General features: G+C 65.2%; 49 protein-coding genes (1 of these 49 running past the window's edge). 28 read left to right on the forward strand and 21 right to left on the reverse strand.

Translation table 11 applies throughout. The annotated features are described in order from the left end of the window. A partial coding sequence (locus FG91_RS13930; RefSeq protein ID WP_037515954.1) for an acyl-CoA dehydrogenase family protein occupies positions 1 to 1,106 on the forward strand: 1,106 nt, incomplete at its 5' end. Further along, the gene (leuC, locus tag FG91_RS13935; protein WP_037515955.1) at positions 1,103 to 2,515 is read left to right on the forward strand and encodes a 3-isopropylmalate dehydratase large subunit; all 1,413 of its coding nucleotides are present in this window, start codon (positions 1,103 to 1,105) and stop codon (positions 2,513 to 2,515) included. The genes FG91_RS13930 and leuC, both read left to right, overlap by 4 nt. 9 nt (positions 2,516 to 2,524) lie before the next feature. Here the strand turns inward: leuC and leuD are convergent, their stop codons facing one another. Continuing rightward, positions 2,525 to 3,109 (reverse strand): 3-isopropylmalate dehydratase small subunit, encoded by a 585-nt coding sequence (leuD, locus tag FG91_RS13940; protein WP_037515956.1) that lies wholly within the window; start codon positions 3,107 to 3,109, stop codon positions 2,525 to 2,527. A 191-nt stretch (positions 3,110 to 3,300) separates the two neighbouring features. Between leuD and FG91_RS13945 the strand changes: the two genes are divergently transcribed. Both FG91_RS13945 and FG91_RS13950 read left to right on the forward strand, forming a co-directional pair. After that, positions 3,301 to 3,807 (forward strand): MarR family winged helix-turn-helix transcriptional regulator, encoded by a 507-nt coding sequence (locus FG91_RS13945; protein WP_037515957.1) that lies wholly within the window; start codon positions 3,301 to 3,303, stop codon positions 3,805 to 3,807. Positions 3,808 to 3,873: 66 nt separating this feature from the next. Next, complete coding sequence (locus FG91_RS13950) at positions 3,874 to 4,449, forward strand: NADPH-dependent FMN reductase (protein ID WP_037515959.1); 576 nt, start codon at positions 3,874 to 3,876, stop codon at positions 4,447 to 4,449. Positions 4,450 to 4,458: 9 nt separating this feature from the next. On the opposite strand, the gene FG91_RS13955 is transcribed toward FG91_RS13950, so the two are convergent. Beyond that, on the reverse strand, positions 4,459 to 4,908 hold the full coding sequence (locus FG91_RS13955) for a MarR family winged helix-turn-helix transcriptional regulator (RefSeq protein WP_037515962.1): 450 nt from the start codon (positions 4,906 to 4,908) through the stop codon (positions 4,459 to 4,461). A gap of 146 nt (positions 4,909 to 5,054) precedes the next feature. Between FG91_RS13955 and FG91_RS13960 the strand changes: the two genes are divergently transcribed. The 6 genes from FG91_RS13960 to FG91_RS13985 are packed head-to-tail and all read left to right on the forward strand — an operon-like array spanning position 5,055 to position 11,726. Further along, positions 5,055 to 6,689: a long-chain-fatty-acid--CoA ligase gene (locus FG91_RS13960; protein ID WP_037515964.1), complete on the forward strand. Its 1,635-nt coding sequence runs from the start codon at positions 5,055 to 5,057 to the stop codon at positions 6,687 to 6,689. Between the two features lie 23 nt (positions 6,690 to 6,712). Beyond that, on the forward strand, positions 6,713 to 7,843 hold the full coding sequence (locus tag FG91_RS13965) for an alpha/beta hydrolase (protein ID WP_037515967.1): 1,131 nt from the start codon (positions 6,713 to 6,715) through the stop codon (positions 7,841 to 7,843). Between the two features lies 1 nt (position 7,844). Continuing rightward, the gene (locus FG91_RS13970) at positions 7,845 to 8,822 is read left to right on the forward strand and encodes a phosphotransferase family protein (protein ID WP_037515968.1); all 978 of its coding nucleotides are present in this window, start codon (positions 7,845 to 7,847) and stop codon (positions 8,820 to 8,822) included. Then, complete coding sequence (gene eno, locus FG91_RS13975; RefSeq protein WP_037515970.1) at positions 8,819 to 10,117, forward strand: phosphopyruvate hydratase; 1,299 nt, start codon at positions 8,819 to 8,821, stop codon at positions 10,115 to 10,117. Before FG91_RS13970 ends, eno begins: the two co-directional genes overlap by 4 nt. Then, the gene (locus tag FG91_RS13980) at positions 10,114 to 11,034 is read left to right on the forward strand and encodes an NAD(P)-dependent oxidoreductase (RefSeq protein WP_037515971.1); all 921 of its coding nucleotides are present in this window, start codon (positions 10,114 to 10,116) and stop codon (positions 11,032 to 11,034) included. The genes eno and FG91_RS13980 overlap by 4 nt, the downstream gene beginning before the upstream one ends. After that, positions 11,034 to 11,726, forward strand: a complete 693-nt coding sequence (locus tag FG91_RS13985; RefSeq protein WP_037515972.1) for an alpha/beta fold hydrolase — start codon at positions 11,034 to 11,036, stop codon at positions 11,724 to 11,726. The genes FG91_RS13980 and FG91_RS13985 overlap by 1 nt, the downstream gene beginning before the upstream one ends. 81 nt (positions 11,727 to 11,807) lie before the next feature. Here FG91_RS13985 and FG91_RS13990 read toward each other — a convergent pair whose 3' ends face one another. After that, on the reverse strand, positions 11,808 to 12,965 hold the full coding sequence (locus FG91_RS13990; protein WP_443027746.1) for a 5-methyltetrahydropteroyltriglutamate--homocysteine methyltransferase: 1,158 nt from the start codon (positions 12,963 to 12,965) through the stop codon (positions 11,808 to 11,810). Between FG91_RS13990 and FG91_RS13995 the strand changes: the two genes are divergently transcribed. Then, a complete protein-coding gene (locus tag FG91_RS13995) occupies positions 12,946 to 14,511 on the forward strand; it encodes a long-chain-fatty-acid--CoA ligase (protein ID WP_037515974.1) in 1,566 nt (521 codons plus the stop codon). The genes FG91_RS13990 and FG91_RS13995 overlap by 20 nt on opposite strands. 167 nt (positions 14,512 to 14,678) lie before the next feature. On the opposite strand, the gene FG91_RS14000 is transcribed toward FG91_RS13995, so the two are convergent. The 7 genes from FG91_RS14000 to FG91_RS14030 are packed head-to-tail and all read right to left on the reverse strand — an operon-like array spanning position 14,679 to position 20,110. Next, positions 14,679 to 15,272, reverse strand: a complete 594-nt coding sequence (locus tag FG91_RS14000; RefSeq protein WP_052187603.1) for a VOC family protein — start codon at positions 15,270 to 15,272, stop codon at positions 14,679 to 14,681. An 18-nt stretch (positions 15,273 to 15,290) separates the two neighbouring features. After that, positions 15,291 to 15,908 (reverse strand): glutathione S-transferase family protein, encoded by a 618-nt coding sequence (locus tag FG91_RS14005; RefSeq protein ID WP_037515975.1) that lies wholly within the window; start codon positions 15,906 to 15,908, stop codon positions 15,291 to 15,293. Positions 15,909 to 15,955: 47 nt separating this feature from the next. Beyond that, positions 15,956 to 16,870, reverse strand: coding sequence for an SMP-30/gluconolactonase/LRE family protein (locus FG91_RS14010; protein WP_037515977.1), 915 nt, complete (start codon positions 16,868 to 16,870; stop codon positions 15,956 to 15,958). Next, a complete protein-coding gene (locus FG91_RS14015) occupies positions 16,867 to 17,514 on the reverse strand; it encodes a carboxymuconolactone decarboxylase family protein (RefSeq protein ID WP_037515978.1) in 648 nt (215 codons plus the stop codon). Before FG91_RS14015 ends, FG91_RS14010 begins: the two co-directional genes overlap by 4 nt. A gap of 10 nt (positions 17,515 to 17,524) precedes the next feature. Next, positions 17,525 to 17,920, reverse strand: a complete 396-nt coding sequence (locus FG91_RS14020; protein ID WP_037515979.1) for a nuclear transport factor 2 family protein — start codon at positions 17,918 to 17,920, stop codon at positions 17,525 to 17,527. A 10-nt stretch (positions 17,921 to 17,930) separates the two neighbouring features. Beyond that, complete coding sequence (locus tag FG91_RS14025) at positions 17,931 to 18,818, reverse strand: SDR family NAD(P)-dependent oxidoreductase (protein WP_052187607.1); 888 nt, start codon at positions 18,816 to 18,818, stop codon at positions 17,931 to 17,933. Then, complete coding sequence (locus FG91_RS14030) at positions 18,815 to 20,110, reverse strand: spinster family MFS transporter (protein WP_081940597.1); 1,296 nt, start codon at positions 20,108 to 20,110, stop codon at positions 18,815 to 18,817. The genes FG91_RS14025 and FG91_RS14030 overlap by 4 nt, the downstream gene beginning before the upstream one ends. Before the next feature lie 108 nt (positions 20,111 to 20,218). On the opposite strand from FG91_RS14030, the gene FG91_RS21060 reads away from it, so the two are divergent. Next, the gene (locus FG91_RS21060; RefSeq protein WP_052187614.1) at positions 20,219 to 20,986 is read left to right on the forward strand and encodes an SDR family NAD(P)-dependent oxidoreductase; all 768 of its coding nucleotides are present in this window, start codon (positions 20,219 to 20,221) and stop codon (positions 20,984 to 20,986) included. A gap of 125 nt (positions 20,987 to 21,111) precedes the next feature. On the opposite strand, the gene FG91_RS14040 is transcribed toward FG91_RS21060, so the two are convergent. Together FG91_RS14040 and FG91_RS14045 are read right to left on the reverse strand one after the other, a co-directional pair. Beyond that, complete coding sequence (locus FG91_RS14040) at positions 21,112 to 21,822, reverse strand: glutathione S-transferase N-terminal domain-containing protein (RefSeq protein WP_037515980.1); 711 nt, start codon at positions 21,820 to 21,822, stop codon at positions 21,112 to 21,114. 98 nt (positions 21,823 to 21,920) lie between these two features. Then, entirely contained in the window at positions 21,921 to 24,185 is a 2,265-nt protein-coding gene (locus FG91_RS14045; protein ID WP_161785663.1) for a TonB-dependent receptor, read from the reverse strand. Between the two features lie 121 nt (positions 24,186 to 24,306). On the opposite strand from FG91_RS14045, the gene FG91_RS14050 reads away from it, so the two are divergent. Together FG91_RS14050 and FG91_RS14055 are read left to right on the forward strand one after the other, a co-directional pair. Further along, positions 24,307 to 24,813: a DUF3237 domain-containing protein gene (locus FG91_RS14050; protein WP_052187616.1), complete on the forward strand. Its 507-nt coding sequence runs from the start codon at positions 24,307 to 24,309 to the stop codon at positions 24,811 to 24,813. Position 24,814: 1 nt separating this feature from the next. Next, positions 24,815 to 25,540 carry a glutathione binding-like protein gene (locus tag FG91_RS14055; protein WP_037515983.1) on the forward strand — a complete coding sequence of 242 codons (726 nt, stop codon included), beginning with the start codon at positions 24,815 to 24,817 and terminating at the stop codon, positions 25,538 to 25,540. A gap of 3 nt (positions 25,541 to 25,543) precedes the next feature. Here FG91_RS14055 and FG91_RS14060 read toward each other — a convergent pair whose 3' ends face one another. Then, positions 25,544 to 26,248 (reverse strand): glutathione S-transferase family protein, encoded by a 705-nt coding sequence (locus FG91_RS14060; RefSeq protein ID WP_037515985.1) that lies wholly within the window; start codon positions 26,246 to 26,248, stop codon positions 25,544 to 25,546. A 4-nt stretch (positions 26,249 to 26,252) separates the two neighbouring features. Then, positions 26,253 to 27,416: a CaiB/BaiF CoA transferase family protein gene (locus FG91_RS14065; RefSeq protein ID WP_052187617.1), complete on the reverse strand. Its 1,164-nt coding sequence runs from the start codon at positions 27,414 to 27,416 to the stop codon at positions 26,253 to 26,255. 118 nt (positions 27,417 to 27,534) lie between these two features. Between FG91_RS14065 and FG91_RS14070 the strand changes: the two genes are divergently transcribed. Then, positions 27,535 to 28,437: a hydroxymethylglutaryl-CoA lyase gene (locus tag FG91_RS14070; protein WP_037515990.1), complete on the forward strand. Its 903-nt coding sequence runs from the start codon at positions 27,535 to 27,537 to the stop codon at positions 28,435 to 28,437. Here the strand turns inward: FG91_RS14070 and FG91_RS14075 are convergent. Next, complete coding sequence (locus tag FG91_RS14075; protein ID WP_037515992.1) at positions 28,434 to 29,345, reverse strand: EamA family transporter; 912 nt, start codon at positions 29,343 to 29,345, stop codon at positions 28,434 to 28,436. The two genes, FG91_RS14070 and FG91_RS14075, sit on opposite strands and share 4 nt — an antisense overlap. Before the next feature lie 210 nt (positions 29,346 to 29,555). Between FG91_RS14075 and FG91_RS14080 the strand changes: the two genes are divergently transcribed. Next, the gene (locus FG91_RS14080; protein WP_037515994.1) at positions 29,556 to 30,578 is read left to right on the forward strand and encodes an acyl-CoA dehydrogenase family protein; all 1,023 of its coding nucleotides are present in this window, start codon (positions 29,556 to 29,558) and stop codon (positions 30,576 to 30,578) included. On the opposite strand, the gene FG91_RS14085 is transcribed toward FG91_RS14080, so the two are convergent. Together FG91_RS14085 and FG91_RS14090 are read right to left on the reverse strand one after the other, a co-directional pair. Then, positions 30,575 to 31,699, reverse strand: coding sequence for an acyl-CoA dehydrogenase family protein (locus tag FG91_RS14085; RefSeq protein ID WP_152568115.1), 1,125 nt, complete (start codon positions 31,697 to 31,699; stop codon positions 30,575 to 30,577). The two genes, FG91_RS14080 and FG91_RS14085, sit on opposite strands and share 4 nt — an antisense overlap. 55 nt (positions 31,700 to 31,754) lie before the next feature. Next, on the reverse strand, positions 31,755 to 32,501 hold the full coding sequence (locus FG91_RS14090; protein WP_037516001.1) for a helix-turn-helix transcriptional regulator: 747 nt from the start codon (positions 32,499 to 32,501) through the stop codon (positions 31,755 to 31,757). Between the two features lie 150 nt (positions 32,502 to 32,651). Between FG91_RS14090 and FG91_RS14095 the strand changes: the two genes are divergently transcribed. Next, complete coding sequence (locus FG91_RS14095) at positions 32,652 to 35,093, forward strand: TonB-dependent receptor (RefSeq protein WP_235212046.1); 2,442 nt, start codon at positions 32,652 to 32,654, stop codon at positions 35,091 to 35,093. Between the two features lie 8 nt (positions 35,094 to 35,101). Continuing rightward, a complete protein-coding gene (locus tag FG91_RS14100) occupies positions 35,102 to 36,004 on the forward strand; it encodes an oxygenase MpaB family protein (protein ID WP_235212047.1) in 903 nt (300 codons plus the stop codon). On the opposite strand, the gene FG91_RS14105 is transcribed toward FG91_RS14100, so the two are convergent. Both FG91_RS14105 and FG91_RS14110 read right to left on the reverse strand, forming a co-directional pair. After that, the gene (locus FG91_RS14105) at positions 36,001 to 37,698 is read right to left on the reverse strand and encodes an N-acyl-D-amino-acid deacylase family protein (RefSeq protein ID WP_037516004.1); all 1,698 of its coding nucleotides are present in this window, start codon (positions 37,696 to 37,698) and stop codon (positions 36,001 to 36,003) included. The two genes, FG91_RS14100 and FG91_RS14105, sit on opposite strands and share 4 nt — an antisense overlap. A gap of 23 nt (positions 37,699 to 37,721) precedes the next feature. Further along, positions 37,722 to 38,345 carry a helix-turn-helix domain-containing protein gene (locus FG91_RS14110; RefSeq protein ID WP_037516006.1) on the reverse strand — a complete coding sequence of 208 codons (624 nt, stop codon included), beginning with the start codon at positions 38,343 to 38,345 and terminating at the stop codon, positions 37,722 to 37,724. A 142-nt stretch (positions 38,346 to 38,487) separates the two neighbouring features. Here FG91_RS14110 and FG91_RS14115 point away from each other — a divergent pair, with 142 nt between their 5' ends. The 8 genes from FG91_RS14115 (at position 38,488) to FG91_RS14150 (ending at position 49,841) form a co-directional block, all read left to right on the forward strand. Next, positions 38,488 to 40,467 carry a serine hydrolase domain-containing protein gene (locus FG91_RS14115; RefSeq protein ID WP_037516170.1) on the forward strand — a complete coding sequence of 660 codons (1,980 nt, stop codon included), beginning with the start codon at positions 38,488 to 38,490 and terminating at the stop codon, positions 40,465 to 40,467. Then, positions 40,467 to 41,471 (forward strand): dipeptide epimerase, encoded by a 1,005-nt coding sequence (locus FG91_RS14120; protein ID WP_037516008.1) that lies wholly within the window; start codon positions 40,467 to 40,469, stop codon positions 41,469 to 41,471. The genes FG91_RS14115 and FG91_RS14120 overlap by 1 nt, the downstream gene beginning before the upstream one ends. Positions 41,472 to 41,555: 84 nt before the next feature. Then, positions 41,556 to 42,698, forward strand: coding sequence for a dipeptidase (locus FG91_RS14125; RefSeq protein ID WP_037516009.1), 1,143 nt, complete (start codon positions 41,556 to 41,558; stop codon positions 42,696 to 42,698). A 4-nt stretch (positions 42,699 to 42,702) separates the two neighbouring features. Further along, the gene (locus tag FG91_RS14130; protein ID WP_037516011.1) at positions 42,703 to 44,889 is read left to right on the forward strand and encodes a TonB-dependent receptor; all 2,187 of its coding nucleotides are present in this window, start codon (positions 42,703 to 42,705) and stop codon (positions 44,887 to 44,889) included. Between the two features lie 20 nt (positions 44,890 to 44,909). Further along, entirely contained in the window at positions 44,910 to 45,950 is a 1,041-nt protein-coding gene (locus FG91_RS14135; RefSeq protein WP_037516173.1) for a DUF1611 domain-containing protein, read from the forward strand. Beyond that, a complete protein-coding gene (locus FG91_RS14140; protein WP_037516013.1) occupies positions 45,947 to 47,086 on the forward strand; it encodes a YkvI family membrane protein in 1,140 nt (379 codons plus the stop codon). The genes FG91_RS14135 and FG91_RS14140 overlap by 4 nt, the downstream gene beginning before the upstream one ends. Then, complete coding sequence (locus tag FG91_RS14145) at positions 47,083 to 48,654, forward strand: serine hydrolase (protein ID WP_037516015.1); 1,572 nt, start codon at positions 47,083 to 47,085, stop codon at positions 48,652 to 48,654. The genes FG91_RS14140 and FG91_RS14145 overlap by 4 nt, the downstream gene beginning before the upstream one ends. Next, positions 48,651 to 49,841: a dipeptidase gene (locus tag FG91_RS14150; protein ID WP_037516018.1), complete on the forward strand. Its 1,191-nt coding sequence runs from the start codon at positions 48,651 to 48,653 to the stop codon at positions 49,839 to 49,841. Before FG91_RS14145 ends, FG91_RS14150 begins: the two co-directional genes overlap by 4 nt. Here FG91_RS14150 and FG91_RS14155 read toward each other — a convergent pair. Together FG91_RS14155 and FG91_RS14160 are read right to left on the reverse strand one after the other, a co-directional pair. Next, positions 49,838 to 51,175, reverse strand: a complete 1,338-nt coding sequence (locus tag FG91_RS14155; RefSeq protein ID WP_037516021.1) for a sigma-54-dependent transcriptional regulator — start codon at positions 51,173 to 51,175, stop codon at positions 49,838 to 49,840. The genes FG91_RS14150 and FG91_RS14155 overlap by 4 nt on opposite strands. Then, a complete protein-coding gene (locus tag FG91_RS14160) occupies positions 51,172 to 52,968 on the reverse strand; it encodes a sensor histidine kinase (RefSeq protein WP_052187619.1) in 1,797 nt (598 codons plus the stop codon). Before FG91_RS14160 ends, FG91_RS14155 begins: the two co-directional genes overlap by 4 nt. Positions 52,969 to 53,205: 237 nt before the next feature. Here FG91_RS14160 and FG91_RS14165 point away from each other — a divergent pair, with 237 nt between their 5' ends. Continuing rightward, complete coding sequence (locus FG91_RS14165; protein WP_037516177.1) at positions 53,206 to 54,534, forward strand: dicarboxylate/amino acid:cation symporter; 1,329 nt, start codon at positions 53,206 to 53,208, stop codon at positions 54,532 to 54,534. Between the two features lie 48 nt (positions 54,535 to 54,582). Next, positions 54,583 to 57,671, forward strand: the 5' portion of a protein-coding gene (locus FG91_RS14170) for a TonB-dependent receptor domain-containing protein (RefSeq protein ID WP_081940612.1). The gene runs 4 nt beyond the window's last position; only the first 3,089 of its 3,093 coding nucleotides appear in the window; its start codon is at positions 54,583 to 54,585; its stop codon lies beyond the right edge, outside the window.

Consider the following 57,671-nt stretch of genomic DNA (forward strand, 5'->3'; position numbering starts at 1 on the left):
AAGCCACTCGCAAGGCCGACGCCGCGGGTCACTGGCGCTTCTCGGCGCCGAAGAAATATGGCGGCAAGGACGGCAGCAACCTCTGGATGGCGGTGATCCGCGAGCACTTCGCGGCGAAGGGGCTGGGGCTCCACAACGACCTTCAGAACGAGCACAGCATCGTCGGCAACTTCCCCTTCGTCGAGATGTTCGAGCAGTTCGCGACGAGCGACGAGCAGAAGGCCGAGTTCATCCTCGGCGGGTTCGAGGGCAAGCGCCGCACCGCGTTCGGGCTCACCGAGCCCGACCATGGATCGGACGCGACGCACATGGAAACGCGCGCCGTGCGCGAGACGCGCGACGGCGTCGACGGCTGGCGGATCGACGGGCGCAAGATGTGGATCACCGGCATGCACAGCGCGACGCACTGCGCGACCTTCTGCCGCACGAGCGGCGACGACGGCGATGCGAAGGGCATCACCTGCCTGCTCGTCCCCACCGGCACGCCCGGCATGACGGTCGACGAGTATCTGTGGACGTTCAACATGCCGACCGACCATCCAAGGATGACGTTCAGCGATGTGTGGGTGCCGGATAGCGCCAGATTAGGCCCCGAGGGCGGCGCGCTCGCGATCGCGCAGAGCTTCGTCCACCAGAACCGCATCCGGCAGGCGGCGAGCTCGCTGGGCGCGGCGGTCTATTGCATCGAGGAGAGCGTCAAATACGCACGCCAGCGCAAGCCGTTCGGCGAGGCGCTCGCGAAGAACCAGGCGATCCAGTTCCCGCTCGTCGAGCTCGCGACGCAGGCCGAGATGCTGCGCCTGCTGATCCGCAAGACCGCGTGGGACATGGACAACACGCCGCACAAGGAGGTCGAGCGCACCCTCTCCGACAAGGTCAGCATGTGCAACTACTGGGCGAACCGTCTCGTCTGCGAAGCCGCCGACCGCGCGATGCAGGTCCATGGCGGCATCGGCTACTCACGCCACAAGCCGTTCGAGCACATCTACCGCCACCACCGCCGATACCGCATCACCGAGGGCGCCGAAGAGATACAAATGCGAAAGGTCGCGGCTTACCTGTTCGGATATATGGGGCCGCGGCGCGAAACGATCGGGAAGCTGTGAACCGACCCCGCACGCTTTACGACAAGATATGGGATGCGCACGCCGTCGCCGAGGATGACGGCGAGACTTTGCTCTATATCGACCTGCACCTGCTGCACGAGGTGACCTCGCCGCAAGCCTTCGCCGGGCTGGCGGCGGCGGGGCGGGCGGTGCGGCGTCCCGAGCGCGCACTCGCCCTGTCCGATCATAATGTGCCCACCGCGGGGCAGGCGGCGGGCCCCGCCGGGGTCGCCGATGCCGAAGCGCGCGCGCAGCTCGAAGCGCTGGTCAGCAATACGCGCCATTTCGGGATCGAGAATTTCCCGATGGGCGATCCGCGCGGCGGGATCGTCCATGTCGTCGGGCCCGAACAGGGACGCTCGCAGCCGGGGATGACGATCGTTTGCGGCGACAGCCACACCTCGACGCATGGAGCGTTCGGGGCGCTGGCGTTCGGCATCGGCACGTCGGAGGTCGAGCATGTGCTGGCGACGCAGACGATCCGCCAGCGCCGGTCACGCAACATGCGCGTGACGGTCGACGGCCTGCTCGCGCCGCATGTCCATGCCAAGGATCTTGCGCTCCACCTGCTCGGCGTGATCGGCGTCGACGGGGCGGGAGGGCATGTCGTCGAATATGCCGGCGAAGCCGTGCGCGCGCTGTCGATGGAGGCCCGGATGACGCTGTGCAATCTCAGCATCGAAATGGGCGCGCGCGCAGGGCTGGTCGCGCCCGATGCGACGACCTTCGCCTATCTGGCGGGTCGGCCCGCGGCGCCGACAGGGAAGGCGTGGGACGTCGCGCGGGCGCGCTGGGCGGCCCTCGCAAGCGATGATGCGGCGATATTCGACCGCGAGCTCCGGGTCGACGCGCGCGATGTCCAGCCGATGGTGAGCTGGGGCACGAACCCGTCGCAGGTTGTCGCGATCGACGGGCTGGTTCCCGATCCGGCCGGGCTGCCGAGCGCCGAAGCGCGCGGAGCAGCTGAGCGGGCGCTTGCCTATATGGACCTCGATCCCGGGGCGCCAATCGCCGGTCAGTGGCTCGACCGGGTGTTCATCGGCAGCTGCACCAACAGCCGGATCGAGGATTTGCGCGTCGTGGCAGAGGTCGTGCGCGGCCGCCGCGTCGCGCCACATGTTCGCGCGATGGTCGTGCCGGGCTCGGGGCTGGTCAAAAGACAGGCCGAGGAAGAGGGGATCGACCGCGTCCTGCGCGACGCGGGGTTCGACTGGCGCGAGCCCGGCTGTTCGATGTGCGTCGGCATGAACGCCGACCGACTGCAGCCCGGCGAGCGCTGTGCCGCGACGTCGAACCGCAATTTCGAGAACCGGCAGGGACGTGGCGGGCGCACCCATTTGATGAGCCCGGCTCTCGCGGCGGCGAGTGCGATTGCGGGCTGCATCGCGGCGCCCGAAATGCCCGGCTAGGGTCAGACTCTAGAGCGCGGCTTCGAACCGCGCGATCGCATCGGCGTGGCGCAGCGTGCGGGCGATGTCGTCGAGCCCCTCCATCAGGATCCGGCGATCATCGGGATCGATCGCGAAATCGATCACCTCGCCCGACGCGAGCCGTATCTGCTGTGCATCCAGATCGACCTCGACCGGCGCATATTGGGCAAGTGCGATTTCGTCGCGCAGCCGCGCGCATGTTGCGTCGGGCAGGCGGATCAGCAGCAGGCCATTCTTGCGGGCGTTACCGGCAAAGATATCGCCAAAGCTTGGCGCGATGACACAGCGAATACCGAAGTCGGTGAGCGCCCACACCGCATGCTCGCGCGACGACCCGCAGCCGAAATTGCGGTCGGCGACGACCACCTGCGCACTACGGCATGTCGGCTGATTCAGGATGAAATCGCACCGTTCGCTTCCGTCCGACGCAAAGCGAAGCTCGCGAAACAGATGTTTGCCAAGCCCCGAGCGGGTCAGCGATTTCATATATTGCGCGGGGATGATCATGTCGGTGTCGACATTGGCGAGCGGCAGCGGGGCCGCAATCGCCTTCATCCGGGTAAATTTTTGCACATCGCCTCCAGTAACTTAGTATTCTAAGTAAATGGATCGGCCGATCTTGTCCAACATTATCGCGGGGTTGGAAGGGTGATACGGCGCAAGATGGCGATGAAGACAGTTGCCGCGCGAATCTTCGCGTCCTAAGGTTCACGCTTGCGCGGGCCGGTGCCGGGCGCCGGGGATCGCGACAGGGGAGCAGGGTTTTGGCAAAGAAAACACAGGATTACCGGCATCCAGCCGAATATTATACCGATCCGGAAAACAGCATCGGCTATCTGGCGCGCGTCGTCTTCCGCTCCTTTTCGCGGCTGCTCGAGCGCCGCACGCTGACGCACGATGTATCGGCGGGGCAGTGGCGGTTCCTGCGCCAGCTATGGCGCGAGGACGGCATCACCCAGCGCGAACTCAGCGAACGCGTCGGCATGCGCGAACCGACGACGGTCGTTGCGCTCAAGGGGCTAGAAAAGGCCGGGCTGATCACGCGCAAGAAGACCGCCGACGACCGCCGCAAGACCTTCATTCACCTGACCCCGCACGCGAAAAAGCTCGAACTGATCCTCGCGCCGATGAACGCCGAGATTCACGAGATCGCGACCAAGGGCATGACCGACGAGGAGGTCGAGGTGCTGCAGGGGTTGATGCGCCGCGTCATCGACAATCTCGGCGATGAAACGCGCAAGCTTGCGGTGCTGTCCGACATCAAGGCCTGATCGCTTGCATTTGCCGCGCATCCGGACAATAGGTTAGTATTCTAACTATGTCGTCCGGGAGGGAAAATGACCAGCATCGCCGTTATCGTCGGAAGCACGCGCGAGGGGTCTTTTAACCGCGCATTGGGCGAAGTCGCCGCGGCCAGCCTCGAAGCGCAGGGGGCAAGCGTGACGCGGGTCGATCTCGCAGCGTTCGACCTGCCGCTCTATTCGGCGGCGCTGGAGGCAAATGCCTTTCCGCCCGACGCGCTGAAGCTCAAGGCGCTGTTCGTCGCGCAGGACGGCCTGTTGTTCGTATCGCCCGAATATAATGGCTCGCTGTCGCCGCTGCTCAAGAATGCGATCGACTGGGCCTCGCGCCCGACCGGCGACGAAAACCTTGTCGCGCTGACCGCCTATCGCGGCAAGGCGGCGGCGATCATGTCGGCGTCGATCAGTCCGTTCGGCGGGCTCCGCGGGCTGATGCACCTCCGCCAGATATTGTCGACGATCCAGATGCTGGTGATTCCCGAACAGGTGCTGGTGCCGAACGCGCACGCCGCCTTTGCCGAGGATGGCAGCTTGAAGGAACCGCTGCCGGCGTCGCTGGTCGAAATGACCGCCGGACGGCTGATCGCGGTCGCGAAGGCGCTGTCGGCCTAGGTCCTGACCCTAGCGGCGCGGGGCGGCGGCAGGGCGGTCGATATTGTCGCCCCAGTCGGCCTCGAGCGCCGCGAACAAGGCGTCGAACTTGTCCTGTCCCAGCTTGGTCGCGATTTGTGCAGTAAGCTCGTCCATCGAGCGCTGCGCGTCCTTGCGCATGCGCGCGCCGAGGTCGGTCAGCGACACGATCATGTGGCGGCGGTCGGCGGGGTCGACGTCCATCTGCACGATGCCGAGCTTCACCATCTGGTTGATCGTGCTGTGGATCGCCTGCCGCGATATGCCCAGATTGCGCGCGATGTCCGACGGGCGCACGATACCGCTGACGATATTCGTCATCACCATCGATTGCGGGCGGTTGACGTCGGGCCAGCCATGGTCGTGGAGCCGTGCCTGAAGCCCTTCGTCGAGCCAGCAGAAGCGCTGGAAAAGCGCGATGATAAGCTGGTTGGTGCGCATGGACGCGATGATATGCCCCTGTTGCCGGCGGGGTGCCGACGTCCGCAAGCTAGAAGAGCAGGACGAGCGAAGCAAGGCAGAGCGGCGTTGCAAAGGTAAAATACTTAGCATACTATCTATTGTAACGAGAATGGAGAGAGAGTCGCATGGACGGGTTGATGCAGAATGTGCCGCTGACGGTCGACCGGATCATCGATCATGCGGCGAACTGGCACGGCGCGCGCGCGATCGTGTCGCGCGATGCCGAGGGGCGCGTCACCCGCTCGACCTGGGCCGACGTCCATGCCGATGCGAAGCGCGTCTCGAACGCGCTCGCCGCCGAAGGGATCAAGCCCGGCGACCGTGTTGCGACGATGGCGTGGAACGGCGCGCGGCACCTTGCCGCCTGGTACGGCGCGGCGGGGATGGGGGTGGTGCTCCATACGCTCAATCCGCGGCTCTTTCCCGAACAGATCGCCTATATCGCGAACCACGCGGGCGATCGGTTGCTGATCGCCGACCCGGCGACCGCAGAGTTGGTCGAGCAATTGCTGCCGCAGGTGCCGTCGATCGAGAAGGTGATCTTTTTCTGCGACGCTGCGTCGATGCCGCAAACCAGCTTTGCCGCGACCGCCTTCGACGACTGGATTGCCGGGCAACCCGCCGAATATGTCTGGGGCGGGTTCGACGAAAATGCCGCGTGCGGGCTTTGCTATACCAGCGGTACGACGGGGAATCCTAAGGGCGTGCTCTATTCGCACCGGTCGAACTATATTCACGCGCTGATGACCTTGCAGCGCGACGCGCTCGGCCTGTCGGCGCGCGACACCGTGCTGCTCGTCGTGCCCATGTATCATGCCAACGCGTGGGGCGTCGTCTATTCGGCGCCCGCGGTCGGCGCGAAACTGGTGCTCCCGGGTCAGCGGATGGACGGCGAAACGATCTATAATCTGATCGAAGAGGAGGGCGTTACTTATTCCGCCGCCGTGCCAACAGTGTGGCAGATGTTGCTGCAATATATGCAGGAAAATGGAAAGCGCTTCACGACTTTGGAGCGCGTAACGATCGGCGGGTCGGCGTGCCCCGAATCGATCATCCGCACCTTCCGCGACGATTATGGCGTCGACGTCATCCAGGGCTGGGGCATGACCGAAACCTCGCCGCTCGGCACGGTGTCGGTGCCCAATGCCGCGGTCGCGGCCAAATCCGACGCCGAGCAGATGGCGTATAAGCTCAAGCAGGGCCGGCTGCTCTGCGGTCTCGACATGAAGCTCGTCGACGATGCGGGCAACCGCCTGCCGCACGACGGCAAGACGCCGGGGCGGCTGATGGTCAAGGGGCCGACGATCGCGGGCGCCTATTATGGCGGCGAGGGCGGTGACGTGCTCGACGCCGAAGGCTTTTTCGACACCGGCGACGTCAGCACGATCGACGCCGAAGGCTATATGCAGATCACCGACCGCGCCAAGGATGTCGTGAAGTCGGGCGGCGAGTGGATCAGCTCGATCGAGATCGAGAATATCGCGATGGGGCATGAGGCGGTCGCCAACGCCGCCGTTGTCGGGGTCGCGCATCCGAAGTGGGACGAGCGGCCGATCCTGCTCTGCCAGTTGAAGCCCGGCGTCAGCGCCTCCGCCGACGATCTCAAATCCTTTCTCGACGGCAAGATCGCCAAATGGTGGATGCCCGACGACGTGCTGTTCGTCGCGGATATCCCGCTGGGGCCGACGGGCAAGATCGACAAGAAGGCGATCCGCGCGGGGCTGGAGGGCTATGAGCTGCCCTTCGAAGTCACCCGCTGACATAATCATAAACAGGAGAGACGATGATGGACCCGAACGGGATCGAAGGACTGGACGCGCAATTCGTAGGGCTGGCGTCGCCGACCGCGCCGCGTATTCAGGCGGGCGGGCATCCGTGCCAGGGCATCTATTGGACCGAGGCGGGCAAGCGGCCAAAGATCGCGATCATCGCCACCCATTATAATGTCGATTTCAAGGAACATTATATCGCGCCCTATTTCGCGCGGCAGGGTTTCGGCTTCCTCGGCTGGAACACGCGCTATCGCGGGTTCGAGGACCAGTTCCTGCTGGAACATGCGATCCTCGACATCGGCGTGGGCATGAAATGGCTGAAGGAAGTGGCGGGCGTCGAGCAGATCGTCATCCTCGGCAACTCGGGCGGCGGCTCGCTGATGGGCGCCTATCAGGCCGAAGCGATCGCGCCGACCTTGACCGATCGCCTGCCCTCGGTCGGGCAGGACGCGCTGGCGCAACTGATCAAGGGCGATCTCTATATCAGCTTCAACGCGCACCAGGGGCGTCCCGAAGTGCTCACCGACTGGATGGACGCGTCGGTGATCGACGAGAATGATCCGACCCTCACCGACCCCGAGCTCGACCCGTTCAACCCCGACAACGGCCCGCCCTATTCGGACGAATTCATCGCGAAATATCGCGCCGGCCAGCGCGCGCGCAACCAGCGCATCACCGACTGGGCGAAGGCCGAGCTCGCACGGCTCAACGCGGCGGGCATTCCCGACCGCATCTTTCCGATGTTCCGGTGCTGGGGCGATATCCGCTGCGTCGATCCGGCGATCGACCCGTCGGACCGCAAGCCCAACTGGTGCTATCGCGGCGACCCCGCGACCGCGAACCGCACGCCGAGCATCGGGCGCGCGAACACGATCAAGACTTGGCTCAACATGTGGAGCCTCGAAACCTCGCCGTGCCAGGGGCAGCCGCACCTCGCCAAACACGACACGCCCGCGCTCGTCGTACAGGGCACCGCCGACACGGGCGTATTCCCGAGCGACGCGCGCAAGATCTTCGATTTCCTCGGGAGCAGCGACAAGAAGCTCGAATTGATCCCCGGCGCACATTATTTCGAGGACTCGATCGAAGAACGACAGAACGCCGCCGACCTCGTCGGCGCGTGGATTCGGGAGAAGCTGTGACGTGACGGCCGACGCCGACATCATCGACGGATTGCGCGCCGCCGGGTTGGTGGGCGAGGGCGATGTCGTCCTCGAACCGCTGACCGGCGGCGTGTCATGCGACGTGTGGAAGGTCGAGACGCCGGCGGGGCCGATCGTCGTCAAGCGCCCGCTCGAACAGCTCCGCGTCGCCGCCGAATGGCACGCGCCGATCGAGCGCGGCCAGAGCGAGGTGCGCTGGCTCCGGCGCGCGCGGGGGGTCGATGTGCGTTCGGCGCCCGAGGTGCTCGCCGAACTGCCCGGCTATGGCTTCGCGATGCGTTTCCTCCCCGATTGCCCGGTGTGGAAGGACGAACTGATGGCCGGGCGGGTCGACGTTGGTTTCGCCGCCGCTGTGGGCCGGGGGATTGTCGCTGTCCATACCGCGACAGCGAATAATCCGGGCGATCGCGATGCCTTTCCGAACGACGCGATGTTCCGCGCGCTGCGCGTCGATCCGTTCCTACTTTTCGTCGCCGAACATGACGCCGAGCTGGCGCCGGTCTTGCGGGCGCTCGCCGACGGCCTCTCGTCGCGCAAGATCGCGCTCGTCCACGGCGACGTCAGCCCCAAGAATATCCTCGTCAGCAGCGACGGCCCGGTGTTCCTCGATGCCGAATGCGCCGTTTATGGCGACCCGGCGTTCGACCTTGCCTTCTGCACGACGCATCTGCTGCTGAAGGCGGTGTGGTCGGGCGATGCCCGGATGAACGAAGCGGCGGGCGCCCTCGTTGCGGCCTATCGCACTGGCATAGACTGGGAGGATGCGGACGCAGTTCTGCTCCGCGCCGGACAACTCACCGCGGCGCTGCTCCTCGCGCGTGTCGAGGGCAAATCGCCCGCACCCTATCTCACCGACCCCGAACATAAGCGCGTCGTGCGCGATCAGGCGCGGGGGCTGATTGTCGCGCCGTCGCCGATCGACGTGCTCGTCGCCAACTGGAAAAGGACTTTTGCATGACCTCGCGTATCGCCTCCGTCACCGGCCGCCAGCTTTGGGATTCGCGCGGCCGGCCCACCGTCGAGGCCGAAGTCGTGCTCGAATCGGGCGCGGTCGGGCGCGCGATCGCTCCCGCGGGCGCCTCGCGCGGGGCGCATGAGGCAATCGACCTGCGCGATGGCGGCGAAGCGTTCGGCGGCTTCGGCGTCAATCGCGCGGTCGCGGGGATCGGGTCGGAGATTGCGAATGCGATCGCGGGCATGGATGCGCGCGATCAGGGAGCGGTCGACGCGGCGCTTTCTGACCTCGACGGCACGCTGAACAAGGCGCGGCTCGGCGCGAACGCGGTTGTCGCGGTGTCGATGGCGGTGCTCCACGCTGCCGCGGCGGACGCGCGCGAACCGCTCTGGCGCTATCTCGCCGGGGATCGCAAGGTGCGCGTGCCGCTGCCCGAAATCCAGATTTTCGGCGGCGGGGCGCATGCCGGACGGCGCACCGACGTGCAGGATTTCATGGTGATGTGCCCCAAGGCGGGCAGCTTCCGCCGCGCGCTCGAAATCACCGACGATGTCTATCGCGCCGCGGGCAAGCTGATGGAGGCGAAGGGACCGCTGTCGGGGGTCGCCGACGAAGGCGGCTGGTGGCCGAATTTCGCGTCGAACGAGGATGCGCTGGACACGCTGACGAAGGCCATCGAGGCGAGCGGGCATCGCGCGGGCGAGGAGGTGTTCATCTCACTCGACATCGCGGCGAACGAATTGGGCGACGCCGACGGCTATAATCTCGCGCTCGACGACGGGCGCCTGTCGGGCGAAGCGATGGCAGCGCGCATTATCGACTGGGCGAAGCGTTATCCGATCCTGTCGATCGAGGATCCGGCGGGACAGGACGACTGGACGACGATGGCGGCGGTCACCGCTGCAATTGGCGAGCAGGTGCAGATCATCGGCGACGATGTGCTCGTCACCAACGCCGCGCGCGTCGAACGCGCGGGCGACGCGGCGGTGTGCAACGCCGCGCTGATCAAGGTCAACCAGGTCGGCACCGTCACCGAGGCAAAGGCCGCGCTCGACGCCGCCGTCGCGCGGGGCTGGGGCGCGATCGTTTCGGCGCGCTCGGGTGAGAGCGAGGATGTGACCATCGCGCATCTTGCGACGGGGTGGGACGCGGGGCAATTGAAGGTCGGCAGCTTCACGCGCTCCGAACGCATGGCGAAGTGGAACGAAATGCTGCGGATCGAGGAAGCGATGGGCGGCGACGCCGAGTTCGCGGGCTTTTCTGCCTTCGCTGGATCGATCGGCCGGGTAGCGGCATGATCGTCCTTCACGCCCGTCCAAGCCCGGGATTCCGTGACGCGGTCGATGCCATATTCGGTCCCGGTGTGGTGACGCATGTCGACGAGGCGGCACCGCTCGATGCGGTTACGCCGGATATCACCGCGCTGCTCCACGTGCTGACCCCTGTGACACCCGAGTTCATCGCGTCGGCGCCGAAATTGAAGCTGATCCAAAAGCTCGGCGTCGGGGTGAATACGATCGCGCTCGATGCCGCCCGTGACCATGGAGTAGCCGTCTGCAACATGCCCGGCACCAACAGCCAGGCGGTTGCCGAAATGGCGCTGTCGCTGATGATGGCGGTACTGCGCCGGACCTGCTTCTTCGACACGCGTACGCGCGCCGGCGAGGGGTGGACAGCCGATCCGTCCGAACTTGACAGCGTTGGTGAGGTTGCGGGCCGGACCGTCGGGTTGGTGGGCTTCGGCCATTCGGCGCAACTGCTCGCGCCGGTGCTGGCGGCGCTCGGGGCGAAGGTCGTCTACACCGCGCGCAATCGCCGTGACTGCTCGTATGAATATCGCCCTTTCAACGACTTGATCGCCGAAGCCGATATCGTTTCGCTGCACATGCCGCTCACCGACGAGACGCGCGCGAGCGTCGATCCGTTCGCGATGAAGAAGGGGGCGGTGCTCGTGAACACCGCGCGCGGCGAACTGGTCGATCAGGCGCGGCTGGTCGAGGCGCTGACCACGGGCCATCTGCGCGGCGCCGGGCTCGACGTGTTCGCCGAGGAGCCGCTGCCGCGCGGCAATCCGCTGCTCGGCTTTCCGAATGTCGTGCTCGCGCCACATATCGCATGGCTCACGCCCGAAACGCTCGTGCGCGGCCTGACGGTGGCGCACGAAAATTGCCGCCGGCTCGCGGCAGGTGAAACCCTTCTTCATCAGGTGGTCTAATGTCGCTTCCTATTATTTTGATAACCGGCCAGCTTCTGACCGACGCTGTGTGGCAGCCGTTGCTTGATGCCTGGGGCGACCGCGAGGTGACCGTTTCCGATAACCGGAGCGACGACACGATCGAGGGATTCGCGCAGCGCCTGCTCGACAATGCGCCGCCGCGGTTCGCGCTGGTCGCGCACGCGATGGGGGGCTTCGTCGCCTTCGAGGTGATGCGGCGCGCGCCCGAACGCGTCGCGAAGCTCGCTCTCATCTCGACGCTCGCCTCGGCCGACGGTCCCGCGCAGACCGCGCGGCGGCAGGGCTATATCGACCTCGTCGAAAGCGGACGGTTCGACCAGGTGGTCGAGGAACGCATCCCGATCCTCTTCCCCGAAGAGAAGCGCAGCGACGCGCGCCTGCTCGGCATCGCGCGGCAGATGGCAGCGGATACCGGCGCCGATACCTTTCTCGCGCAGCAGCGCGCGATCATGGCGCGCATCGACAGCCGCCCGCGGCTCGGCGAGATCGCGGTGCCGACGTTGCTGATCTGGGGCGAGAGGGACGGCATCACGAGCCGCGCGCATCATGACGAGATTCTGGACGCCATCCCGGGGGCGCGGCTCGAGGTCGTGGCGGGCGCTGGGCATCTGCCGACGGTTGAGGCGCCCGAGGTGGTGGTGCCGTTGTTGACGGAATTCGTGGACGGCTGACATAAGTGTTCCCCGGCGAAAGCCGGGGCCCAGTCGGCCCCGCTATGGGCCCCGGCTTTCGCCGGGGAACGCCTCAAAGGCCTATTTCAGCTCCGCCCGTACCATCGCGGTCCCGTCGACCATCGCCTTCAGCTTGGCCTGCGAATGCTCGCGGCTGTGATATTTCATCCCGCAATCGGGCGCGATCCAAAGCCGTTCGGCGTCAACATAGCGCAGCGCCTCGCGGATGCGCCCCGCGACGATCTCGGGCGTCTCGACCTCGGGGATCGACAGGTCGAGAACGCCGTACATGATCGTCTTGGTCGGCAGCTCGGCGAGGATCGCGGGGTCGAGCCCGGGCTGCGCGGCCTCGATCGAAATCACATCGATCGCCGACGCCTCGAGTTCGGCAAGGAAGTCGTATGCCTTCGGCTTCGGACCCGTCGCCCCCGCGCCATGATGGACCATCGCATAACCGAAGCAGATATGGAGCGCAGTCGTACCGCCGACGCCGTCGAGCGCGCGGTCGATCGCCTCGATGGCATAGCTGTTTGCCTCGGCGGCGCGCGCCTGCAAATAGGGTTCGTCGAGCTGGACGACGTCGACCCCAGCCGCGAACAGATCCTTCACCTCCGCATTGACCGCGTCGGCATAGTCCATCGCGAGCGCCCGCGCGTCGGGATAATAGCCATTCTCGGCCTGCTGCGTCATCGTGAACGGGCCAGGCAGGGTAAGCTTTACCGGCTTCGTCGAATGGCGGCGGAGGAAGGCCGCATCTTGCGCCTCGATTGGCGCGACGCGGCGGATCGGGCCCGAAACGAGCGGTACCGGGTTCGCGTTGCCCGTGCGGTCGACCGCCGTGCCATGCTTTTCGCGGTCGATCCCCGAGAGCGCGGTCGCGAGGCGGTTCGAATAGCTTTCACGGCGCATTTCGCCGTCGCCGACGATGTCGATGCCGAGCTCTTCCTGGTCGCGGATCGCCATCAAGGTCGCAGCCTCCTGCGCATCGGCGAGCCAAGGTTCGGGGATGCGCCACAGCGTCTCGGCACGCACGCGCGGGGGCAGGCTGGCCTTCAGCCGCTCGCGATCGATCAGCCAGTCAGGCTGAGGGTAGCTTCCAACGATCGTTGTCGGCAGGATGGGGTGGTCGAACAAGGCCATTCCTCTCATTTTTAGGCTGGCCAAGCATTTGCTTAGTATTCTATCTAATTCAAGTCGAAACGACGATTGGGAGAGCAAAATGATCGATCTGGAGGCCATCCGGACGCTGGCGGATATTCCGGCGGCGCAGGCGCGCGTGCGGGGGCAGGCGACTGCAGTGAAATTCGGGGAGCGCGAGACGAGCTTTGCCGCGCTCGATGCGCGCTCGAACCGCGTCGGACATGCGTTGATCGCATCGGGCGTGGCTCCGGGCGACCGCGTCTCGGCGCTGACCAAGAATCATGACAGCTGGTATCCGCTCTTCTTCGGCACCGCGCGCGCGCGCGCCTGTTTCGCGCCGATCAACTGCCGCCTCGCGCCCGCCGAAATCGGCTTCATCCTCGGCGATGCCGGTCCGAAACTGCTGTTCGTCGGCGAGGATTTCTTCGACTGCGCGCTCGCCGCCATTGCCGACCTGGCGACGCCGCCAAGACTGATCGCACTCTATGGCGAGCATCCCGCGTTCGAGCCGTTCGATGCATGGCTTGGCGAGGCGTCCGACGCGGTGCTCGCCGATCCGCCTGAGCTCACCGATGATGTGCTCCAGCTCTATACGAGTGGGACGACCGGCCTGCCGAAGGGCGTCGTGCTCACCAACGCGAATTACCGGACCTTCCTGGAGGCCGCGACCGAGGTCGACGGCTTTGCCTATGGCGAGGACGAGACGGTGATGATCGTCATGCCGCTGTTCCACGTCGCGGGCACCAACGTCAGCTTTTCGGGGCTCGCGCAGGGCGGGCGGCTTGTGCTCGTCAAGGATTTCACGGCGGCCGACGCGGTGCGCATGATGCGCGAGGAAAATGTCGCGCACGCCTTCCTCGCGCCCGCGATGATCCAGATGATGCTGCTCCAGCCCGATGCGAACAGCGGCGCCTATCCCGGGCTCAAGTCGATCGCCTATGGCGCCTCGCCGATCGCCGAGGATGTGCTGCGCCGCGCGCGCGCGACCTTTGGCTGCGATTTCGTGCAATTTTACGGCATGACCGAGTCGGCCGGTGGCGGCTCATACCTGTCGCCGAGCGCGCATGATCTGCCGGGCAAGCTCACCTCGTGCGGCAAGCCCTGGCCGGGCGCCGCGATGGCGATCCTGGGCGGCGATGGCCGCGAGCTCGGCGAGGGCGAGATCGGCGAGATTGCGATCCGTGGCGGCATCGTGATGAAGGAATATTGGAACCGCGCGAAAGCGACCGAGGAGACGCTCGCGGGCGGCTGGCTCCACACCGGCGACGTCGGCTATCGCGACGCCGACGGATTTTATTACGTCCACGACCGCATCAAGGACATGATCGTATCGGGCGGCGAGAATGTCTATCCGGCCGAGGTTGAAAGCGCGATCATGGGCTGCCCCGGCGTCGCCGATGTCGCCGTGATCGGCGTGCCCGACGACAAATGGGGCGAAAGCGTCAAGGCGCTGATCGTGCGCGCGGCGGGCGCGACGCTCGATCCCGCCGATGTCGTCGCATGGGCGCGCGAGCGGATCGCCGCGTACAAGATTCCCAAGAGCATCGAGTTCATCGAGACCTTGCCGCGCAACCCGTCGGGCAAAGTGCTGCGCCGCGAATTGCGCGCGCCCTATTGGGAAGGGCGTGACAGGGCAGTGGGGTAGTTTTCCGATTGCCACCACACTCGTCATCCCCGCTTTCGCGGGGATGACGAAGTAAGATATGAATGGCTACCATCGGTCGATAGCCGCCAGCCCGCCAACCTCCACAAAAAAGAACCCGGCCAAAAGGCCGGGTCCAGGAGGAGTTCCCAGTGTACTTTTGGGAATGTCTATTCGGCGGGCACCGGGTTGCGGCCGGTGATGAAGCCTTCGCGCTTCGTGCCGTCGGCCTGCACCGGATCGTGCGCGACGTCGCTTTCGTCGAATTCCTTGGTCCACGCCGCGAACTCGAGGCAGACGCCGTCGGGGTCGAAGAAATAGACCGAGCGGACGAAGACGCCGGGGTGAAGCTCGGCCGACGCCTGCATCGGTGAATCATCGTGGTTGAGCACCGGGGTGACCTCGATGCCCTTCTCGATCAGGCGGTTATAATAATCGTCGAACTTGTCGGCGCGGACGTTGATCGCGATGTGGTTCATCGACCCGTGCGCCGACACGAAACTGCCCCGCGTCGGCAGCGCCGCAGGGGCCGAGATGCCCGGGACGGCTTCGGGTGCATCGGGGAACCAGAAGAAGGCGAGGCTGTCGCCATTGCCGATGTCGAAAAAGAAATGCTGGCCGCGCCCGCCGGGCAGGTCGATCGTCTTGGTGAGCGGCATACCGAGCGTGTCGCGATAGAATTCGACCGTCCGCGCCATATCCTTGCACACGAGCGCGAGGTGATTGACCCCGCAGAATTCGAATTCGCTATTTGCTGCAGCCATGATCCGTCTCCTTGTGGTTCAGTGTGCGTTGACGCTGGGGCGGCTTTTCATCCGCTCGTACCAGCGCACGATGTTGGTGAAGGCGGGATCGATCGGCTGGCCGACCGTCGCGCCGAAATCGAGGAAGGCGAACAGCATGATGTCCGCGAGGCTGAACGCGTCGCCCGCGATGAATTCGCGCCCTGCGATCTGCGCGTCGAGCCATTTGATCCCGTCCTGCGCCGTGGCCTTCAGTCCATCGGCGGCTTCGGGCAGGCAGCGCAGCCGCGATTCAAACAGCGGCAGGCCTTCGGCAAAACGGAAACCGTTGGTGAGCGGCTCGCAAATCTTGAGATCGACGCGGCGCGTCCACATGCGTGTTTTGGCGCGTTCCTCGGGTGTCGATCCGATCAGCGTCGGCTCGGGAAAACGCTCGTCGAGATATTCGCAGATCGCGGTGACTTCGCAGACGAAGCTGCCGTCGTCGAGTTCGAGCGCGGGGGTCTGACCGGCGGGGTTCACATCGACATTATACGGCGCGCGCCGGTTCTCGCCGCCGCGCAGGTCGACGCTGACCTCGGCGATTTCGATACCCTTTTCGGCCATGAAAAGCTTCACGACGCGCGGGTTGGGGCCGACGCTATTATAGAATTTCATTCTGTCCTCTCCTGGTCCTTTTACCATCTTGCGGCTTAATCGTCAATTTAGTTGACGATTAAGCCCGGGCGCGGCCAGCGAACACGATAAAGCGTCCCCGTGGTCGACGCCGTTATATAGGCATCGCGCCGATCGGCGCCGCCAAAGGCGATGTTGGTGACCCCGAGGTCGGGCAGCGGCACGAACTCCGACCCGCCGCCATCGGGGTCGAAAATCGTGATCCCGCCCTCGACCATCGTGCCGACGCAGATGCGCCCGCTCTCCTCGATCGCCATGCTGTCGAGCAGGCGGAAGGCGGGCGGGGTGCCGACGAAGCGCCCGGGCGCCCACGGTAGGGGCGGGCCGAGTTCGCCGGGCGAGACGATGTCCATCGCCCAGACACGCGCGGTCATCGTCTCGCTGACGTAGAGCGTCTTGCAGTCGGGGCAGAGGCCGATGCCGTTCGGCCCCATCATGTCGGCGCGCTGGCGGCTGATCTTCGACCCGTCGGCGGCGGCATGATAAATCGCGCCATGGTCGCGGCCGGTGTCGCGCACCTGGCCATGATCGGTGAACCAGAAACCCCCGTCGGCATCGAAGACGATATCGTTCGGTCCCTTGAGCCGCTCGTTCTCGAAACTGTCGTAGAGCGTCGTCACCGCGCCGGTAGTCAGGTCGACGCGCTGGATCGACCCGCACGCATCGGCGTTCGCGGCGTGACCCGGAAACAGCAGGCCGCCCGCCTCGACCCACTCGAACCCGCCATTGTTGCACACATAGGCGGCGCCGTCGGGCCCGATCGCGAGGCCGTTCGGACCGCCACCGAGTTCGGCAACGACCGAAAGTTCGCCATCGACGGTGACGCGGGTCAGCGTGCCGCGCGCGATCTCGACGAGCAGCACCGACCCGTCCGCCATCGGCACCGGGCCTTCGGGAAAGCGAAGTCCCGTTGCGACGACCTCGGGTGCGCCGAAGCCGTTCATCCGTTCGCCGGGCGCGGGGCGCTGAGGAAGTCGGCGGCGTTGAAGCCTTCGGGCGCCGCGACTTCGACGATCGGATCCTCGCGCGCGTCATATTCCATGCGCAGCGCGCGGGTGATCACCGCATGCATGTCATAGAGGCAGGTGATGTAGGTGAACTCGAAAATTTGCTCGTCGTTCCAGAAGGTCTTGAGCTTGTCGAACACCTCGAGCGGAACGCGCCCGCTCGCCTGTGCAAGGCAGTCGGCATAGGCGAGGACGGTGCGCTCCTGCTCATTGTAGCAATCGGCAACCTGCCAATAGGCGATGCCGGCGATCTTCTCCTCGCTGACGCCGAGGCCGCGAAGCGACTTGCAATGCTGCGAGAAGACAAACTGGCTGCCCTTGACCCAGCCCGCGCGCGTCTGGCCGAGTTCGCGCAGCACCGGATCGATCGTGCGTGCCGGGTTTCGATAGACGGCGAAACCCTTGACCGCATGTTCGAAGATGTCAGGCGACAACGCGAAGACCGTCCACCAGTCGCCGGGCGTGCCGGTCGCGGTGCCGGGCTCGGCGACGGGGTCGCGCTCGCCGAACAGGCGGTTGTAATAAGCGAGGACGGTCTCGTCGGTGACTTCGGACCGGGGAACCTGGCGCAGGACGGGCATGGCTTACTCCTCAGGCGTTCGCAAATTTGCGGAATTCGGCGACGTGCGCGCTGTCGAAATATTCGTCGAGCCGCGTGATCTTGCCACCCTCGACCTGGCAGATGATCGCGCAGGGCAGGCGGACCGCGCCGTCGTCGTGGACGCGCTTGCCCTTCAGCACATGCTGCTGGACGAAGCCGCCGGGAAAGGTGGTCAGCCGGCGCTCGGCATATTCGCGGTCCTTGATCCGTGCGACCATGCCGGTCAGCGTCTGCGCGGTCTGCGCGGGCGTGACGATCAGCTCGTCGGTGTTGTGCCAGATCTCGGCGTCGGGGGTGAAGCTTCCCTGCATCGTCTCGATGTCGCCCGCCTCGATCGCGTCGAAAAAGCGCTGCGCCATTGCGCGGATGTCGTCCTGCTCTGCCATGATGCTCTCCTTAAGCTTTCGCGCCGAACATGCGGCCGCCGTTGGCAGCGATCAGCCCGTCGATATCGTCACCCCGGTACGCCGGATCGGCCGAGGGGCCGAAAGATGCCAGCATATCCTGCGTCACCAGCTCGGCCATCGCCTTCCATTCGGGGTGGGTGAAGATCCAGTAGTCGCCGGCTTCGATCGCCTGCACGACGCGCGCGCCGATCTTGTCGGGCGACATGCCGCCCGCGAGCACGCCCTGCATCGCCTGGCTCGTTGCCGCCGCCTTGCCGACCTCGACCTCTACAGGGCGCAGATCGCGCGTCGTCTCGACGATCCGCGTCGCCGACATGCCGGGCATCAGCACCGAAATATCGACGCAGGTCCCGGCAAGCTCGTTGCGCAGCGCCATCGCGATGCCGAGGGTTGCATATTTCGAGCTGATATAGGCGACCGAGATCGGCGGCGGCACGATCGCGACCATAGATGAGGTGATGACGAGGTGGCTCGGCTCGCCGCTAGCCTTCATGTCGCCGAGGAAGGTGCGGCAGGCATAGAGATGCGCGTGCGCGTTGACCGCATAGTTCCAGCGCCAGACGTCAGTGTCATATTGCTCGAACGGCCCCGATCCGCCGCCGACCCCGGCGTTGCTGAACAGGATGCGCACCGGGCCGAAATCGCGAGCCTTTGCGCCGGCAGCGGCCCAGCTGTCCTCGCAGGTGACGTCGAGCTGGAGGCCGATTGCGTTCGCGCCGTCGCTACGCAGCGCTTCGGCCGCGGCATCGGCGCCTGCACCATCGATATCGGCGAGAATCACCGATGCGCCCTTGGCAGCGAGCGCCCTGGCGGTGGCAAGCCCAATTCCGCTCGCGCCGCCGGTGATGAAGGCGGTCTTGCCCGCGACATCGGTCATTCGGCGAAATCTTTCTCAAGGTAACGCGTCATACGATACTGCGCGATGCCAGCGGCCGCGGCGAAGGGCATCAGCGCCATCAGCGCCCAGCGCAGGCTGCCGTCGCCATATTCGGGCTTCAGACCGTCGCTGACGATCCCCGCGAACAGCGGGCCGAGCCCGAGGCCGATGATGTTGAACATAAGCATCAGCACCGCGGCGGCGGTCGCGCGGCTGCGCGGCGGGGTCAAATTCTGCACCAGCGCGAGCGCGGGCGCGACATAGGCGGTGCACGCCGCCATCGGGATCAGCATCAGCGCGAGCGAGAGCTGCCAGCTGTCGACGAGCAGCGCGGCGATGAAGGTCGGGATCAGAACGGCGGTCGCGAGCGCCGGGATGGTACCATAAGCGCGCGCCGACACTTTCGCGCGGTGGCTGACGAGCCAGCCGCCGCCGAGGATGCCGATCCCGAAGGTGATGCCCGCCGCGGGGCCGAAATATGTCGCCATCGCTTCGAGCGGCATCTTCTGCGTCCGCATCAGGAACGCCGGGATCCAGTTGAGCATGCCATAGCTGGTAAAGGCGGCAAGCCCGCTGCCGATCATCACCATGCGTAACGACGGGCGGCGCCAGAACATCGCGAGGCTCTGCGAGAAGGGCAGAGCCTCGTCGGCGGGCTTGTGGGCGTCCATCTGTCCGCGCGCGGGCTCGCGGACGAGCCAGATCAGGATCGGGGCAACGACGATACCGACGACGCCGATCAGCAGGAAGGCGTTGCGCCAGCCGATGTTCGCAGCGGCCCAGGCGCCGAAGGTCGCGCCGACGAACACACCGAACGGGCCGTTGAGCGTGAAGATACCGATCGCGAGCGGGCGCTGCGCGGGCGGGTAATAGTCGGCGATGACCGATAGCGACGGCGCTGTGCCCCCGGCTTCGCCCGCACCGACGCCAAAGCGCATCAGCGCGAGCTGCCAGAAATTCGATGCGAAGCCGCACGCGGCGGTGAACCCGCTCCACACGACGCACGCGATGCCGATCAGCTTCACGCGGTTCCAGCGGTCGGCGATCATCGCGACGGGGACCCCCATCGCGGCATAGAAAAGCGCGAATGCAAGGCCGGTGAGCAGGCCGAACTGCGTATCGCTGAAATCCATTTCGGCGCGGATCGGTTCGACGAGCACCGACAGAAGCTGGCGGTCGACGAAGTTGATCGTGCCGACCACGAAGAGCATCGCGAGCGCGACGTTGCGGCGCACAGCAAGGCCGCGGTTGGACGCTATGGCGCCTCCATCGAGGGCAGTCGCCTCTGTCATCACACTCTCCAAAAACGCACGAGTCTTCCCGTTGCAAAAATACTTAGGTATTTAAGTTTATCTGTCAATGTGCTTTACGGTAACGGCAAAATCGACGGGAGAGAAGAGATGGATATCAGCGGCAAAAGCGCCATTGTGACGGGCTCGGCGGGTGGCATCGGGCGCGCGACCGCGATGATGCTGGCCAGCCGCGGCGCGGCGGAGATCGCGCTCGTCGACGTCAACGGAGCGGAGCTCGCCGAAACCGCGCGGCTGGTCGAGGCGGCGGGCGCGCGGGCGAGCGTCCACATACTCGACCTGTCGGACATTACCGCAACCGAAGCCTGGTTTCGTGCGCATGGCGATGTCGACATATTGCACAACAATGCCGGGGTCGTGTCGGGCTTGCCGCAATTCCCCGACGTCGATGCGGCGCGCATCCGCTGGATCATCGACATCAATATCACCTCGCTCGTCGCAGCGACGCAGATTGCGGTGCAGGCAATGCGCCAGCGCGGCGGCGGAGTGATCGTCAACACCGTGTCGACGGTGGCGCTCGGCACGGGTTTCTATGACGCGATGTACGCGACGACCAAGGCGGCGGTGATGATGTTCACCCGCTGCTGCGCGCCGTTGAAAGAGGAATGCAACGTCCGCGTCGCGGGCATGTTGCCGGGGTTGGTCGACACCCCGATCCTCGACACGACCGGCGCGGGCGGCAAGTCCGAATGGATGGAGGCGGTGCTTGCGAACAACGAGGCGTGCCGGCCCGAGGATATTGCTGGGGGCGTTATGGCGCTGATCGAGGACGATAGTCTCGCGGGCGGTGATTGGGTCGCGGTGCGGCGGCTCGGCGGCAAGGTCGAATATCAGTGGGGTCACGCCGATACTATGTAGGCCCCTCCCGCTTGCGGGAGGGGCAGCGAGACTTGCGAGCTCGCTCGCTAGTCGCAGAGGAGTGGGCAAACGATAGGGTGCTGGCCCACCCCCAACCCCTCCCGCAAGCGGGAGGGGAGCAGATGTCACCGCGTCGGCGCTTCCAGCATATTCTTCCCGAACAGGTTCGACCATTGCTCCTCGGTCAGCACCGGGCGCGCGCTCGATAGGTTCGCGGCGTTCTTGACGTCGGTCCCTGCCATCACCGCGGGTCGCTCGCCGATCCGCGCAAACCAGTCGGCGACTGCGGGATAATCATCGAGCGTCAGCCCGATCGCGCGGATCGCCCGCGTCCACGGCCATGCCGCGATATCGGCGATCGAATATTCCTCGGCCAGATAATCGGCCTCGCCGAGGCGGCCATTGAGCACGTGGAGCAGCCGCAAGGTCTCGTTGCGATAGCGTTCGACCGGATAGGTCTGCCCTTCGGGCGCATAGCGGATGAAATGATGCGCCTGTCCCTGCATCGGGCCGAAACTCGCCATCTGCCACATCAGCCATTGCTGCGCCTGACTGCGGCGGCGCGGGCTTTCGGGGAGCAGCTGCCCGCTCTTTTCGGCGAGGTAGAGCAGGATCGCGCCGCTCTCGAACACCGGCAGCGGCGCCCCACCGCCGATCGGGTCATGGTCGACGATCGCGGGCAGGCGGCCGTTCGGATTGATCCGGCGATATTCGGGGGTGAGATGATCCCCTTCGAGCATGTTCATCGCGAGCAATCGGTGCGGCAGCCCGACCTCTTCGAGCATGATCGAAACCTTGTGGCCGTTGGGCGTGGGTGTGAAATAGACGTCGATCATCGCGCTTCACCCCTTCACACAGGTCACGACCGCGATCGCCGCTTCCCTTTTGAGGAAAGCTTCGATCGCGGCCGATCCCTGGGACATCGAATTCGAACCTAGAACTTGATCCCGGCCTCGACCGAAATGTTGCGGGTGGGTTCGAGATAGAGGATCGCGCGCGGGGCCGCGGTGATCGGCGCCGGCAGGTTGAATGCGCTGCCGATCGTTTTCTCGTTGGTCAGATTTTTGCCGACGAGCGCGACGTGCCAGCGGTCGTCCTGGTCGGCCAGCTGAACGCGAAGGTCGAGCTTCGCATAGCCGCGCTGGACACCGAAGATCGGGCTCTGGTTGTCCGAATTGAAATATTTCGACCGCGCCGACGCGACGCCCGTGATGTCGAACTTCAGATCGCTCGACAGGTCGAACCGCGCGTGTGCCGTGACGCTACCCGTGAACTTCGACGAATAGGCAACGGGGTAACCGGCCAGGTTATTGTTCGCGACGTGGTTCGGTTGCGTCCGATCGGTCTGCGCGGGATTGCAAACCGACAACGGCTGGCTGGCGAGGCAGGCCGCGCCGGGATAGTCGTCATATTTGATATCCGAATAGGCGGCCGACGCGCTGATGTCGAAATTGGGGATCGGGTAGATGCTGAGCGATCCTTCGACGCCCTTCGACGTTGCCGCGGCGGCATTGCCGGTCAGGTAGCTCGAGATCGCGGGCTGATACACCGAAACCTGCAGGTCCTTGAACTTCGTGTGATAGGCGGAGACGTTCGCGACGACCTTGCCGTCGAACAGTGTCGATTTGATGCCCGCCTCGAAATTCTCCGACCGTTCGGGCTCGAACGAGAAGGTCGCGCTTGTTGTGCCGAGTGTGTTCGAGACGAAACCGCCCGACTTCGAACCGCGGCCCCAGGTCGCGTAGGCCATGATGCGCGGCGCGATGTCGTACTGCAGCGTCACCGACGGATCGACATTGCCTTCGCTGATCGAACCCGTGGCGCTGGAGATCGGACGCAGCGCGAAGGGGCCGTAGACGAGCCGCGAGGCGAAACTGCCGTCCTTCTTCGTGTGGCTGTAACGCAGGCTGCCGATCGCGCGGAACGCGTCGCTGATGTTGAACGTCGCCTGGCCAAAGACCGACCAGGATTCAGCCTTCTGCCTGAACAGGCTGTCGATACGGCCGAAATAGTTGAGCGCCGCGATGTTGAAGCCCTGAAATTGCTCCAGCGTGTAATCGGACTTGTCGTAATAGGCGCCCGCGATGAATTCGACGGTCTTGCCCGTCGGCGACAGGATGCGAATTTCCTGCGAAATCTGGTCGAAACGTTCGGGGAAGGCGTTGTAGACCGAATTGGCTGTGATCGCTCCGCCGCGGTTCGGGATCGTCTGGTCGAAGCCGTTGACGATCTTCGACTTGAACCAGCTATAGCCGGTGACCGAGGTCAGCGTGAAATCGCCGAGCGCGAGGTTGCCGACGCCCGAGATCATCACCGACTTGTTGTTGTTCCCCTCGTCGCCGAGTGCCGAGCGCTCGAGATAGCGCGTGGTCTGCGGATCCTGGCCGCTGGTCAGCGGGCTCGATACGGTGATGCCGCCGATGACTTCGCGGTTTCCGTACTCGACCTTCGCGGTGTAATCGAAATTGTTCGACGGCTCCCACTTCACGGTCAGGCGCAGCAGCTGCGACTTGATTTCGGGGTCGTCGTGATCGGTCGCGCGGTTATAGATATAGCCGTCCTGGTTGACGATCTTGTACGCGAAGCGCGCGCCGAGCGTGTCGCTGATCGGCCCTGACAGATAGCCCGAGAAATCGGTGCCCTTGTGGTCGAAGTTGTAAAGGCCGGTGATTGCGCCTTCGAAATCCTTCGTCGGACCTGCCGACACGACGCTGACCGCACCCGCGGCGGTGTTCTTGCCGAACAGCGCGCCTTGCGGACCGCGCAGCACTTCGACACGCGCGAGGTCGAAGAAGGGCGCCTGCGCCTGCCGGTTGCGGCCGGCATAGATGCCGTCGACATAGAGCGAGACCGACTGGTCGAACGCGAAGTTCGCCGGCGGCGAACCGAAGCCGCGGATATAGATGACGTCGTTGCCCGCGGTAGACTGGACGAAGACGTTCGGCGTGTAGTTCATCACCGCCTTGATATCGCTGGTGTTGAACTCGGCGAGCTTGGCGCCGCTCACGACTTCCATCGAAATCGGCACGTTCTGCAGATTCTGTTCGCGCTTTTGGGCGGTCACGATGATTTCGTTGGCGTTGCTGTCGTCGACGTCCGCCGTGTCCGCGGGGGCTGCCTGCGCCATCGCTGGCGCGGCATTGGCAAGCATCGCGATCGCCGCCACGCCGGACAGCAGGAACTGGTTATGCGCCTTCATCTTCACCCTCCCATAGAGCTTATCGTCGCGGTCCCGGAAAGCTTCCGATCCGTCAATCTGATTGACCCTTAGTATACTAATGGTTTTATGCTTGTCCATAGGCAGGAAGAGGATTCGCATTATGAACGAAGAAAATACGCAGACCACCCCGGTCGCACTCGCGACGCGGCATCTGTGCACCGTCGAGTTCGAGGTGGGGGGCGGGATCATCGGCATCGGTGCGTCGCCCTTCGGCGATCAGCGGCTCGGCTATATCAGCGGCGGCCGGTTTTTCGGTCCGCGTATCAATGGTATAGTTTTGCCCGGCGGCGGGAACTGGTCGCGTGGTGGGCGGCTGGGCGACGATGCTTCGGTCGGCACCTTCGATGCCCGCGCGGTGTGGCAGACCGACGAGGGCGAGCTCATCTACCTCAGCTACACAGGCCGCAACATCATTCCCGACGATGTGCGCGCGACGTTTGCCGATCCCGCCGTCCCCGACGCCGACCCGTCGCGCTATTATCTGCGAATCGCACCCGTGTTCGAAACCGCGAGCGCCAAATATGGCTGGCTCAACGGCGTGCTCGCGGTCGGCGTCGGCGAGCGCACCGATTTCGGGGTGCGCCATGTGATCCACGAGGTGCTGTGAAATGATCGACCTCCATTATTCGGCGACCCCGAACGGCCAGAAGATCGCGATCATGCTTGAGGAAATCGGCGAACCCTACCGCATCATTCCCTATGACATTTTCGACGGCGACCAACTGACCGCCGCGTTCGGGCGCATCAACCCGAACCACAAATTGCCCGCGATCGTCGATCAGGATCCGGCAGGCGGAGGCGACCCGATCACCATATTCGAGTCGGGCGCGATCCTGCAATATCTCGCCGAAAAGAGCGGGCGCTTCCTGCCCGCGTCGGGCGCGGCGCGCGCGGCGACCTTGTCATGGCTGACCTGGCAGGTGGCGGGACTCGGACCGATGGGCGGACAGGCGAGCCATTTCATGCGCTATGCGCCGGCCGGGCAGGACTATGCGGTCGAACGCTATACGAAGGAAGTGAAGCGCCTGCTCACTGTGCTCGAAAAGCGGCTGGAGAAAAGCGCCTATGTCGCGGGTGACGATTATACGATCGCCGACATGGCGATCTGGCCGGGTCGAGCTTCCGCATTCGTAATGGGGATGGGGCTGGACGAATGGCCCGCGATGCATGGCTGGTTCGAACGGATCCGCGGACGCCCGGCGGTAGCGCGTGCGATGGCGCGTGAGGATCTGAAGGCGCCGGCCAAATATGTCGGCCGCCACCAAAAGCTCGACGACAAGGAATGGTCGAACATGTTCGGTGCCGCGAACCATGCGGCGGTTGCGAAGGACTGAACGTCAGCGCTTTGCGTGCTGGCGGTCGCCCCACAGGATCGCGCGATGCTCGTCAGTGAAACCGGTGAGCCCGCCCTCGATCGTCTCGGCGCGCGCGACGCCGACGGTCATGCCTTCGGCGACCGCGGGGCGTTCGAGCATCGCGGCGCCCCAGCGATCGACATTGGGGAAACGCCCGGCCTTTTCGATCAGCTGGCGGCGCAGATAGGGCAGCGTCGCCATGTCGGCGATCGTATAGTCGTCGCCCGCGAGCCACGCGGCCTCGCCCAGGCGCTTGTCGAGCACCATCATCAGCCGGTCGACCTCGCGGCTGTAGCGCTCGATCGCATATTCGTGCCGATCCTTGGCATAGTGCGAGAAATGCACTTCCTGCCCGAACATTGGGCCGACGCCTGACACCTGGAACATCAGCCATTGCCAGCAGATCGCGCGCTTCACCGGATCGGCCGGCATGAAGCGCCCGCTCTTTTCGGCGAGATAGAGAAGGATCGCGCCGGTTTCCCACAGCACGAACTGCTTGCCGCCGGGACCTTCGTCATCGACGATCACCGGCGTCTTGTTGTTCGGGTTGAGCGCGAGGAACTCGGGCGTCAGCTGATCTCCCGCGAGGATGTCGATATATTCGAGCCGCCATTCGAGCCCCATTTCGAGAAGTGCGATCGCGATCTTGCGCGCGTTGGGGGTGGGGCCACCATAGAGCGTAATCATCGCGTCAGGCCTCCCGTCCGAGCCAGCGTTTCAGCACGTCGGCGCTGTCCTGCCCGACCGTCAACGGAGCAGGGCGGCGCACGCTGCCCGGCGTCGCCGACAGTTTGGGAAACACCCCCTGCATCGTGACTTCGCCGAACTCGGCATCCTCAACCGTCACCAGCGCATCGCGCGCAGCGAAATGCGGGTCGTTCAGCATGTCTTCTGCATCGAAGACGCGGCCCGCGGGAACGCCCGCCTCGACCATCTTCGCTTCGAGTTCGGCGATCGTCAGCGTGCTCGTCCATTCGCCGATCAGCGCGTCGAGCTCCTCCTGCCGCACGCCCCGCGCGCGGTGCGTCGCATAACGCTCGTCGCTGGCGAGTTCGGGGCGCCCCATCGCGGCGGCGAGGCGCGCGAAAACCCCGTCCTGATTGGCGCCGATCAGATATTCGCCGTCCTTGCACGGATAGACATTCGACGGCGCGATCGCGGGCAGCGTCGACCCGGTGCGGCGGCGCTTGGTGCCGCTCGCCGAGTAATCGGACACGGTCGATTCCATCACCTGCAGCACCGCTTCATAAAGCGCCGAATCGACGATCTGGCCTTCACCGGTCTTGCTGCGGTGGTGGAGCGCGGCGAGTGCGCCCATGCATCCGTAAGTGGCGGCGAGCGTGTCGCCGATCGACACCCCCATGCGTGCGGGCGGGAGGTCGGGATAGCCGACGATGCCGCGCCACCCGCCCATCGCCTCACCGATGCCGCCGAAACCCGCGCGTGCGGAGTAGGGGCCGGTCTGGCCATAGCCCGACACGCGCACCACGATCAGCCCGGGATTCGCCTTGCGCAGCTCGGCGGGGTCGAGATTCCATTTTTCGAGCGTGCCGGGACGGAAATTCTCGATCAATATGTCGGCCTTGGCGATCAGCTCGCGCGCGAGTGCCTGGCCTTCCTCCGACCGCAAATCGACCGCGACCGAATATTTGTTGCGCGCGATCACGCGCCACCAGCTCGGCTTGTCGCCCTGGCCCCAGTTGCGCATCTGGTCGCCGGTCTCCGGCGGTTCGAGCTTGACGATCTCGGCGCCCATGTCGCCGAGGAGCTGGCCGCAGAAGGGGCCCGCGATCAGCTGCCCCATCTCGACCACCCTGATGCCTTCCAGCGCGCCCCCGCTGCCCGTCTCGCTCATATCGTTCCTTTCGCGGCCGACTCTGGTAAGACGACCTGCCTCGCCCATGGCCTTTGTATACTTAGAATGCTATGTAATTTTCAACCTGCTAAATGACTCGGGATAATCGGGACGCAAGATGTTGAAAAATCATGCTGTAGAACTGGTCGAGGTCGGCCCGCGTGACGGGCTGCAGAATGAAGCGGCGATCGTGTCGACCGCCGACAAGCTGGAGTTGATCCGCCGCGCGATCGACTATGGTGTCCGGCGTATCGAGGTGACGAGCTTCGTCAATCCCAAGAAGGTGCCGCAGCTCGCCGACGCCGAGGAGCTGGTCGCGATGCTGCCCGAATGCGACGATGTCACCTGGATCGGCCTCGTCCTCAATCGCCGCGGCGCCGAGCGCGCGCTCGCCACCGGGCGGATCGACGAGCTGGGCGCGGTGTGCGTGACGAGCGACAGCTTTGGCATCCGCAACCAAGGCCAAAACTCTGATGAATCGCTCGCCGCCGCGATGGAGATCGTCGGCTTGGCAAAGGCGGCGGGGCGCAGCGGCCAGATCACCATCGCGACCGCCTTCGGCTGCCCGTTCGAAGGCAAGGTCGCAATCGATCGCGTCGTCGAGATGGCGAAGCGCGCCGCCGACGTAGCCCCACGGGAAATTGCGCTCGCCGACACAATCGGCGTCGGCGTGCCCGCGCAGGTTTCCGAGATGGTGGGACGCGTGCGCGAAGCCGTCGGCGAACTGCCCGTGCGCGTCCATTTCCACAACACGCGCGGCACCGGCATCGCCAATGTCTGGGCGGCTGTAGAGGAAGGCGCGGTGACGGTCGACGCGTCGCTCGGCGGGCTCGGCGGCTGCCCCTTCGCGCCCGGCGCGGCGGGCAATGTCGCGACCGAGGACGTGATCTACATGCTCGAACAGAGTGGCATCGAAATGGGTATCACGCTGCCGCAGGTCGTCGAGGCGGCGGGATGGCTTGCCGGTGTGATGGGGCGTCCCTTGCCCGCGATGGTCAGCAAGGCGCCCGCCTTTCCCTAGAAGGTCGCGAGCAGCGCCATCACGACCCCGCCGACGACGAGCAGCAGCCCCGCGACCTCGTGCCAGCGCACCGGCTCGCGCAGATAGAAATGCGCGAAGCCGATCGTGAACACGACCTCGACCTGCCCGACGATGCGCACCAGCGCCGCCGGCGCCGCGGCAAAGCCGATATACCAGCACGCCGAGCCGAGCGCCGACAGCAGCCCGACCTGACTCGAGTTCCGCCATGTGCGGCAAACCGCGCGCGCGGTGTCGCGGTCGCGCAGCAAAACCCAAGCAAGGTGCAGCGTGGTCTGGATCGCCATCACGACCACGAGCGTGACGAGCGCCGAACCGATCAGGTCGACGCCATCGAGTTCGGCGGTCGCAAGCTTCACCGCGATCGCGGCGAGCGCGAACATCGACCCCGCGCCGAGCCCGCACAGCGCCGCGGGCTGGCCGAGCGCGCGCCATATCTCGCGCCCCGAAACCCCGCGTCCGGCCAGCGCGAGTACCAGCACACCCGTGACACCCGCAACGATCCCGATCCATGCTAGCAGCGGCAGCCGCTCGCCTAGGAACAGCGCGGTGACGAGCGCCGCCTGCACCGCTTCGGTCTTCGAAAAGGCGGTGCCGACGACGAACCCGCGATGCCCGAACGCCATGATGAGCAGGATCGTCCCCGCCATTTGCGTGATCGCCCCGGCGACGGCGAAACCGGCGAAAGCCCCGCCGAACGCCGGGATCGCATCGTGCTGGATCGTCAGCCACGCCGCGGCGAAAACCAGCGCGAAGGGAAGGCCGTACAGATAGCGCACCAGTCCCGCGCCGCTGATGCTGAGTTCGGCGCGAAGCCGCTGCTGGAGCGCGGTTCGCCACGCCTGGAACAGGCCGCCGAACAGCGAGGCGGGAAGCCAGATCGGATTCATGCGATCCTCCCGCTCTGCCTGTTTTTCCCGACTCGCCCCGCGCTGTGCATGCCGCCCCATGCAATAGTTTTATTGCTAAGTATATGGCGTGCACCGATCGCTGCCCCCGACCTGTTACGCCAATCAGCTAGACCCGCGGCGTGGCAAGTTGCAGGATAGGTGCGGGAGAGCAAATGACGCACATATATACCGCCGGGCCGGCGAACTGACATGGCCGAACTCGACCTGCCGCTTTCGGACGAGCAACAAATGTTGCGCGATAGCATCCAGCGCTTCCTCGCCGACAATTTGCGCCCCGGCTGGCGCGAGCTTTCGGAGTCGCTCGGGCTAGCGGGCCTCGCGCTGCCCGAAAGCGCCGGCGGTTTCGGCGGCGGTCCGATCGACATCGCCGTCGTGATGGCCGAGCTGGGGCCGGCACTCGCGGGCGCCGACTGGCTTTCGCACGTCGCGGCGACGGCGCTGCTGGCGCGGGTCGTACCCGATCATCCGGCGCTGACTGATTTCGCGGTGGGTGGCCGCCGGATCGCCATCGTCTGCACGGCTTCGACCGCAGCGATGCCTGTGGTCGACGGCGAGCTGGCTCGCGGCAGCGCGGCGCTGGCCGCGGGTGCAGCCGAAGCCGATTTGCTTCTCCTCGCGAGCGACGAGGCGTTGCTGCTCATCCCCGCCGATGGCGACAAGGTCGAACAGCGGCATCGCATCATGCACGACGGCAGCGTCTCGGCAGACCTTGCCTTCACGCTCAAGCCCGGCGACACCACTTCGCTCGCGAGTGGTGACGCCGCGCGCCTGTGGGCCGACTATGCGAACGACCTGATCCTCGCGGCGCGCTGCGCCGAGGCGGTCGGGCTGATGCAGCGCATGATCGCCGACAGCATCGATTATCTCGGCCAACGGACGCAGTTCGGCACGCCGATCGGCCGTTTCCAGTCGCTGCGCCACCGCGCGGCCGACATGCAACTCGCGGCGATGAAGGCGGCGGCGCTGACCGAGGAAGCGATCCTTGCGGTCGATCAAGACCGCGCCGACCGCGCACAGGCGGTCAGCGCCGCTTGCATCGAGGTCGGCGACGCGGTGCGCATCGTCGGCGAAAGCGCGGTGCAGATCCATGGTGCGATGGGGCTGACCGAAGAGCTCAACCTCGGCGGCCATTTCAAACGCGCGCTCGCGATTGCGGCGGCATTCGGTCCGCGCGCCGGTCATCTTGCGCGTTTTGCCGGGGCGGCTGCCTAACCCAGCATCGTCCTTGCGATCAGGTCGCGCTGGATTTCGTTCGATCCGGCGTAAATGGTCGCCGCGCGGTCGTTGAGATAGCGCGGCACCGCGACCGCCAGCTCGGCGGGCGTCTGCCCGTCGGCGTCGGCCCATGCGGCATGGCCCGCAACCTCGCACGCCAGCGCGTCGATGCGCTGCGCGGTTTCGGTGCCGAGTATCTTCAGCGCCGACGCGTAAAGTGCTGTGCTACCGCCAACGCCGCGCATCGCCTTGAGTTCGAGTGCTTGCAGCGCCTTCAGCGTCACCGCCTCGCGGTCGAGCTGCGCGCGCAGCACCGGTTCGATGTCGTCGCGGGCGCGCAGCCGTTCGAGGCGGCCGATCAGCCCCGGCGCATATTTTCCGCCGCGCTCGAAGGTCAGCAGATGCTTCGCGACCGACCAGCCTTCATTCTCTTCGCCGAGCCGGTTCGCCTGCGGGACGCGGACATCGTCGAAGAAGACCTGATTGAATTCATGGTCGCCCGCGAGCGTGCGGATCGGTTCGACTATGATCCCCGGCGTCGCCATGTCGAGCAGCAGGAAGCTGATCCCCGCCTGCGGCTTGCCTTCGTTCGACGTGCGGACAAGTGCGAACATGCGGTTGGCGAAATGCGCGTGCGTCGTCCAGATCTTCGACCCGTTCAGGATATAATCGCCGCCATCGGGCACCGCGCGCAGTTGCAGCGCGGCCAGATCTGACCCCGCGCCGGGCTCCGAAAAGCCCTGGCACCAATAATCCTCGCCCGACAATATGCGCGGCAGATAATGGGCGCGCTGTTCGGCGCTGCCATAATGCATGATCACTGGCGCGACCATCTTGAGGCCCATCGGCGCCAAATTCGGTGCGCCGGCCTGCGCGCATTCGGCGGCGAAGATATAGCGCTCGATCTCGCCCCATCCCGGGCCGCCGAATTCGGCGGGCCAGTCGGGCGCTGCCCAGCCTTTGGCATGGAGGATGCGCTGCCACGGCAGCGAGATGTCGGGATCGATAAAGACGCTTGTCGCACGCGCCGCACCGCGGCGGATATCGTCGGGCAGATGCGCGGAGAGGAAGGTGCTCACCTCATCGCGAAAGGCGGTCAGCGCCGGGTCGTTCAGCATGTCCATGCCCCGGACTTGTAGGTCGCGGTGAGGCGGGGCCAAGCTGGCACCTGCGTCAGGCCGCGCGCGCGCCGACGAAGCCGAGTCCCGCGGCGATCTGGATCGACTGCGCGCGCCCGGTCGCGCCGAGCTTTGCCGCGGCGTTGCGCAGGTGGAACCGCACCGTCGACACCGACAGCGACAGGATGATCCCGATCTCGCCATCGGTCTTGCCCGCCGCCGCCCAGCGCAGGCACTGGACCTCGCGGCGGGTCAGCGTCTGCGGCACGGTGGCGTTGCGCGGGCGGTCGCGCGCCTCATTGTGCGTCGCAACAAGCTTGAGCGCGAGATTGTGCAAGTCGCCGGCGTGCTTTGCGAACAGCGGCTCGACCCCGACGGGTTCGCGCGAGCACCAGAAGACCGCGCCGACCAGCCCGCGCGGCAGGTGGACCGGCGCGATGATCGCTTCGCCGAAATTAGGCGTGTTCTTCGCCTGCGAGCAGTCGACCTCGTCAAGTAGGCGCGTCGATCGCCATGTGCCGAGGCGGCCGTCGCTGTAATAAAAGGGTTCGGCGACGAGCCGTGCGGCGGTCAGAAAGGCCAGCTGCAACGCCAGCTTGCGGTCGCGCCAATAGGCATAGCTCGGGTCGACCCAGCGAAAGCTGGTTTCGGCATAGGGACGGCCTTCGGCGTCGCTCATCGGTTCGGGGTCGCCCAGGTCGGCCTGTGCCGCGACGAAGGGCAGGCCGATCGCGTCGCCCGCCGCCTGCACCGCCGCAATCAGCGCCGGCATTTCGGCCCAGCATTCGCGCTGATGATCCATGACCCGCTTTTCCCTCCACATCCTGACACAGGTGTCAGCTTGTCCGCCCGGCCGCAATTCTATGTTCTGCCATTGTCCGGTTTCGCGCGACGCTCGCACAAAGACGAGTTCGGCGACAAGCTGTTTGAGGGAGGATGGATGATGAAAGCAATGCGTATTTTCTTGGGTGCGGGCACGGCGATCGGTCTGGTTATTGCGGCACCGGCCTTCGCAGCCGAGGAAACCGCCGCCGACACGGTCGCGGCCGAAGGCGACATCATCGTCACCGCGCAGCGCCGCGCCGAATCGATGAACGACGTCGGCATGGCGATCCAGGCGGTCGATGGCGCGACGCTCGAAAACCTCCGCGTCACCGACATGCGCGACCTGACAACGGTGGCGCCGAGCTTCACCGTTTCGCAAAGCTATCAGGGCGTGCCGACCTATACGCTGCGCGGAATCGGCTTCAACACGATCAACCTCTCCTCGACCTCGACCGTCGGTACTTACGTGGACGAAGTCGCCTATGCCTATCCGATCATGAATACCGGGCCGGTGATGGACCTCGAACGCGTCGAAGTGCTCAAGGGGCCGCAGGGCACGCTCTATGGCCGCAACACGACCGCGGGCCTGATCAACTTCATCACCGCCAAGCCGACCGACAGCTTCGATGCCAGCATCAAGGCCGACCTCGGCAATTATCAGACGTACAACATCGGCGGCCATATCTCGGGCCCGCTCGGCGAAGGCATCGCCGCGCGCATCGCGTTCCGCAGCGAGAATAGCGACAAGGGTTGGCAGGTCAGCAACACGCGGGGCGAGCGGCTCGGCGAGGTCGAGAAATATGGTGTGCGCGGGTCGCTCGCGATCGACCCGGCGCCGGGCACGCATTTCGACCTGTCGGTCACATATTGGCGCAACAAGTCGGACACCGTCGCGGGGCAGGGGATCGGCTTTACCCCGGCGACAAACCCCGTCGGCGGCACCAGCAATTCACGCTTCTTCAACGCGCCGGGGCTCGCGACGTACCTCGCGAACAATTTTCCGACCAAGGCGAGTCAGGCCGACTGGGCGCCCGAGGCGAATCGTTCGGCCGATATCGGCACCGGCACCGGCCTCGACGGGCCGCTCGCCGAGGACAATCGCTTCTGGGGGCTGAAGCTGCGCTGGGATCAGGATCTCGGCGAGACGATGAAGCTTGTCTCGCTCACCAGCTACAACGACTTCAAGCGCAACGCACTCTCCGACTGGAGCGGCGCGCCGTTCGAAATCCTGCTTCAGAACACCGTCGGGCGGATCAAGAGCTTTGCGCAGGAGCTGCACGTCGAGGGCGAGGCCGGCGCGGTGAACTGGCTGGTCGGCGGCTATTATGCGAACGACCGCATCATCGATTCCAACCGCACCTTGCTCGGCCAGAATGCGAATGTCGGGCTGATCCGTGCCGCCGGGGCGCCGCTGCTCGCCAGCCCGATCTTCAACTCGGGCGGTTATACCCCGCTGCAACTCAGCCAGGCTTTCCGTACCTATGAGGATTTCGGGCGCATCCGCACCAAGACGTGGAGCATTTTCGGTAACGCCGATGCCGAACTGACCGACCAGCTCAAGCTGACCGTCGGCGTTCGCTACACCGAGGACAAGCAGCGCTACAACGGCTGCTCGCGCGACTTCAACGGCAATATGTTGCCGAACGTCAATGTCGTGAACCGCGCGCTCTATCTGCAAACCTATGGCGTGCTCGCGCCGCAGATTTCGCAGGGCCAGTGCAACACCTTCGACCCCGCGACGGGCCGGTTTGGGGAAGTCCAGTCGCTGCTCAAGGAAAACAATGTCGCCTGGCGCGTCGCGCTCGACTGGTCGCCGAACGACGACACCTTGCTCTACGCGTCAGTGTCGCGCGGCTATAAATCGGGGACGACGCCGATCAACGCCGCGAACCTTGCGCGGCAGAATGCGCCGGTGAAACAGGAAAAGCTGACCGCCTACGAAGTCGGCGTGAAGGCAACGCTCGCCGACCGCGCGGTGCAGGCCAATCTCTCGGCCTTCTATTACGACTATGCCGACAAGCAGATCAGCACCTACTTCGCCGATCCGATCTACACCGCGCTGTCGCGGCTCGACAATGTGCCCGACAGCGAGGCTTACGGCGTCGAGGGCGAGCTCACGATCCGCCCGGCGACGGGGCTGACGATCGCCGCCAACGCGCTGTACCTCAAGACGCGGATCAATAATTACAACGGCACCAACGCCGCGGGGCGACCCGAGAATTTCGACGGGGCGGAGTTCATCTATAGCCCCAAATTCCAAGGCAGTCTGACGCTCGCCTATGACACGCCGGTCAGCGACACGGTCAACCTGACCGGCGCGATCAGCGCGCGTTACCAGAGCAAGTCGAACACGATCTTCGAGGATCTCGATCTCTACAAGGTCGATGCCTATGGCACGGTCAACGCGAGCCTTGGCCTGAAAGACGAAAGCGGCTGGTCGGTGTCGCTATGGGCGAAAAACCTCTTCGACAAATATTATTGGTCGGCGGTCGCCAGCAATGCCAACGTCGTCGTGCGTTTCGCTAATCAGCCGCGAACCTATGGCCTGACTTTGGGTTATGACTTCTGAAGGAGCGAATGACGGTGGTGCGTGCGCCGATGCAGAGTGAATATCTGGGGACGGCGATCGATTTCGCCGCGCCGCTCGGCGAGCCCGCGCTGCTGGCGCCCGACAGCGTCCAGTGGCGCATCTACAAAAACCCGATCGCGCTCGGCATCGGCGGGATCGCCGCGGTGCTGCTCGAATTCGCCGAGCCGCGCATCCGGTCGGGGGTGTGGGACCATTCGACCTACAAGGCCGACCCGATCGGCCGCTCGCGCCGCACCGGACTCGTCGCGATGCTCGCCTGCTACGGCCCGGCGAGCAGCGCGAAGGCCGTCATCGGGCAGGTCAACCGCATGCACGGCAAGGTGAAGGGCGAGACGCCCGGTGGCACCAGATATCGCGCGCTCGACCCCGTGCTGCTCGACTGGGTTGCCGCAACCGCGTCCTATGGCTTCCTGATGGCTTACGACCGCTTCGTCCATCCACTCAGCGACGCCGACAAGGACCGCTTCATGGCCGACGGCGACGCGATCGGGCGCGAGTTCGGGGCGCGGCATACGCCGCCGACGGTGGGCGCGTTCATGGCGATGATGGACGAACTCGAACCGCGCTTCGAACCGCATCCGATCATCTTCGAATTCCTCGACATTATCCAGTCGGGCCGCGCGGCGCCGGGCGTGCCGCGATTCCTGCATCGTGCGATCGCGCGCGCGTCGGTGTCGCTGCTTCCCGGGCATATCCGGCGCAAGCTGGAACTCGGCCCGCGCTATGATCTGACGCGGCTCGACCGCACCGCATTACGGATCGCCGGCCGGCTTGCCGACCGTCATATCGATCGCACCGCGCCGCATTGTCAGGCCAGCGTCCGCCTCGGCCTGCCGCATGATTTCCTTTTCAAATCACCCGCCGAGCAGCGGCGCTTGCTCGCCGCCTAGCTGCAGCGATTAAAGCCGGCGCCGCGCACCGCGCGCCCAGGCGTCGCGCCGCTATGCTCGCCGTTCCGCAACACGCCAACGCCGTTGACGAACACGTCACGAACCCCGACCGAATATTGGTGCGGCTTCTCGAAGGTCGAGCGGTCGCCGATGGTCGCCGGGTCAAACACCACAACGTCAGCATAATAGCCGGGCTTCAGCGCCCCGCGATCCTTGATGCCCAGATTGGTCGCGGGCAGGGTGGTGAGCCGGTACACCGCCTGTTCGAGCGGGATCAGCTTCTCGTCGCGGACATAACGGCCGAGCAGCCGCGCAAAGTTGCCATAGGTGCGCGGGTGCGACCCCGATTTCAGGAAGACACCCTCGGTCGCCTGCGACGCGGCGTCCGACCCGAAGCTCATCCATGGCAGCTGGACCTGCTTGCGCACATTGTCCTCGGACATCAGGAAATAGACGGTGCCGACGCGCGAGCCATCCTCGACGACGAGGTCCATCGCGGTTTCTTCGGGGCTTTTGCCGCGCATCGCCGCAACCTCGGCAAGCGTCTTTCCGGTCAGCGGTTTCAGCGCGTCATTCTTGAACCCCGACAGGATCATCTTGTCGGCGCCCGCGCCGAAATAGAGATTTTCCCAATTGCTGCCGGGCTTCTTCATTTCTTCGGCGACGCGCGCGCGGATCGCGGGGTCTTTCAGCCGCTTGATCCACTCCTCGAGCCCGCCCGCCTGCACCCACGTCGGCATCGCGGCATCGAGCCCCGTCGCGCCGGCGGTATAGGTGTACATGTCGGTCGTGATCTTAAGCCCTTCGGCCCGCGCGTCCTCGATCTTTTTCACGATCGTATCGAGCTTGCCCCAGTTGCTACGCCCCGCCATCTTGAGGTGATAGATTTCGGCGGGCGCGCCCGACCGCCGCGAAATGTCGATCAGCTCGTCGACGGCTTCCTCGATCCGGTCGCCTTCGGAGCGCATATGGCTAATATACATGCCGCCGCATTTCGCGGCCTCGCTGGTCAGCGCGACAAGCTCGTCGGTTTCGGCATAAGATCCGGGCGCGTAGATGATCGAACTGCCGACCCCCATCGCGCCCTCGTTCATCGCCTGCTTCACCAGCGCGCGCATCCGGGCGAGCTGTTCGGGCGTCGGGTCGACATCGCCTTCGCCCAGCTCATGGACGCGCACGGTCGCAGCGCCGATGAAGCTCGCGACATTGGTCGAAACGCCGCGCTTTTCGAGCCAGGACAAATAGTCGCCGAGGCTGGTCCACTCGATCGGAAATTTGATGTCGCCCTGCCGGTCGGTTTCCAGCGCCTTCATCGTCGCGTTCACCGGCCCCATTGACCAGCCTTCGCCCATTACCTCCAGCGTGACGCCCTGGCGGATATCGCTCTGGCTCTTGGGGTCGGCGATCAGCGACTCGGTCGCCCAGCTCAGCATGTTGATGAAGCCCGGCGCGACCGCCATGCCCTTCGCCGCAACCTCGGTCTTCGCGGTGCCGTCGACTTTGCCCACCGCGACGATGCGGTCGTCCTTGATCGCGACATCGCCGACGACGGGTGCCTTGCCCGACCCATCGTAGATCGTCCCGCCGCGGATGATGAGGTCGTAGGCGGGCGCCTGTGCGGCCACCGGCACGGATACCAGCATCGAACTGCAAAGCAGTAGGAAGGACGGTGCGACGCGCCGGTGGGATGCCATCAGTTTCTCCGTGATCTGGGGTGTCAGCCGTGCAGGCTCATCAGGCTGTCCATCAGCCCGTCGTCGGCGCTTGAGCAGACGCCGAGAACCAGCGCCTCCTCATATCCCTCGGCGACGACATAGGCGTGGCCCATCGACGAATCGAGATAGATGCCCTGACCGGTTTTCAGCGCGACCGGGTCGTAGAATTCGGTGTGAATCTCGACCTCGCCTTCAAGAACGAAGATGAATTCCTCACCCTGATGTCGGACGAGATCGCCGAATTCGCGGGCGCTGTGCGCGCGGATCCGCGTGATGATCGGGATCATCCGCTTTTGCCGCAGGTCGGTGCAGAGATAGTGATAATCGTAATTGTCGGTGGTGACGCGCACCGCCTGGTCGATCGTGCCGACGCTGCGACGGCCGGTCACGCGCGGCGAACTGTCGCCTTCGTCTTCGGCGAACAGGTCCGACATGCGGATGTTGAGTCGCTGGCTGAGCTGCTGGAGCTTGTCATAGCTCAGCGTCAGCCGGTCGTGCTCGACCTTCGACAATGTCGAGACCGGGATGCCCGATTTCGCGCTCATTTCCTTGAGCGTCCAGCCGTTTCGCGAGCGAATGCTCTTCATCACCGTGCCGAGCGTTGGCGGGGCTCCGCGATCAGCCATTAATTTTTCCATTCCATATTTGACAATTTTCCAATCAGGATCATTATGTCCCTATCGGGCCAACAGATGTTGGTCCCTTGGTAAGGGGTCGCGCGGCTTGCTGCAAGATGTGACAGGCCACGACAATGAAAAGGGGAAAGCGATGCGTTTCATCCGAAAGGCGATGATTGGGCTGGCGGCTTTTGCCGCGCTGCCGCTGGCGGCGCAGGGGCCTGTGCCTGCACCGACCGTAAAGAAAGCCGAAGCTGCCGCGGTTCCGGTTGCAAAAACCGCCGCAGCGCCGGTCGCGCTCGACGCCAAGGATCTTGAGGCTTGGCTCGACGGCTATCTGCCCTATGCGCTCGAACGCGCGCGCATTCCGGGCGCGGTCGTCGTCGTCGTGCGCGGCAATCAGGTCGTGCTCCAAAAGGGCTATGGCTTCGCCGACGTCGCTAAGCGCGCGCCGGTCCTGCCCGAGACCACGCTGTTCCGTCCCGGATCGGTGTCGAAGCTCGTCACCTGGACCGCGGTGATGCAGCAGGTCGAGGCGGGCAAGATCGACCTCGACAAGGACGTCAACGCCTATCTCGATTTCAAGATTCCGCCCTTTGAGGGCAAGCCGGTGACGATGCGCAACATCATGACGCACACCGCGGGTTTCCAGGAATCGATCCGCCATCTGATCAGCAGCGATCCCAAAGCGGTGATGACGCTGAAGAAGCAGATGCCGCTCGCGCTGCCCGACCGCGTCTTCGCGCCCGGCACGACGCCCGCCTACTCGAACTATGCGACCGCGCTCGCGGGTTATATCGTCGAGCGGGTGAGCGGCCAGGATTTCGACGATTATGTCGACAATCATATCTTCAAGCCGCTGGGCATGGCGCATTCGACCTTCCGCCAGCCTCTGCCCGCCAATCTCGCGCCGCATATGGCAAAGGGCTATCCCGACATCACGCAAAAGGCGAAGCCGTTCGAGATCGTCGTCCCGGCACCCGCAGGCAGCCTGTCGGCGAGCGGTGCCGATATGGGCAAGTTCATGATCGCGCACCTGGGTGACGGCGCGGGCCTCATGAAGCCCGAAACCGCGAAGCAGATGCATGATTTCAAGGCGCCCGGCGTCGGCCCGCTCAACAGCATGGCGCTCGGTTTTTACGAGCAATGGGTAAACGGCCACCGCGCGATCGCGCATGGCGGCGACACTGTGTGGTTCCATAGCTATCTGTGGCTGTTCCCAGACGCCGACATCGGCGTCTATATCTCGATGAACAGCGCGGGGACGCAGGGCGACGCGGGCGCGATCCGCAGCGCGTTGTTCCATAAATTCGCCGATCGTTATCTGCCGGGTGCCGACAAGCCGGGTCAGGTCGATGCGAAGACCGCCAAAGAACATGCGCAAATGATGGTCGGCCATTATGTCAGCAGCCGTGGCAGCTTCACCAATTTTGCGAGCCTGTTCGGTCTGCTCGGCCAGTTGACGATCTCGTTGACCGAGGACGGCAAGATCACGCTGCCGGCGCTCGACGGCCTTGGTGCAGGCGCACGCGACTGGGTCGAGGTCGAGCCCTTCGTATGGCGCGACACCGGCACCGGCGAGCGTGTTGCCGCCGAGGTCAAGGACGGCCGCGTCGTGCGCTGGAGCGTCGACGGCGGTTCGCCCTTCATGGTGTTCGAACCCGCCCCGGCGAGCGTCAATGCCGCGTGGCTCAATCCGGCGCTAATCTTCGCCTTCGGCATCATCCTGCTCGCGGCGCTGGCGTGGCCGGTGCGGGCGCTGGTACGCCGCAACTTCAAGACGGACTTCGCGCTCGAGGGCAAGGCGCGCCGTGCTTACCGCCTGTCGCGCGTCTTCGCCTGGCTCGCGATCGGCGCGCTCGCCGGGTGGATCGGGCTGATCGCGGCCTTCTCGGCCGATATCGGCAGCCTCGGCGGCCCGCTCGACTGGCTGATCCACCTGCTGCGCATCCTGACGCCGCTCGCCGCCTTCGGGCTGCTCGCGACGGCGGGCTGGCACTTGTGGCTCAGCATCAAGGACAAGCGCCGCTGGACGATGAAGCTTGGCGCGGTGCTGCTGATCCTCGCCGCGCTGATCCTCGTCTGGGTGACGCTCGTCTTCCATCTCTATGGCTTCGGAATGGTCTATTGATGGCGACGCAAAGCATAAAGGAATTGACGCTCGACCTTCGGGTCGAGCGTTTTCCCTATCACCAGCCGTTCCGTATTTCGGGGCATGTCTTCACCGAAACCGCGCTGCTCGTCGCCGAGCTTTCGGACGGGACGCATGTTGGGCGCGGCGAGGGCGCCGGGGTCTATTATCTCGGCGATGACATCGACCATATGCTGGCCGAGGCGACGCGCGTGCGCGGCGCGATCGAAGACGGCGCGACGCGTGACGATTTGCAACAGCTCCTCCCTCCGGGCGGGGCGCGCAACGCGCTCGACTGCGCCTTCTGGGATCTTGAGGCCAGACAGACGGGAACTCCGGTCTGGAAACTTGCCGGGCTGAGCCCTCCCAAGGCGCTGCGCTCGACCTTGACGCTTGGTGCCGACCGCGCGGAGGCGATGGCGAAAGCCGCGCTCGCGATCGACCCGGACGCCCCGGTCAAGGTCAAGCTCACCGGCGACCTTGCCGATGATATCGCGCGCGTCGTCGCGATCCGCACCGCGCGGCCGCACGCGTGGATCGGGGTCGATGCCAACCAGGGCTATGACGTCGCGACCCTCGCCGAATTGCTGCCCGTGCTGGTGTCGGCGCGCGTCGCGCAGCTCGAACAGCCGCTGAAGCGCGGGCGCGAGGCCGATCTCGACGGCCTCAAGCGGCCCTTGCCGTTCGTCGCCGACGAAAGCGCGCTGTCGCTCGCCGACACTGCCTCGCTCGTCGGCCGGTTCGACGTGGTGAATATCAAGCTCGATAAATGCGGCGGGTTGACCGAGGGGCTGGCGATCGCGCGGCAGGCGAAGAAGCTCGGCCTCGACGTCATGGTCGGCAATATGATGGGCACCAGCCTGTCGATGGCGCCCTCCTGGCTCGTCGGCCAGCTTTGCGACATCGTCGACCTCGACGGGCCGACCTTTCTCGCGCGCGATCGCGATCCGGGCGTCAGCTATCGCGACGGCCTGATCCATTGCCCGCCCGAAATCTGGGGATGATGACAAATATATGTCCTAAATGGGTTGACAATTTTCTGATTAGGACAATAGTCTAAATTGAAACTATAAAAGAGGGAGGTTGGGATGACGGCGTCGTTCCAGATTACGCGCCGCGCGGCACTCGCGGGCGTGGTGGGTATCGCTGTGTCGGCGCCGATGATCAACCGGGGTGCCTATGCCTTTGCCGCGGCTCCGGGGAAGAGCTACTCGCGCCGCGCGGTCGATCTGGTCGCCTCGTCGCTCGTCATCGACATGCTCGCGCCGCTCAAGATCACGCTCGACGCAAATTATATCGCGCACCGGCTGACCGACGCCGAAGCCGCCGAGTTCCGGGCATCGGGCATCACCGGCTTTCACAACGCTTATGGCCTTGGCGGCCCCAACGCAAAGGCGCAGGCGCTCGAATTCCTCGCCGGGTGGCAGGGCTTCGCCGGGCGCAACAGCCATGTCTTCACGCTTGTGGATACGGTGCAGGATCTCGACAGGGCCAAGGCCGACAAGAAATGTGCGGTCATCATGGGCATCCAGAATGCCGAGCATTTCGAGAAGATCGAGGATGTCGCGCTGTTTCGCCGCCTCGGCCTGCGCTGCGCGCAGCTCACCTATAACACGCAAAACCTGATCGGGTCGGGCAGCACCGAACGCGTCGACGGCGGGGTCAGCGATTATGGCGCCGCGATCATCGCCGAGATGGAAAAGCAGCGCATGCTCGTCGACGTCTCGCATTGCGGCGACAAGACGACATTGGACGCCATCGAAATCGCCAAGGGGCCGATCGCGATCACGCACAGCAACGCCCGCGCGCTCGTCGACCACCCGCGCGTCAAGACCGACGCGGCGATCAAGGCGCTCGCGGCGAAGGGCGGGGTGATGGGGATCACCGGGGTCCGCATGTTCGTTCGCACGAGCGACCCGACCAATGTCGGGCATATGGCCGACCATATCGACCATGTCGCGAAGCTGGTGGGTATCGACCATGTCGGCATCGGCTCGGACGCCGACCTGCACGGCTATGACGATATGAAGCCCGACGAATATGCTCTGCTCAAGGGCAGCTACAAGGGCAGCTACGCCTTTCGCGACAAGATCGACATCGATGGCTTCGACCATCCGCTCAAAACCTTCGATCTCGTCGAGGAGCTGATCCGCCGCAATTATTCGAACGAAAACATCCGGGCCGTGCTCGGTGGCAATTTCCGCCGCCTGCTCGCCCAAGTCTGGGGGTAAGACGATGAAACAGGGACTCTTTATTGCAGCAAGCATCGCCGCGGTCGTCGCCGCTATGCCGGCGCAGGCGCAGGACGCTGCCGCCGTCGAAACGAGCGGCGAAATCGTCGTGACCGCGCAGAAACGCACGCAGAATGTGCAGGACGTGCCGATCTCGATCGCCGTCGTCAGCGGCGAGGCGCTGCAGGAACAGGGCTCGGCTTCGCTCGTCGACTATGCGGGCTACGTCCCCGGCATGAACGTCAGCAACAGCGGCACGCCGGGGCAGACAACGATCACGCTGCGCGGCGTCGCGCCGCTCAACAATAGCCAGACCGTCGGCATCTATCTCGACGACGCGCCCGTGGGGTCGAGCGCGATCTATAACCGCGCCGGGGCGTTCACGATCGACCTCATGCCCTATGATCTGCAACGGATCGAGGTGCTCAAGGGCCCGCAGGGCACGCTCTATGGCGCGAGCTCGATCGGCGGCCTGGTGAAATATGTCACCGTCCAGCCGAACACGAACGCGTTCAGCGTCAAGGCGGGCGTCGAAGGTTTCGCGATCAAGGGCGGCGACGGGCTCGGCTGGGGCGCGCAGGCGATGGTCAATGTGCCGATCGTCCAGGACAAACTCGCGGTCAGCGGCAGCTTTGCCTGGCGCAGCACCCCGGGCTGGGTCGACAGCGTCAATAATGCCGCGCTGAAGGACCAGAATGATTATGAACAGCGCGGCGGCCGCGTCGCGCTGCTGTGGACGCCGACGCCCGATCTCAACGTGAAGCTGGCGGGCATCTGGCAGTCGCTCGATTCCGAAGGCAATGGTCTTTATGCTGCCGACCTCACCGGCCGGCGGCTCGGCGACGGGCGCTCGTACAATAATTTTGTCCCCGAATCCTTCGACGTCGATCTCGACTATTATTCGGCGACGATCGACTATGATTTCGGCGCCGCGACGCTGACCTCGGCAACGACATACAGCAAGACGCAGAGCGCGCAGGTGCAGGACACGAGCTATGCCTTCGGCGTACTCTTCCCGCTGCTCACCGGCGGCGCGATTCCTCCCGGTATCACGCCCTTCGCGCTCGACCTCGGCCTCAAGAAATGGACGCAGGAGGTGCGGCTCGCCTCGCCGAGCGGCGGACGTTTCGAATGGCTGATCGGAGGTTTCTTCACCGACGAGAAGACGAGCAATTCGCAGCTTGTCCGCTCGTTCGACATGGCGGGTAACCCGATCGCACCGCTCGATCCGCTCGCGACTGTCGGCTTGCCCGCGACCTACAAGGAATATGCGGTCTTCGGCAACGCGACCTTCAAGCTCAGCGAGCAGTTCGAAATCACCGGCGGCCTACGTTGGGCGCGCAACGAACAGACCTTCCGCCAGATCAGCTCCGGCGCGATCGTGCCGCAGGCCGACGATCCGGGCGCATCGTCCGAGGATGTCTTTACCTATTCGATCAGTCCGCAGTTCCACATCAACGAAGACGCGATGCTCTATGCGCGTCTCGCCACCGGCTATCGTCCGGGCGGCCCGAACGTCATCGTTCCCAACGTGCCGCCGACGGTCGATGCCGATCGGATGAAAAACTATGAGATCGGACTGAAGGCCGATTTCGCGGATCGCATGGTCTCGGTCGATGTCGCGCTCTTCTTGATGGATTGGACCGACATCCAGGTCGTGCGCTCCTTCGGCGGCGTGTCGGGCGGCGCCAACGGCGGCAAGGCGCGGAGCAAGGGCGTCGAGGGCAGCTTCGCGCTGCGTCCGACGCCCGGCCTGACGATCAGCGCGACGGGCAGCTATACCGACGCGGTGCTCAGCGAGGATGTGCCAGACATCAGCGGGGTCGACGGCGATCGCCTGCCCGCGGTGCCGAAGTTCAGCGGTGCGCTGCGCGCCGATTATGAATTCGAACTTGGCGGCGGCAACAAGGGCAGCTTCGGCGTCGGCGTCCGCCACGCGAGCAGCCGCCTGTCGCTGGTCGAAAGCGATCCGCTCGTCGCGCGCGCCAAGCCCTATACGTCGGTCGATCTCAATGCGTCGGTGACGTTGGGCGATCACTGGACAGTGCGTGCTTATGCCCGCAATCTGCTCGACAATAAGGGAGAGATGGCGCGGTCGACGATGGCCGACGGGCTCAACCGGCCGAGCTTCCTCGCGATCTCGCCGCTGCAGCCGCGGACGATCGGCGTTGCGCTCGACATGGCCTTCTGAGCGAATTGGAGTTGGACAAGATGAACGCGCCTATCGGCAGGCTGGAGGGCAGCCTGACCCTGCCGCAGCCTTATTTGCTGTTCCTCGGCGACACGACCAATGCGAGCTATGCCAAGACCGCCTTTGGTCTTGCCGACTGGGCGGGCGATCGCTGCACGGGCGAATGGGCGATCGACGGCTGCACCGTTTCGACCGGCCTGCCGCGCCTGTCGCCCGCCGACGCGCGCGCGGCGGGAGCGCGCTCGCTCGTGATCGGCGTCGCCAATCAGGGCGGCATCATCGGCGCATCCTGGGTCGCCGTGCTCGTCGAGGCGATGGAGGCGGGGCTCGATATCATCAGCGGGCTTCACACCAAGCTGACGAGCGTTCCCGCGCTCGTCGAGGCGGCTGCGCGCACGGGGCAGCGGCTCATCGACATTCGCACCCCGCCGCCCGCGATACCGGTGGGGACGGGGCGCAAGCGCACCGGCAAGCGGCTGCTGACCGTCGGCACCGACTGCGCGCTCGGCAAGAAATATACCGCGCTCGCGCTGCACCGCGCCTTTGTGGCGCGCGGCCTCGATGCCGATTTTCGCGCGACCGGCCAGACGGGCATCATGATCGCGGGCGGCGGCATGCCGATGGACGCGGTGATCTCGGACTTCGAGGCGGGTGCGGCGGAAATGCTCAGCCCCGACGCGCCCGATAATCATTGGGATGTCATCGAGGGGCAGGGGTCTATCTTCAACCCCGCCTATGCCCCGGTGTCGCTAGGCCTGCTCCACGGCAGTCAGCCGGATGTGTTCGTCGTCTGTCACGACCCGACGCGCAGCGTGATCCTCGGCATGGAAAGCTTCGCCTTGCCTTCGGTGGAAGAGGTCATCGACATGACGATCCGTCTCGGTAGCCGGACCAATCCCGCGATCCGCTGTGGCGGTGTCAGCTTCAATACGTCGAGCTATGACGCGGACGAAGCCGAGGCGCTGATGGCGGCCGAACGGCATCGGCTGGGACTTCCGGTCGCCGATCCGATTCGCGGCGGCGCGGCGTTCGACGCGCTCGTCGAAAGCATTCTCGCGTGAGTGTGGGCGAGACGGGCGGCGGGTCGAGCTGGTTTCAGCGCTACCTGCTGCCCGGATTTGCGCTGAAGGCCGTCATCATCGGAGGCGGCTATGCGACCGGGCGTGAGCTGGCCGAATATTTCGTGCCGTCGGGGCCATGGGGCGGGCTGTCCGCGATGCTGCTCGCGACCTTGATCTGGAGCATTGTCGCGGCACTGACCTTCGCGCTCGCGCTCAAACTCGGCGCCTATGATTATCGTAGCTTTTTCAAGGGGCTTCTTGGCCCCGCCTGGGTCGCATTCGAGGTCGCCTACATCATCTTCGTCGTCCTGATTCTCGCGGTGTTCGGCGCTGCGGCGGGCGCGATCGGCGCGGCGACCTTCGGTTGGCCCGAACTCGCGGGCGTCGTCCTGCTCGCGGTATCGATCGTCGCGGTCACCGCATGGGGCACCGGCGCGGTCGAGCAGATGTTCAAATATGTCTCGATCCTGCTCTACGCCGTCTACGGGCTGTTCCTGATCCTCGCGCTCGCCAGTTTCGGCGGGCTGATCGGGCAGGGATTCGCGAACGCGCCGCCGCCGTCGGGCAACTGGATGGCGGGCGGGCTCACCTATGCCAGCTATAATATCGTCGGCGCGGTGGTGATCCTGCCCGTGCTGCGGCACCTGAGGCACCAGCGCGATGCCGTCGTCGCGGGGCTGATCGCGGGGCCGCTGTCGATGCTGCCCGCGATCCTCTTCTTCGTCGCGATGATGGCCTTTTATCCCGCGATCGGTGACGAGACTTTGCCGTCGGACTTCCTGCTCCGTCAGATGACGGTGCCGGGCTTCCATATCCTGTTCCAGGTGATGATCTTCGCCGCGCTGCTCGAAAGCGGGGCAGGCTCGGTCCATGCGATCAACGAGCGCATTTCGGGCGCGATCGAGAGCCGCGGTCGCCCGCCGCTCTCAACCGGCGCGCGCGCGATCATCGGCGCGGTGATCCTTACCGGCTGCATGTTCGTCGCGGGCGAGATCGGCCTCGTCGACCTGATCGCGAGCGGATACCGCTTTCTCGCCTGGCTGTTCCTCGCGGTGTTCGTCCTGCCGCTACTCACCATCGGGACTTGGCGCCTGCTGCGCCCGTCCACCGCTCCCCATATGGAGGCTTTGCCATGAAACGCCTGCTTGCCCTGTCGCTGATGCTGTCGGTCGCCGTGCCTGCATGGGCCGAACCGCCCGCCGATATCGGCGAAAGCGTCGAGACGCTGCGCAAGAAGGTCGGCGCCGCCGGCGTGTCGATCGCGATCGTCGAGGACGGAAAGACCACGCTGTCGCGCGGCTGGGGTGTGCGCAAGATCGGCGATCCGGCGCCGGTCGATGAACAGACGATCTTTCAGACCGGCTCGACCGGCAAGGCGATGACCGCCGCTGCGCTCGCGATCCTCGTCGACGAGGGCAAGATCGCGTGGGACGATCCCGTCATCAAGCATATGCCCTGGTTCCGCATGTATGATGCGTGGGTGACGCGCGAAATCACGATCCGCGACCTGCTCGTCCACCGCAGCGGGCTCGGGCTGGGGCAGGGCGACCTGATGTTCGTGCCGCGCACGCACCTCACGCGCAAGCAGACGGTCGAGCGCGTCGCCTATCTGAAGCCGCAGACGAGTTTCCGTTCGGCCTATGCCTATGACAATATCCTCTACGCCGTTGCCGGCCAGCTGATCGAGGAAGTCACCGGGCAAACATGGGAGGACTTCATCCGTGCGCGCGTGCTCCGCGCGGGCGGGATGAACAACGCGACGAGCGACAGCGAAGACCGCTTCCGCATCCCCAATCGGTCGTGGCCGCACGCGCGGCTATCGGGCGCGCTGCGCGGCCTCGGCCCGCAGGCGGCGCTCAACGAACGCGACGAACTCGGCCGCAACGGTGCGCCGGCGGGCGGGCTCGCGCTCAGCGCCGACGACATGGCGGCGTGGCTCAAGATCCAGCTCGCGCATGGCGCGCTGCCGGACGGCAAGCGGCTGTTCAGCGAGAAGCAGGCGGCTGAGATGTGGGCGCCCGTCACGCCGATGCCAATCTCGCCGCTTCCCGACCAGCTCAAGCCCGCGCAGCCAACGCAGCAGGCCTATGCGCTCGGCTGGCAGGTGCAGGATTATCGCGGCCACCGCATCATCCAGCATGGCGGCGGGGTCTTCGGGTCGATCACGCGCGTCGTGATGATCCCCGACAAGAATGTCGGTTTCGCGATCATGATGAACAGCGAGGACAGCGGCATGCTGCTCGGTCTCACCTATGATTTGCTCGACCATTATCTGGATCAGCCCGACTATGGCTGGATCCAGAAATGGGAGGATTGGTATCAGTCGCGGCTCGCGGGCGGGGTCGAGTTTCTGAAACAGTCCAAGGCGTCGCCCGCGAAGTCGGGGCCGTCGCTCGCGCTCGCGGGCTACGCCGGGCGTTACCGCGACCCATGGTATGGCGACATCGTCGTCGGATCGAGTGCGAAGGGTCTCACGATCGATTTCACCTCGACACCGCGGATGGCGGGGCGGCTCAAACATTGGCAATATGACAGCTTCGTCACCGAGTTCGACGACCCGGCGATCGAGCCAGCCTATGTGACCTTCGCGCTCGACGCCGAAGGCAAGATTACCGGCGTGACGATGAAGGCGGTGAGCAAGATCGCCGACTTCAGCTGGGATTATCACGATCTCGACCTGAAGCCCGTGGAGGACAAGAAGTGAAGCGTTTCGCCATTCTGCTGACCGCAACCGCGCTGACCGCTTGCTCGCCGGGCGGCGATAAGCCCAAAGCGCCCGAAGCGCCGCTGCACAGCCGGATGCTCGTGCTCGACACGCACCTCGACACCCCGCTCCATTTCGAGCGCGCGGGCTGGAGCTTCGCCGACCGTCACGCACTCGCCGAAGACATGGCGCAGCTCGACATCCCGCGGATGAAGGACGGCAACCTCGATGGCGGATTCTTCGCCATCTACACCGACCAGGGACCGCTGACGCCGAAGGGCTATGCCGACGCGCTCGCCTTCGCGCGAAAGCGGTCGGACCTGATCGATCGCACCATTGCGAAATATCCGGATGCGATCGCGCCCGCGCTGACCGCGGCCGACGCGCTGCGGCTCAACAAGGAAGGCAAGCTGATCGCCTTCAAAGCGATGGAGAACAGCTATCCGCTCGGCGAAGACCTGTCGCTGCTTCAGGAGTTCTACAGCAAGGGCCTCCGCCTTGCAGGGCCGGTGCATTCGAAAGATAATCAGTTCGCCGACAGCGCGACGGGCGAGGGGCGCTGGAAAGGGCTGAGCCCGCTCGGCAAGCAATGGGTCGCCGAGATGAACCGTCTCGGCATCGTCATCGATGCGAGCCATTCGTCCGACGCGGCGTTCGACCAGATATTGGCGCTGTCCAAATATCCGATCCTGCTCTCGCACTCGAGCCTGCGCTCGGCCTATGACCATCCACGCAACCTCGACGAAGGGCGGCTGAAGGCGCTTGCGGCGAAGGGCGGCGCGATGTGCATCTCGACGATCTTCATGTCGGAAATGAACATGTCGCCCGCGCGCGCCGAACTGTTCGGCAAATATGAACGGATCGGCCAGATCACGCCTGCCGAGCAGGCCGATCTCAACCGCCAGTGGCGCGAACTCGACAAGACCGAGAAGCTCTGGGCGGCCGATTTCGACGCCTATATGAAGATGGTGCTGCGCGCGATCGAGGTCGGCGGCGTCGACCATATCTGCTTCGGCGCCGACTGGGACGGCGGCGGCGGCCTGCCGGGCATCGAGGATATTTCGGCGCTACCCAAGGTCACCGAACGGCTGAAGGCCGCGGGCTATTCGGACGCTGATATCGAAAAGATGTGGAGCGGTAATATTCTGCGCGTGCTGGCGGCACAGGGGGAACGGTCGGCGCGCTAGGCGCGGAAGCTTTTGGGGTCGATCCCGAGCTTCTGCATCTTGTCGTAGAGTGTCTTTCGGGGAAGCCCCAGCCGCGCCATCGTCTCGGCGATATTGCCGCGCGTTTGCGCCATTGTGTCGTGGATGATCGTCGCCTCGAACCGGCGCACCCGCTCGGCGAGCGGCGCGTCGGCGGGCATCGCCGACAGGCCGGGATCGGACGGCAGGTCGAGCACGACGCTATAGGCGAAATTCTTGAGCTCGCGGACGTTGCCCGGCCAGTCATGCTCGACGAGATGGCGGCGGATGCCGTCGTCGATCCGGAACCCCGCCATTCCCATCTTCGCCGCGGCTTCGTCGAGGAAGAAGGCGAAGGTCTGCGGAATGTCGGAGCGGCGTTCGCGCAGCGGCGGGATACGCAGCTTCACGACGTGCAGCCGGTAATAGAGATCCTCGCGGAAATCACCACTGCGCACCGCACCCATCAGGTCGGTCTTGGTCGCCGCGACGACGCGCAGATCGACGGGTTCGGGCGCGCTGGCGCCGATCGGCTGGACCTCGCGCTCCTCGATCACGCGCAGCAGCTTCGCCTGCACCGAGGGATGCATCGTATCGATCTCGTCGAGGAACAATGTGCCGCGATGCGCGCTACGGATCCGCCCCACCTGACCGAGCTTGCCGCTGCTCCGGTCGATGAGGTCGCTGCCGAACAGCTCGGCCTCGGCCAGCTCCTGCGGCAGCGCCGCGCAGTTCACCGCAACCAATGATGCCGGGCTCCTCCGACTCTGGCGGTGGAGCATATGCGCGACGAGTTCCTTGCCGGTCCCCGTCTCGCCTTCGATCAGCACATCGATATCGGCCTGCGCGAGCTGCGTAATCGTCTCGCGCAGCCGGACCATCGCCGGGCTTTCGCCGATCAGCGGGCTGTCGATCGCCGCCGCCGCCGCTGTCAGCCGCCGGTTGTCCAAGATCAGCGCGCGGTGCGCGAGCGCGCGGCGCGCGATGCCGACGAGATGATCGGCGGCAAAGGGCTTGGCGAGGAAATCGAACGCGCCGTCGTGGAGCGCGCGCACCGCCATCGCTACATCGGCGTGGCCGGTGACCAGGATGACGGGGATGTCGAGATCGATCGCGTGGATCGCCGCGCGCAGTTCGAGCCCGTCCATCCCGGGCATGCGGATGTCGGTGACGACGATCCCGGAGAAGCCGGCTTCGATGCGCGGCAGCACGCTCTGGGCGTCGGGAAATGCCTCGACCGCAATGCCCGCGAGGTCGAGCGTCTGGACATTCGCCTCGCGTAGCGCCGCATCGTCGTCGACGAAGAAGATCGTCTGCTCGCCGGTAAAAAAGCTCATGCCGGCCTCAACGTCAGGCGGAACCCCGCGCCGCCGAGCGGCGAGGGGATCAGGGTCAGCGTGCCGCCAAATTCGGCCATGATATCGCTCGCGATCGCGAGCCCAAGGCCGAGCCCGTCGGGCCGCCCGGTGACAAAAGGCGTGAAGAGCTGCGGCAACAGTTCGGCGGGAACGCCGGGGCCATTGTCGCAGACGTCGATATGGACGGGGTCGCGGCCGTGCGTGCGGAGCGCAATGCGTGCATCTTTCACGCCTTGCACCGCGTCGACCGCATTTTGCAGCAGGTTGACGAGCACCTGTTCGAGCCGGACGCGGTCGGCATGCACCGCCGCAGCGGGATTTTCGATTGCGATGTCGAGCGCGATGCCTTGCGCGCGCAGCCGGTCGCCGATCAGGAGCAAGGTGCCGTCGACCGCCGACTGCACCGCTACGGGGCCCAGCGGGGTGGGCTTACGGCGCGCGAAGTTGCGCAGTTCGTTGGTAATCGCGCCGACGCGTGCCGTGAGTTCGACGATGGTCTCGAGGTTGCCGCGCGCCTTGTCGGCCTGCGCGCGTTCCAGATAACGCAGGCTGTTCTCGGCAAAGGTGCGGATCGCGGCGATCGGCTGGTTGATTTCGTGCGCGACGCCCGCGGTGATCTGGCCGATCGAGCCCAGCCGGCTCGCCTGTGCCAGCTCCTCGCGCGCGGCGCGGTAGCGGTGGTCGGTTTCGGTCTGCCGCTCGGACGCGAGGCGCAGTTCGTCGTTCGCGGTGCGCAGGTCGCGGGTGCGCGCGGCGACTTCGCGTTCGAGCGCTTCGTGCGCGGCCTGGCGCAGCGTCTGCCGCTCGACGACACGGAGCAGCGTGATGATCGCCGCGCCGACGAGGATCAGCAGGACGAGGAACGCGACGCGCGCGGTGGCATTGGCGCTCGCGCGTGCAGGCTCGGCGGGCTGGAGCAGGCGGAGCGTGCCGCCGGGAAAGGAGACGCGCTCGTTGGCTTCGCGGAACAGGTCCGCGCCGACGCGAACGCCGCCATCGACGCGGTCGACCGGCAGTGGATCGAGGCGTGCGTCGCCATAGCTGCGCGTCGCGCGAAGCCGCTGCTGCGTCGCGGCCGAAATCGGAGCGAAAGAGCGGAAGCGCCAGCGCGGCTCGCTGCTCATCACGACGATCCCCGCCGCGTCGGTGACGAGCGTCGCCGCGGCCGAATCGGCCCAGCGGCTTTCGAGCTTGTCGAACTCGACCTTGAGCACGATCACGCCAAGCTGGCGCCCCCCGACATCGACGCGGCGCGCGAGGTAGAGCCCAGGGCGTCCGCTCACCGTGCCCAGCGCGAACAACTCGGCCTCGCCGCTGCGCATCGCGCCCTGGAAATAGGGCCGGAATCGGTAATTCTCGCCGACGAAGCTCGTCGGCGCGCGCCAGTTGCTCGCCGCGATCGTCATGCCATCGGCGTCGATGACATAGATCACCGTGGCGTCGGTGCGCGCCGCAAGCTGTTCGAGTTCGCGATCGAGCCGCCGCGACGCGGCATCGCTCTTGTCAGCGAGTGCGGCGCGCACATCGGGGAATTCGGTGAGCACGCGCGGGAGCAGGCGGAATTTTTGCAGCTCGCTTTCGAGCAGGCTCGCGTGCGCGCGTGCATTTTGTCGCGCCTCGACGTCGGCCTGCGCGCTGGCGCGTCCTTCCGCCCATTGTGCGAGGCCGAGCGCCGCGACGAGCAGGATCGCCAGCCCCACCGCCACCGCGACGAACAGGCGCCGGCGGTTGGCGTGGGGACCGATCGGGGACGACTCGCTCTGCAAGGGCATGTGCGGATTATTGCACAAATTTCTGGGGACGTATGCGGTATTTCGCACAAACTCGAAGCTATGTTGAGCGCTGCGTTCATCATATTCAAATAATAACAATATGTTGAGTGAATATCCTGTGGCGTTTGACCCTGCTTCCATCGCGCCTCTATTTTCAGCCAAAGGCCGGGAAACACCCCGGTCCGCGTCGAGCCGGACGCAAAATATGGGGAGAGGCTGGTGGCAGCCACGATCGACATGAATGCGGTGCACGTGCCGGCCAAGTCCGGGCCGTGGTGGTCGCATCTCTATGTTCAGGTGCTCGCGGCGATCGCCGGCGGCGTGCTGCTCGGCCATTTCTGGCCTGACGTCGGCGTCCAGCTCCAGCCGCTCGGCAAGGGCTTCATCGACCTCGTCAAGATGATCATCGCGCCGGTGATCTTCCTCACCGTTTCGACCGGCATCGCATCGGTCGGCAGCGGCAAGACGCTCGGCCGCCTGACGGCAAAGACCTTTGCCTATTTCCTCTTCTTCTCGACCCTCGCGCTGATCATCGGGCTGATCGTCGCCAATGTGGTCCAGCCGGGCGCGGGGATGAACATCGACCCGGCGACGCTCGATCCGAATGCGGTCGCCAAGATCGCCGAATATGACGCGAAGGCGCACGACACCTCGCTCGTCGGCTTCCTGCTCGCGATCATTCCGACGACCTTCGTCTCGGCGCTGACCTCGGGATCGATCCTGCAGGCGCTGTTCGCTGCGATCCTGTTCGGCGTCGCGCTGTCGCACACCGGTGCCGCCGGCGCCCAAGTGCTCGGCATGCTCGAAAAGCTTTCGAGCGTCTTCTTCTATCTCGTCGGGATGCTGATGCGCTTCGCACCGATCGGCGCATTCGGCGCGATGGCCTTCACCATCGGCGAATATGGCGTGGAATCGCTCGTCAATCTCGGCGCGCTGATCGCGACTTTCTATCTGACTTCGATCCTGTTCGTGGTCGTGATCCTTGGTTCGGTCGCGCGGCTCTGCGGCTTCTCGATCTTCCGGCTGATCGCGTACCTCAAGGCCGAGCTGTTGCTCGTGCTTGGCACCTCGTCGTCCGAGGCCGCGCTGCCGAGCCTGATGGAAAAGCTCGAGAAAGCGGGCTGCGCCAAGCCGGTGGTCGGCATGGTCGTACCGACGGGCTACAGCTTCAACCTCGACGGCACGAACATCTATATGACGCTCGCAGCGCTGTTCGTCGCGCAGGCGACGGGCGTCGACCTCAGCCTCGGCGATCAGGTCGCGCTACTGCTCGTCGCGATGGTGAGTTCGAAGGGCGCGGCGGGGGTCACCGGCGCGGGCTTCATCACGCTCGCCGCGACGCTGACCGCGGTCCCGACCGTGCCCGTCGCGGGGCTCGCGCTGATCCTCGGCATCGACCGCTTCATGAGCGAGTGCCGCGCGCTGACCAATTTCATCGGCAATGCGCTCGCGGCGATCGTCGTCGCGATGTGGGAAAATGCGCTCGACCGCGATGCGCTGAACCGCGCGCTCAGCGGCGAGCCCGCACCGCTCGCGGCGCCGCCGGTCGAGACCGACAGCGATTGAGATCAACAAGACACAAAAATTCAAACAATAAAATTGGGGAGAATGATGATGAGGCGCAGTTTTGGAACAATGCTTCTGGCGAGTACGGCGATTTGCCTTCTCGCAGGTGCCCCCGCACAGGCCCAAACGGCCGAAACCGATCCGGCTGCTGAAACCGCCGATGCCAATGAGCCGCAACCCGATGGCGAAACCACCGGCGATATCGTCGTCGTCGGCACGCGCATCGAGGGCGCGCGCGTTACCGAGGCGCTACCGGTGGTCGTGGTCAATCAGGACAAGCTCGACGCGATCGGCGCGGTCAGCGGCGACGAACTGATCCGCAACATCCCGCAGATGGGTGACGTCAGCTTCAACCCCGGCAACAATGCGCAGACCAGCAACGCGGCGCGCGGCGACGTCGGTTCGGTCAACCTGCGCTCGCTCGGAGTCGGCAACACGCTGGTGCTGCTGAACGGCCGCCGCATCGTCACCCACCCCGCCAGCCAGGGCCTGTCGGACACGGGCACCGTCCCGGTACTGAGCTATAACTCGAACGCGATCCCGACGACCGGGCTGCAGCGGCTCGAAGTCCTGCTCGACGGCGCCGCCGCGCTCTATGGCTCGGATGCCGTCGCGGGGGTCGTCAACACGGTGCTCAAGGACAATTACGACGGCCTGAGGATGCAGGCGCAATATGGCGGCGCCGAAGGCACGCACCTGCGCGAATTCCAGGGCAATATCCTTGCCGGCAAGAGCTTCGACCGCGGCAATATCACCCTCTCGTTCGAATATACCGACCGTACGGCGCTGCGTGCCGAGGATCAGGATTTCACCGCCTCGGCCAACCTCCGTCCGCTGTTCGCTGACTATCCCGAATTCGCCGACTCGCTGACCCCCGACGCGCGCGCGACGCGTGGCGCCTGGCCGGCGCTGCAGGTCCCCGTCACCGGCGGCCGGCCGCGCCGCGGCACGACGAACCTCACCACCGCGGCGGGGTCCTTCACCGTTCGTCCGACCCGCCTCGGCGGCTGCACGCAGGCGCTGACCGCCGACCTCTGTCTCGTGAACACCGCGCTCGCGACGAACAATGCCTTCCGCGACCTGCGCTATGACACGGCGGTCGGGACGACCGTGATGCCGAGCGTCAAACGTTACAACGCCTTCATCAACGGCCACTACGACCTGACCGACGATCTGACTTTGTTCGGCGAGTTCGGCTATTACCGCTCGAACACGACGCGCATCCAGCCGCCGGTGATCAACCTCAACCAGATCTGGATCCCGGCGAGCAACTATTACAACCCCTTCGGCGCGACGACGATCAATGGCCAGCCCAATCCCAATCGCATCCCGGGGCTCGTCAACGTGCCCGCCGCGGGCCTGCCGGTGCTGCTCACCACCTATCGCTTCGTCGATACCGGGCCGCAGGCGGTGAAGGTCTCGGGCGAGCAGCTGCGCGGCCTGATCGGTGTGCGCGGCGAGGCTGCAGGCTTCAAATGGGACAGCGCCTTCGTCTATTCCGAAGCCTCGGCGGTCGACAGCAGCCTCGCGGTGCGCAGCTCTGCGCTCCAGCGGAGCCTCGCGCTCGCGACTCCTGATGCGTACAACCCGTTCAACGGGGGCTGCATCGACAGCCTCAGCTCGGGCGATTGCACCCCCAGCTCGCAGGCGGCGATCGATGCGATCACCTTCCAGCTTCGCCGCGCCTCGAAAACCACGCTGACGATGGGCGACTTCCGCGCCTCGCGCGCCGACCTGTTCGCCTTGCCCGGCGGCGACGTCGGCGTCGCCTTCGGCCTCGAAGTGCGGCGCGAGACGCAGCGCGACGACCGCGATTCCGCCGTCGACGGATCGAGCCCCTTCGTCGATGCCGTTTCGGGCGCGGTGACGATCAGCGACGCCGCGGCGGTCAGCGATAACCCCGATACCTATGGCAAGCGCACCGTCGCCGCTGCCTACGCGGAACTCGCGGTGCCGATCGTGTCGGAAGAGATGAATATCCCGCTCGTCCGGCGTTTCGACGTGCAGCTCGCCGGCCGCTACGAACATTATAGCGATTTCGGCAGCGTCGCCCGGCCGAAGGTCGCCGCGGCGTGGGACGTCGTCGACGGCTTCCGCCTGCGCGGTTCCTTCTCGCAGGGTTTCCGCGCGCCGAACCTCGAACAGGTCAACGCGGTCGAATATGCGCGCCTCGCGACCAGCCAGGATTTCCTGCGCTGCGAGGTTGACCTTCGCGCCGGGCGGATCGCCAATTTTACCCAGTGCGGGAACAATGTCGGCTATTCGCGCCGCGTCTCGGGCAATCCCGATCTGAGGCCCGAAAAGAGCACAAACTATAACCTCGGCGCGGTGTTCGAGCCGACCTTCATCCCGTCCGACCTCGGCCGCATGACCTTCACCGTCGACTATTGGTCGATCAAGCAAAAGGGCATCGTCGGCATCCTCGGCAACGACACCGCGGTGGCGCTCGACTATCTGCTCCGCCTTCAGGGCTCGTCGAACCCCAATGTCATTCGCGATGCCGCCAATGCCGACGATATTGTCAGTTTCGCGGGCACGGGGATCACGCCGGTCGGCCGGATCACGACGGTGCGCGACCAGTTCATCAACCTGCAGCCGCAGACCGTCCGCGGGCTCGATTTCGCCTTCTACTGGCAGTCGCCCAAGACGGACGTCGGCAAGTTCGATTTTTCGGTGAACGCGACGCGGTTGCTCAAATTCTCGCGTGCGCCGGGCGACGCCGTCGACCAGCTCGTCGCCGCGCGCGAAGCCGGCGACATCAACGCCGCGACGCCCTTGCCCGAGACGCAGAATCTGATCGAAGCCAACGGCCGTCCGAAATGGCGCGGCACCGCGTCGCTCACATGGTCGCTCGGGCAGTTCCAGGTCGGCGCCTTCGCGCGCTACACTGGTGCGGTCGACGAAACGGCGTTCGTCGATGCCGACGGCAACCCGTGGCGCGTCAAGTCGCAGGTCACCGGCAATCTCTATGCGCAGGTCCGCGTCAAGGATGCCGGGGGTCTTGGCGGCGACATGCGCTGGCGCGTCGGGGTGCGCAACATCACCAACGAAAAGCCGCCGCTTTCGTCCGAGGGTTATCTGGGGTCGCTCTACAGCCCCTATGGCCGCTATTGGTACACCTCGGTCACCACGGAGTT

The sequence above is a fragment of the Sphingopyxis sp. LC81 genome (assembly GCF_000756375.1).
In the GTDB taxonomy this organism is placed as follows: domain Bacteria; phylum Pseudomonadota; class Alphaproteobacteria; order Sphingomonadales; family Sphingomonadaceae; genus Sphingopyxis.

Bases quoted from the DNA above. Each gene is read 5' to 3' on its own strand.
- FG91_RS14105 (WP_037516004.1), bottom strand. From the start codon at position 37,698: ATGGCATCCCACCGGCGCGTCGCACCGTCCTTCCTACTGCTTTGCAGT.
- FG91_RS14015 (WP_037515978.1), bottom strand. From the start codon at position 17,514: ATGCCCGTCCTGCGCCAGGTTCCCCGGTCCGAAGTCACCGACGAGACC.
- FG91_RS14010 (WP_037515977.1), bottom strand. From the start codon at position 16,870: ATGAACGGCTTCGGCGCACCCGAGGTCGTCGCAACGGGACTTCGCTTT.
- FG91_RS14065 (WP_052187617.1), bottom strand. From the start codon at position 27,416: ATGAGCGAGACGGGCAGCGGGGGCGCGCTGGAAGGCATCAGGGTGGTC.
- FG91_RS13995 (WP_037515974.1), top strand. From the start codon at position 12,946: ATGATCGATCTGGAGGCCATCCGGACGCTGGCGGATATTCCGGCGGCG.
- FG91_RS14165 (WP_037516177.1), top strand. From the start codon at position 53,206: ATGAATGCGGTGCACGTGCCGGCCAAGTCCGGGCCGTGGTGGTCGCAT.
- FG91_RS14005 (WP_037515975.1), bottom strand. From the start codon at position 15,908: ATGAAATTCTATAATAGCGTCGGCCCCAACCCGCGCGTCGTGAAGCTT.
- FG91_RS13950 (WP_037515959.1), top strand. From the start codon at position 3,874: ATGACCAGCATCGCCGTTATCGTCGGAAGCACGCGCGAGGGGTCTTTT.
- eno (WP_037515970.1), top strand. From the start codon at position 8,819: ATGACCTCGCGTATCGCCTCCGTCACCGGCCGCCAGCTTTGGGATTCG.
- FG91_RS14025 (WP_052187607.1), bottom strand. From the start codon at position 18,818: ATGACCGATGTCGCGGGCAAGACCGCCTTCATCACCGGCGGCGCGAGC.
- FG91_RS13955 (WP_037515962.1), bottom strand. From the start codon at position 4,908: ATGCGCACCAACCAGCTTATCATCGCGCTTTTCCAGCGCTTCTGCTGG.
- FG91_RS14130 (WP_037516011.1), top strand. From the start codon at position 42,703: ATGAAACAGGGACTCTTTATTGCAGCAAGCATCGCCGCGGTCGTCGCC.
- FG91_RS14060 (WP_037515985.1), bottom strand. From the start codon at position 26,248: ATGATTACGCTCTATGGTGGCCCCACCCCCAACGCGCGCAAGATCGCG.
- FG91_RS14020 (WP_037515979.1), bottom strand. From the start codon at position 17,920: ATGGCAGAGCAGGACGACATCCGCGCAATGGCGCAGCGCTTTTTCGAC.
- FG91_RS14075 (WP_037515992.1), bottom strand. From the start codon at position 29,345: ATGAATCCGATCTGGCTTCCCGCCTCGCTGTTCGGCGGCCTGTTCCAG.
- FG91_RS13985 (WP_037515972.1), top strand. From the start codon at position 11,034: ATGTCGCTTCCTATTATTTTGATAACCGGCCAGCTTCTGACCGACGCT.
- FG91_RS14135 (WP_037516173.1), top strand. From the start codon at position 44,910: ATGAACGCGCCTATCGGCAGGCTGGAGGGCAGCCTGACCCTGCCGCAG.
- FG91_RS14155 (WP_037516021.1), bottom strand. From the start codon at position 51,175: ATGAGCTTTTTTACCGGCGAGCAGACGATCTTCTTCGTCGACGACGAT.
- FG91_RS13990 (WP_443027746.1), bottom strand. From the start codon at position 12,965: ATGGCCTCCAGATCGATCATTTTGCTCTCCCAATCGTCGTTTCGACTT.
- FG91_RS13960 (WP_037515964.1), top strand. From the start codon at position 5,055: ATGGACGGGTTGATGCAGAATGTGCCGCTGACGGTCGACCGGATCATC.
- FG91_RS14125 (WP_037516009.1), top strand. From the start codon at position 41,556: ATGACGGCGTCGTTCCAGATTACGCGCCGCGCGGCACTCGCGGGCGTG.
- FG91_RS13980 (WP_037515971.1), top strand. From the start codon at position 10,114: ATGATCGTCCTTCACGCCCGTCCAAGCCCGGGATTCCGTGACGCGGTC.
- FG91_RS14095 (WP_235212046.1), top strand. From the start codon at position 32,652: ATGCGTATTTTCTTGGGTGCGGGCACGGCGATCGGTCTGGTTATTGCG.
- FG91_RS14145 (WP_037516015.1), top strand. From the start codon at position 47,083: ATGAAACGCCTGCTTGCCCTGTCGCTGATGCTGTCGGTCGCCGTGCCT.
- FG91_RS14045 (WP_161785663.1), bottom strand. From the start codon at position 24,185: ATGAAGGCGCATAACCAGTTCCTGCTGTCCGGCGTGGCGGCGATCGCG.
- FG91_RS14050 (WP_052187616.1), top strand. From the start codon at position 24,307: ATGAACGAAGAAAATACGCAGACCACCCCGGTCGCACTCGCGACGCGG.
- FG91_RS14080 (WP_037515994.1), top strand. From the start codon at position 29,556: ATGGCCGAACTCGACCTGCCGCTTTCGGACGAGCAACAAATGTTGCGC.
- FG91_RS14070 (WP_037515990.1), top strand. From the start codon at position 27,535: ATGTTGAAAAATCATGCTGTAGAACTGGTCGAGGTCGGCCCGCGTGAC.
- FG91_RS14040 (WP_037515980.1), bottom strand. From the start codon at position 21,822: ATGATCGACGTCTATTTCACACCCACGCCCAACGGCCACAAGGTTTCG.
- FG91_RS14115 (WP_037516170.1), top strand. From the start codon at position 38,488: ATGCGTTTCATCCGAAAGGCGATGATTGGGCTGGCGGCTTTTGCCGCG.
- FG91_RS14100 (WP_235212047.1), top strand. From the start codon at position 35,102: ATGACGGTGGTGCGTGCGCCGATGCAGAGTGAATATCTGGGGACGGCG.
- FG91_RS14055 (WP_037515983.1), top strand. From the start codon at position 24,815: ATGATCGACCTCCATTATTCGGCGACCCCGAACGGCCAGAAGATCGCG.
- FG91_RS14000 (WP_052187603.1), bottom strand. From the start codon at position 15,272: ATGGCTGCAGCAAATAGCGAATTCGAATTCTGCGGGGTCAATCACCTC.
- FG91_RS13965 (WP_037515967.1), top strand. From the start codon at position 6,713: ATGATGGACCCGAACGGGATCGAAGGACTGGACGCGCAATTCGTAGGG.
- FG91_RS21060 (WP_052187614.1), top strand. From the start codon at position 20,219: ATGGATATCAGCGGCAAAAGCGCCATTGTGACGGGCTCGGCGGGTGGC.
- FG91_RS14030 (WP_081940597.1), bottom strand. From the start codon at position 20,110: ATGACAGAGGCGACTGCCCTCGATGGAGGCGCCATAGCGTCCAACCGC.
- FG91_RS14120 (WP_037516008.1), top strand. From the start codon at position 40,467: ATGGCGACGCAAAGCATAAAGGAATTGACGCTCGACCTTCGGGTCGAG.
- FG91_RS14085 (WP_152568115.1), bottom strand. From the start codon at position 31,699: ATGCTGAACGACCCGGCGCTGACCGCCTTTCGCGATGAGGTGAGCACC.
- FG91_RS14160 (WP_052187619.1), bottom strand. From the start codon at position 52,968: ATGCCCTTGCAGAGCGAGTCGTCCCCGATCGGTCCCCACGCCAACCGC.
- FG91_RS14110 (WP_037516006.1), bottom strand. From the start codon at position 38,345: ATGGCTGATCGCGGAGCCCCGCCAACGCTCGGCACGGTGATGAAGAGC.
- FG91_RS14090 (WP_037516001.1), bottom strand. From the start codon at position 32,501: ATGGATCATCAGCGCGAATGCTGGGCCGAAATGCCGGCGCTGATTGCG.